Below are 56,441 nucleotides of genomic sequence, written 5' to 3'. Positions count from 1 at the left end.
GAGTCGGCCCGGGCGCACGGGGCCGGCGCCGTCGCCGCGGAGCTCGACCGGATGCCGCTCACCCGGCTCGCCTCCTACGTGCTGGGCCTGCCGCCCGCCGACCGGATCGCCCGCCGCGCGGAGCTGACCGAGGCCCTGCGCGGCTCGGCGCGCCGGGCCGCGCGGGCGGCCGGGGCCGCCGAGGGCGGCTGGGGCCGGGTCACCGCCGTGCTGGACGACAGCTGGTCGGCGTACGGCTCGGGCGTCAAGCGCCGCCGGCCGCTGGCCGCCGCGCTCGCCTGCCACTACCTGCTGGAGGCGCTGGCCGGCGAGTACACCGCGCTGTGGACCTCCGGGCGCACCGACGCGCTGCTCGCCCGCCCGTCCGGTCCGACCCCCCTCGGCCGCCGGATCCTGGACGCGCTCGACACCGCGCCGCAGCGGCTGCTGATCGTCTCCGACGGCTGGGACAACGCCCCGCCGGGCCTGGCCGCCGAGGTGCTGCGGATCTGGCGCACCCGGCTGGACCCGGAGCGCCGGACCAGCGTCGTGCACCTCAACCCGGTCTACGACGCGGAGGGCTTCGACGTCCGCAGGCTCGCCCCGACGGTGCCCACGGCCGGGCTGCGCGACGCCGAGGACCTGCCGGCACTGGTCGAGTTCGCCCGCTTCGCGGAGGGCCGCACCGACCTCGCCGAGCTGACCGCCCATCTGGCGGCCCGCACCGCCCGCTTCCTGTCCGCCGCTCCGGAGGTGACCGTCCGGTGAGCGCCGTCCTGCCCGGCTTCCGCCTCGACCTCACCGGTCTGGACACCCGGCCCGCCCAGGTGTGGGGCGGCGTGCGGCTGGTCCCGCTGGTCCGCCCGGAGCCGATCGCCGACCTGCGGCTGCACCAGGAGCTGTACGAGGAGGAGTACACCGGTGTCCCGGTGGGCCGCCGGGCCTCGTACCACTCCTACATCCCGCACGGCTTCGTCGCCGACTGGACCCGCGACGGCACCCCGGCGGCCGCGTACGGCACCCGGCTCGACGCACCCGCCGGGACCGCCTCCGGTGCCGGCGCGCCGCCCGAGCGCATCCGGGTCCGGACGCCGCGCCGGCTCGCCAAGCGCGAGAGCCGCACCCGGCTGCGCTTCCTGCCGCTGCACCTCTCGCTGGAGGGCTACCTCGCGCTGCACTTCGGCGGCCCGTCCGTCGCCTGGGAGCAGTGGTCCGAGCGGGCCCTGCGGCACGGGCTGTCCCCGCGCGCCGAGGAGGCCTACGCCGGCGACCGGGTGCGCGGCCTCGCCGACGCGCTGCGGGTGTTCGAGCTCCACCCCGGCCAGTGCGGCCTGGTGGTGTACGTCGCCGACGCTCCCGCCGGCGCCTTCGTGGTGCCGCACCCCGACGACTACCGCGCCCTGCACCGCACCCTGCTGCTGGACCTCTACGGCGAGCTGATCCACCACTACGCCCTGCTGTCCGCCCCCGTCCCGGACTTCCGCGCCGACCTGCGCGCGGCCGGACCGATCGGCTCGACCGCCGACCTGCGCGCCGCCGTCGAGGGGCAGGAGCGCGCCTGGGCCGCCTTCCACGACGGCACCATGGCGGGCGACCTGCTGGACGCCGCCTACCGCGCCCGGGCGGTCCACCGCCTCGGCCGCTTCACCCTCGCCCGCTTCCTCCCGGAGTTCAAGCCCCGCCGGGAGAACCACATCGGCGAGGCGATCATCGACGAGCACGGCCGGACCGCCTACCTCAAGACCTTCCGGCTCTCCGAGCCCCAGGTGCGCCGCGGCCATCTGCTGGACCGGCTCGCCGCGCACGACTGGCACCTGCCGTCGGCCGCCGCCGCCCTCGGGCTCACCGAGGCCCAGCTCGGCGTGCGGCTGGAGGGCGCCGGCTTCGGCGCGCTGCTGCGCCAGGACGTCCTCGACGGCCACCGCCGGGCGGCACGGGGGCAGCGCCCGGCGCGCCGGCCGGCAGCCGGTGCGGAGGGGCAGCACTGCTGACGAATTGTCAGCACGTGCCGCGCCATGCCTTGACGGTGCCCGGACACCGCTCTACAACGTAGTCAACTCCCGGTCGCCGGACGCCATCTCCTCCGCCCACCGGGACGTCCGCCCGCTCGCCACCCCCACCGAGAACGAGGCACCCCCATGCGTCTGCACCCCCGCCTTGCCCTGGCCGCGGCCGCCGCCACCCTCGCCGTCGGCGCCGTCCCGGCCGCCGCGGCGCCCTCCGCGGCCCCCTCCACCGCCCCCGCCGCCGGATCCGTGCTCACCGCCGGCGGGACGGCCGTCGCCGTGGGCGACGTCCTGCTCGCGCCGCTCGCCGCCGGGAGCCGGGCCGTCTTCTCCTCCGACACCACCGGCTCGACCGGCGTCTTCTGCGGCACCTCGCCGTTCACCGCGAAGGTGCTGGCCAACCCCGCCGCGCCGGGGACCGCCACCGCCTCCCTGACCGGCCTGACCTTCGGCTCCTGCACGGCCAACGTCACCGGCGTCACCTCGGTCCGGAGCCTCACCGTCGGCAACCTCGCCTACGACCTCGCGCTCGCCTCCGCCGCCGGCCACCCGGTCACCCTCACCCCCGGCCCGGCCGGCCCGATCCAGGCCTCGGCCGTGCTCAACAGCTGGTTCGGCACCCTCACCTGTACCTACCAGCTCAGCGGCGCCTTCACCGGGACCGCCGACAACACCGCCCACGCCCTGGTCTTCCGCAACGCCCACTTCACCAAGAGCGCCGGCTCCGCCCTCTGCCCCGCCGAGGGCTACTTCTCCGCCGCCTACGGCCCCCTCACCGACTCCACCCGGCCCGGCGCCCCCGCCGTCGACATCACCTGACCGCCCCGGCCCGGCCCACCGCACCGCCGGCCGGGCCCTCCGGCGGTGCGGCCCCGGGCCGGGTCAGGCGACCTTGGCGCACAGGGGTTCGGCGGAGCCGTGCCGGAGGGTCAGGGTGCGGTAGCCGGTGGCGCTGATGTCCACGGTGTAGTCGCCGTCGACGGTGTAGAGGTCGCGGGGCAGGGTGCCCGCGCCGGCGCCGAAGCCGAGCAGGACCGGGCCGTGGGCGCGCCAGGTCTGGGAGCCGTCGGGGCGGTAGTCGACGTGGGAGCGGCCCCCGGCGTCGGCGTCGTAGTGGGCGCCGGTGAGGGTGTTGGTGAGCCGCATGACCAGGGCGCCGCGGTAGGCGACGCGGCGGACGGTGCCGTCGGGGTCGGCGGCCAGGACGTGCCGCTCGACCTCGTCGACGACGGGTTCGAGGCGCACCGGGAAGTCGCAGCGGGAGCCGGCCGGCAGGTCGAAGGACGGCGAGGGCCACGGCTCCCAGCCGCCGCGGCCGGTGGCACCGGCCGCCGGGGCGGCGGCGAGGGTCGCGGCCAGGGCGGCGACGGCGGTGGCGGCGGTGGCCAGGCGGAGGGGGATGCGGTGCATGGTGTCTCCCGGTGGGACGTCGGACGGTTCGGCGGCCAGCCTGGCAGCGGCCGCTGACCGGATTCTCACCGTCCCCCGGCCGGGTCATCACGACCCGGCCGCAGCCCGCACGACGGCCTCTGCGCGATCGCCTCCCACCCCGCCGTCCCGGGGGCGAGGCACCGGGGCCCGGAGGAGAGCGGGGCCGGCCGCCCACCTGCCGCCGCCCCGGGAGCGGACGGCGTCGTAGGGTGGCCCGCCATGGAGTTCCGACTGCTCGGCCCGTTCGAGGCCGACCACCACGGCGAGCCCGTCCTGGCCGGCACCCGCCGCCAGGAGCGGTGCCTGCTCGCCCTCCTGCTGCTGGAGGACGGCCGGGTGGTCGCCACCGAACGGCTGATCGACCTGCTCTGGCACGGCAGCCCGCCCGCCTCGGCGCGCGGCACCGTGCACACCTACGTCGGACGGCTGCGCGCCCGGCTGCGCCCGCACGGGGTGGTGATCGCCACCCGGCACGACGGGTACGCCCTCGCGCCCGGCCACCACGGCCTCGACGCCCGGGAGTTCCTCGACCTCACGGCCCGCGCCTCGGCGAGCGGCGACCCGGCCGAGCGGCTGCGCTGCCTCGACCGGGCGCTCGCGCTCTGGCGCGGACCGCTGCTCGCGGACGTGGCCGACGAGGCGCTGCGCGGCCGGCTCGGCGGCCGGCTGCTCCAGCTGCGGCTGTCGGCCCTGGAACAGCGGGCGGAACTCCTGCTGGCGATGGGCCGGCACGACCGGCTGCTCGCCGACCTCCCGCTGCGCGAGGGGGAGTTGGACCTTCCGACGCCCCGGGAGCGGCTGGTGCGGGCCGTGATGACGGCGCTGTACCGGGCCGGCCGGCAGAGCGAGGCGCTCGACCTCTACCGGCACACCCGCCGCACGCTGGTGGAGACGCTGGGCGTGGAGCCGGGCGCCGAACTGACCGCGCTGCACGAGCGGATGCTGCGCGCCGACCCCCGCCTGGACCGGCCGCCGGCCCCGCTGTACGCGGTGCGGGTCGGCGAGGAGTGGCTGCCGTGGAGCGCGGGCGGGCACCCGGCGCTGGAGTTCTGCAACACCTTCGCCGGCTGGGGCGCCCCGGTCGCGCCGCCCGGCTCGGACTGGCTGCGCGGCTACTCGACGCTCGCCGTCTGGGCCGGCCACCAGGACCTCGCGGCGCCGCCGCTGGTCGAGGCGCTGCTGCGGGAGGCCGCCCGGCGCCCGGAGGAGGCGGCGGCCGTGCTCGCCGAGGCCCGGGCGTTCCGCTCGGCGCTGTACGCCTGCCTGACCGACCCGCAGGACGGCGCCGCCTTCGGCGAGGTGGCCGCCGTGGTCCAGCACGCCGGCCGGGCCGCGGTGTTCACCCGGGGCGAGGACGGCCTGGCGCAGTGGCGGCTGCCGCCGTCGGCCGGGCTGCGCCTGCCGCTGTACGCCGCCGCCCGGTCCGCCGCCGAACTCCTCGCCGAGCCGCGCCGGCTGACCGTCCAGTGCTGCCCGAGCGCGGACTGCGGCTGGCTGTTCCTGGACTCGGGCGGGCGACGGCGCTGGTGCAGCCTGGCGACCTGCGGGGCGGCGGCGGGCCGGGGCGCGACGGGGCACTGACCCGGCGCGCACCCGGGCGCCTGCGGTCGCCTTTTTCCCCAACTCCTTGACGTTGGCATGTCATTGACGGACCATCAAGCTCGCGGCGCCGCAGCCCTCCTCCACCGTTCCGTCCCTACGGACCCCCACAGGAGGACAGTCATGCGACTGCCCCGTCGAGGCAAGCCCGTCGCGGCCACCGCCGTGCTGCTGACCCTCGCCCTCGCCGTCCCGCTCTCCGCCCGGGCCACCGCACAGCCGGCCCCCGACTCCGCCGCCTCCCTCTCCGCCTCCGCCTCCGACGCCGACACCGCCCGGCAGTACTGTGTCGACGGCCCCCGGACCGTCGCCGAGCGCACCGCGATCGCCGCGACCGGCGCCTCCGTCGACGCCGTCCGGCCCGGCTCGCTGACGGTCACCGCCACCCCCGCCGAGGCCGCCCGGCTGCGCGCGCTCGGCTGGTCGCCCGTCCCGCTGCCCGGCCCCCCGTACGGCGCCGAGCCGGGCCAGGCGGGCGTCGGCGCGGCGCTCTACGACTTCCCGTCCGCCGACTCCGGCTACCACAACTACGCGGAGGCGGCGGCCGACATCGACGCCGTCGTCGCCGCACACCCCGACATCATGAGCAAGCGGGTGATCGGCACCTCCTACGAGGGCCGGCCGATCGTCGCCGTCAAGATCAGCGACAACGTCGGCACCGACGAGAACGAGCCCGAGGTGCTGTTCACCGCCCACCAGCACGCCCGCGAGCACCTCACCGTCGAGATGTCGCTCTACCTGCTGCACGAGTTCGGCGACAAGTACGCCACCGACAGCCGGATCGCCAACGCCGTCAACAGCCGGGAGATCTGGATCGTCCCGGACCTCAACCCGGACGGCGGCGAGTACGACATCGCCACCGGCCGCTACCGCAGCTGGCGCAAGGACCGCCAGCCGAACCCGGGCAGCAGCTACGTCGGCACCGACCTCAACCGCAACTGGGACTACAAGTTCGGCTGCTGCGGCGGCTCCTCCGGCTCGACCTCCAGCGAGACCTACCGGGGCAGCGCGCCGGAGTCCGCCAAGGAGACCAAGGTGGTCGCCGACTTCGTCCGCAGCCGGGTGGTCGGCGGCAAGCAGCAGATCACCGCGGCCATCGACTTCCACACCTACAGCGAGCTGGTGCTCTGGCCGTTCGGCTGGACCACCGCCGACACCACCACCGGCATGACCGCCGACGAGTACAACACCTTCGCCGCCCTCGGCCGGTCGATGGCCTCCACCAACAACTACACGCCCGAGCAGTCCAGCGACCTCTACATCACCGACGGATCGATCGACGACTGGCTGTGGGGTGCGCAGCGGGTCTTCGCGTACACCTTCGAGATGTACCCGGGGCCGAACGGCGCCAGCGGCTTCTACCCGCCCGACGAGGTGATCGGGCGGGAGACCAGCCGCAACCGGGAGGCCGTGCTGCGGCTGGTGGAGACGGCCGACTGCGTCTACCGCGCGATCGGCAAGCAGCAGCAGTACTGCGGCATCACCACCTGACGCCCCTCGACCGGGTGGAGCGGCCCCTCCGGGCGGGCCGCTCCACCCGTGCGGTGCGGGGCACATGACACATCGTTCAGGCCAACGGACGGGCGCCGTCCGGTCATTCCTCCCGGCGGACGGACCGCGGCGCCCGTCCCGGTGCCACCATCCCTCTAGAACGATGTGACATGTCACAGTGCGTCCGGCCTCCCGCCGGACGCACCGCCAACAGGGAGGGAACCCGCCCATGCACCGTCGTCGCACCGCCGCCGCCCTGGCCGGCGCCGCGGTCCTCGCCGCGCTGACCGCGACCGCCGCGCCGTCCGCCGTCGCCGCCACCACCGGCCCCGCCGGTCCGCCCGGAGCCTTCACCACCTGCGGCACCCCGGGCGCGCCGGGCCTGCTGCAGACCCGCGCCTGTATCGACGTGGACGGCCTCCAGGTCCGCCTCTACGGGCACGCCTACCCGACCAACCCGGCCTGGGTCCCGCAGACCGTCGGCTTCAAGATCTCCGGCTCCGCGCCCGGCCTGCCGCCGGGCCCGCCCCTCTACACCAGCGCCCTGGTGCCCTCCGGCGGCATCTACGTCGGCAGCATCACCACCACCGCGACCTGCGGCAGCACGGTGACCGCCAACTTCAGTGTCGACAACGGCGGTTGGCCGCCCTCCCCGGCGACGGTCTCGGTCGTCGTCCCCTGCTGATCCCGCCGACGGCCCCGTCTCCGCGGCCCGGCCCGTCCACCGGGCCGGGCCGCGCGCCCTAAGGTGTGCCGATGAGCCTTCATGTGATCGTCGGACACGGACCTGCCGGAGCGGCCACGGCCCGCCTGCTGGCCGACCAGGGCCACGAGGTACGGGTGGTCACCCGCTCGGGCCGCCCGGCCGAGCCCGGCATCGAGCACCTGGCCCTCGATGCCACCGACCGCGGACGGCTGGCCGAGGCCGCCCGGGGCGCCGCCGCCCTGTACAGCTGCGCCGCACCGCCGCTGCCCCGCTGGACCTCGGACTGGCCGCCGCTGCACGCCTCGCTCTGCGCGGCCGCCGAATCCACCGGCGCCGTGCTCGTCATGCTCGGCAACCTCTACGGCTACGGCCCGGTGGACGGCCCGCTCACCGAGGACCTGCCGCTCGCCGCGAGCGGCCCCAAGGGCCGGGTGCGCGCCGCGCTCTGGGAGCAGGCCCGGACCCTCCACGAGGCGGGCCGGATCCGCGCCGTCGAGGTCCGCGCCTCCGACTTCTTCGGCCCCGGCGTGACCGACGGCGGCCATCTGGCCGCCCGCGTCGTGCCCCGCCTGCTGGCGGGCAGGCCGGTCTCCGCCCTCGGCGATCCGGACGCCCCGCACAGCTGGACCTATCTGCCCGACGTGGCCCGCGCCCTGGCCGAGGCCGCCACCGACGAACGCGCCTGGGGCCGGGCCTGGCACGCCCCGACCCTCCCCGCCCTCCCGGTCCGCCGCATGACCGGCCTGCTCGCCGCCGAGGCCGGCGTCTCCCCCGTCCCCGTCCGCCGCCTCCACCCCGCCGCCCTCGCCCTGGCCGGCCTCTTCTCCCCCCTGCTGCGCGAACTGCGTGAGACCCGCTACCAGTTCGACCGCCCCTTCGTCCTCGACAGCACTGCCTGGAGCGCCGCCTTCACCACCCGCCCCACCCCGCTGGACGCCCAGCTCGCCGCCACCGCCGCCTGGTGGCGCGACCGCCCGGCCTCCGGCTGACCCGGCCTCAGATCCCCTCGATGCGCTCGACGACGAGTTCGCACAGCTCGTGGGTGCGCAGCGCGTCGTGCGCGTCGAGGGGGGTGGCGCTGCGCACGGCGGCGAGGAAGGCGTGGACGACCTGCTCGATGCCGCGCTGGCGGGCGACCGGGACCCAGTCGCCGCGGCGGCGGACGGTGGGCTGGCCGCGGTGGTCGACGACCTCGGCGAGGTTGTGGACCTCGCGCTTGGAGTCGGCGCCGGAGACCTCCAGGACCTCCTCCGTCGACCCGGAGCGGCGGTTCATGAGGCCGAGGGCCGTGAAGCCGTCCCCGGCGAGGGTGAGGACGACGTGCTCCACCAGGCCGTCGCGCACCCGGGCGCGGACGTCCACGTGGTCGAACTCGCCGGGGATCAGGAAGCGCAGGGTGTCGACGACGTGGATGAAGTCGTCGTAGACGAGGGTGCGCGCGGTCTCGGGCAGGCCCTCGCGGTACTTCCTGAGGACGATGAGGTCGCGCGGCCGTTCGAGGGCCTGGGCGTAGCCGGGGGCGTGGCGGCGGTTGAAGCCGACCGCCAGGGAGCGGCCGGTGCGGTCGGCGAGGGCGACCAGGTGGCGGGCGCCGTCGAGGGTCTGGTCGAGCGGCTTGTCGACGTAGACGTCGACGCCGGCGGTGAGCAGCTGCTCGACGATCGGGACGTGTTGGCCGGTCGCCGCGTGCACGAAGGCCGCCCGGATGCCGCTGTCGACCAGCCGGGCGAGGTCGGTGAAGCGGTGCCGCGGGGCGATGCGGTACGCCTCGCCGATCCGGTCCAGCTTGGCGCCGTCGCGGGTCATCAGCCGCAGGTCCAGGCCGGGCGTCGCGGCGAGGACCGGCAGGTACGCCTTCTGCGCGATGTCACCGAGCCCGATCACGCCGACCGGGAGCGGGGCGTCGGGAACAGCGGTCGGGCTCATCGGATCTCCAGGGTGCCTAGGGTGGGGCGCTGTCACCCCCACCCTATGCACCGGCCTTCCGGGGGGAGCCTACGGGCAGAGCTGGTGGGTGGTGGGGGTGCACTCGGGGTCGGGGTCGATCGGGCCGGTGCCGGGGCGGTAGTTGGACCACCACAGCGGGGTGCTGCCGTAGTAGACGACCAGGTTCCCGCCGTTCTGGATGGCGAGGTAGGCGCCGGGGTGGCGGCCGGTGCGGCTCTCCCAGAGCGGGCGCCAGGCGGCGTCGTAGGCGGTGAGGTTGCCGTCGTCCTGCACGTAGAAGTAGGTGCCGACCCCGTAGGTGCCCACGGCGGTCCAGATCGCGACGTTGTTCTTGTAGAGGACGACGTGGCCGTCGTACTGCTGGTACAGGACGGTGCTGCCGTCGGGCGAGGACCAGCTCTGGCCGCGGGTGAGGCCGGCGGTGGCCCGGATGACCGTCTGGTCGGCGTCGGAGGCGGGCGCCGCGACGGCCGCGACGGCGGCGGACGCGGCGGGGGTGGCGGGGGCGCCGTCGGCGGCCTGGGCGGGAGCGCCCAGCAGCCCGGTCGCCATCAGGACGGCGCCCAGCGCGACGCCGGCGCGGGGGACGAGGGAACGCGTGATGCTCATGACGGACACTCTCCTCAACTCAACTCTCCGAATGGCCTGGTGCCGAGGAGAGTCTCCTCGCGCACGCGGCGGCCGGGCCAGGCCCTTCGACCCGGCTCGAAAACGGGCACGCCGTCAGCCGGCCGTGCCCGGCGCGCGGCGCAGCAGGTAGAGGCCGGAGGCGGCGGCGAGCACGGCCATGCAGGCGGCGAAGACCAGGCCCGCCTCGGGGAGGCCGAGGGGCTGCGCCAGCAGGCCGATGCCGATGACCGGGACCGAGATGCCGAAGTAGGCGACCACGAACAGGGCGGAGAGCGCACCGCCGCGGTGTTCGGCGGGCGCGGCGGCGGCAATCTCGCCGACCGCGCCGCGCAGGCCCATGCCCTGGCCGGCCCCGCCCACCAGCGCGGCCAGCACCAGCGGCGGCAGGACGGTCCAGGCGAGCGAGGAGGCCAGCAGGGCGAGCCCCGCGATGAGCACCAGGCAGCCCAGCGGGACGGCCCGGGCGGTGCCCAGCCTGGGCACCAGGAGCTGGCCGAGGGTGGAGCCGAAGAAGGCCGTGAAGACGACGAGGCCGGTGACGGCGTGGTTGTGGACGTCGAGGTCCTCGGTGAGGAAGGCGGGGCTGACCGAGGTGAAGACGCCCAGCAGCGAGAAGCCCGCGAAGGCGGCGAGGCCCGCCGGGACGAACACGCCGCGGACCTGCGGCGGCAAGGACGGCCGGCGCGGGCGGGCGGTGCGCAGCGGGCGGGCGCCCTCGACGGTCTCCGGCAGGAACCAGGTGACGGCGAACGACGCGGCGAGCAGGACCAGGTGCACGGCGAACGGCAGGGTGAGGGGGTTCGGCGCGTACTCGGCGAGCACGCCCGACAGCAGCGGGCCGCAGCCCAGGCCGCCCATGTTGGCGGCGGTCGCGGCGAAGGCGGCCCGGCCCCGGTGGCCGGGCGGGGCGAGTTCCAGCACGTAGGCGGTGGCGGTGCCGGTGAACAGACCGGCCGACAGACCGGAGAACAGCCGGCCCAGGCAGAGCAGCGGCAGGCCGCCCTCGGCGAGGAAGGCGACGGCGCTGGCCGCCGCGAAGCCGAGTCCGCAGAGCAGGACGGGCCGGCGCCCGACCGCGTCGGAGACGTTGCCGACGAGCAGCAGGACGCCGATGACACCGAGGGCGTAGACGGCGAACACGATCGTGACCATCAGCTCGGAGAAGCCGATCTCCTCCTGGTAGAGGCCGTAGAGCGGGGTGGGCAGCGTGGTGCCCGCCATGCAGACGGCGAAGGCGGCGGCGGCCCCGAGGTAGCCCGGGCGGCGCGCGGCGGGCGGCCGCCCGGCAGGACGATCGGTCACCAGCCCACGGTAGGCGCCGGGAGCGGTCCGGGGCGGGTCGGCGGCGGGCGGGCTGCGCCGAACGGGCGCCCCGTACGGCGGGCCCGGGGCGCCCCCCGTACGGCCCGCGGGGCGGGGCACGCCGGGCCGAACAGACAGTGGCGGTGGTGGCTCGTACAGTGGGGTACCACGACGCGTTCGCCCTCCGCACCGCGTCCGAGCGGGCACGCGGGGTGAGCCCTTCGCCCAGGCGGCGGCAGACCGCCGACACGGAACGCGCAACCGGGCGCGGTCCGGGCAGGCGCCGCCCGAGAGGTGCATCATGCGCAGAAGAATCATCATCCTGGCAGGCGTTCCGGTGATGGCCGGGGCGCTGGCGCTGTCCCCGCTCGCCCACGCGGGCGCCGTCGCAGCGGACAAACCGACCTACACCATCGGCTTCCAGGGACCGCTGACCGGCCCCAACGCCCAGCTCGGCATCAACATCGACTGGGGCGTCAAGCTCGCCGTGCAGCAGGCGAACGCCAAGGGCGACCTGCCGTTCACGCTCAAGGTCAAGGAGGCCGACGACCAGGGCGATCCCGCCAAGGGACCGACCGCGGCCCAGCAGCTCATCGGCGACGACAGTGTCGTCGGCGTGGTCGGGCCCACCTTCTCCGGTGCCACCAAGGCCGCCCAGCCGCTGTTCACCCAGGCGAACCTCGCCTCGGTCAGCGCGTCGGCGACCGCCTCCTCGCTCACCGACCCGGCCAACGGCTTCAAGACCTTCTTCCGGATCGTCCCGCCGGACTCCGTGCAGGGCACCGCGGCCGCCGACTACCTCTCCAAGGTGGTCGGGGCGAAGACCGTCTACGTGCTCGACGACAAGTCCGACTACGGCGTGGGCCTCGCCGGGAACCTCAAGAGCCGGCTGACGGCCGACGGCACCCAGGTGGTCGGCGACAGCGTCGCCGCCGGGACCAACGACTACTCGGCGGTCGCCACCAAGATCGCCGAATCCGGTGCGCAGGCGCTCTACTACGCCGGCTACTACGCCGACGCGGCCCCGCTCGCGAAGGCCCTGAAGAACACCTCGTTCACCGGACAGGCGATGTCCGGCGACGGCACCAACGACCCCAAGTTCATCCAGCTCGGCGGACCGGCCAGCGAGGGCTGGCAGATGACCTGCCCGTGCCTGTCCGCGGCGGCCTCGGCCGACCCGGCGGCCAAGCGGTTCGTCGACGACTACACCGCGCTCGCCCACCAACCCCCCGGTACCTACTCGCCGGAGGGCTTCGACGTCACCAACACCTACATCCAGGTGCTGAAGTCGCTCGGCACCGACGTCACCCGGGCGAAGGTCGTCGACGGCCTGCGCACCGTGGACCACCAGGGCCTGACCAAGGAGATCAGGTTCCAGCCCGACGGCGAGGTCACCGAGAAGGCCATCTTCGTGTACGCGGTGAAGGACGGCCGGATCACCGAACTCGGCACCGTCGACAAGCTGATCGCCGGCTGACCCGCCCCCGCCCATGTGCCTCACCGACCACTTCTGGCAGTTCCTGGTCCCCGGGATCACCCTGGGCGCGCTGTACGCGCTGATCGCCATCGGCTACACGCTGGTGTACGGCGTGCTGCAGCTCATCAACTTCGCCCACAGCGAGGTGTTCATGACCGGCGGCTTCGCCGGCCTGTTCATCGCCCAGGCGCTCGCCACCCCGGGAACCACGCCGCACGGCGCGCAGTCCGTCCTGTTCACCCTGGCCGGGCTGTGCGGCGGCGCGGTGTTCGGAGCCGCCGTCGCCTTCCTGCTGGAGCGCGTCGCGTACCGCCCGTTGCGGCGGCGCGGCGCGCCCCGGCTGGTCTACCTGATCACCGCGATCGGAGCGTCGCTGTTCCTGTTCAACCTCGCCGGGAAGCTGTTCGGCCGTGACCGCACCGACGTCCCGGCGCTCTACACCGACCGGGTGGTGTTCACCCTGTTCGGCGCCCAGGTGCGGGTGCAGCAGCTGGTGATCGTCGGCACCGCCGTCGTCATGATGGTGCTGCTCGACCGGGTGGTGAACCGGACCAGGCTCGGCTCGGGCATCCGCGCCGTCGCCCAGGACGCCCGGACCGCCAGTCTGATGGGCGTCGACATCGACCGGGTCGTCTCGCAGACCTTCGTGATCGGCGGTCTGCTCGGCGGCGCCGCCGGATTCCTCTTCGGCACCTACCTCAACGTGCACTACCAGATGGGCTTCCTGCCCGGCATCAAGGCCTTCGCGGCGGCGGTGCTCGGCGGCATCGGCAACATCCGGGGCGCCATGGCCGGCGGGCTGCTGCTCGGGATCGTGGAGAGCCTCAGCCAGTCCTGCATGTCCAGCCAGTGGATCGACGTGGTCGCCTTCGTGGTGCTGATCCTGGTGCTGATGTTCCGGCCGACCGGCATCCTCGGCAAGGGCCTGGGGCGGGCCGCATGAGCACCGGCGGGACCGTCCGCGCCGTGCGGCACCGGCGCCGCCTCCCCGCACCGCTGGTCCGGCTGGCGGGCTGGCTGGCGGCCGGGGCGCTGCTGACCGTGCTCACCTCGACCGCCGAGGGCACGCCCACCGACCACCTGCTGGTGCTGCGCGAGTCGCTCGGCTCCCCCGCCCTGATCGGGTGGCTGGCCGGCGCCGCCGCCGTGTGGGCGGTGCTGGAGGTCTGGCGCGCCCGCGACCCCGGACCGGCGCTCGCCCGGCGCACCGCGGGCCTGCGGGGCGGCTGGCACCGGATCGCCGGACGGCGGCTCAGCCGGCGGCTGTTCCTGCTCGCCGCGGCCGTCGCGGCGCTGGTGCTGCCCCGGTTCGCCGGGGAGTTCTACCAGCGCGTGCTGGTCGACCAGGTCGCGGTGTTCGTGCTGCTCGCCGTCGGCCTGAACGTCGTGGTCGGCTGGGCCGGGCTGCTCGACCTCGGCTACGTCGCCTTCTTCGCGATCGGCGCCTACACCTGCGCCTTCTTCACCCGGGCGCTGCCGGTGAAGCCGCCGTTCGCCCTCGACCCCTTCGTCATCCTGCCGGTCGCCGTCGTCGTCTGCCTGGTCGCCGGGCTGCTGCTCGGCGCGCCGACGCTGCGGCTGCGCGGCGACTACCTGGCCATCGTCACCCTCGGCTTCCACGAGATCGTCCAGCTGTTCCTGGTCAACAAGGACGCCTGGACCGGCGGCAACCAGGGCGCCGGCGGCATCCCGCACTTCTCGGTCGACATCCTCGGCCTGCACTACCAATGGGGCCTGGAATCGCTGCCCTACTGGTACCTGTTCGTCGCCATGCTGGCCGTGGTGCTGCTGCTGTTCAGCCGGCTGGAGCGCTCCAAGGTCGGACGCGCCTGGACCGCCGTGCGCGAGGACGAGGTCGCCGCGGCCGCCACCGGCGTGCCCACCGTGCGGTACAAGCTGATGGCCTTCGCGATCGGCGCCTCCGTCTCCGGCCTGTCCGGCGTCCTCTACGCCTCGCGGATCGGCTACATCAACCCGGCCAGCTTCCCGGTGGTGCTGTCGATCAGCGTGCTCTCGTACGTGATCTTCGGCGGGATGGGCTCGCTGATCGGGGTGGTGGTCGGCGCGGCACTGCTGACCTTCCTGCCCGCCGTCTTCCAGGAACAGGAGCTCGTCCGCCAGGAGGACATCCCGATCTGGATCGGCGGGATCCTCGTGGTGATGATGATCTTCCGCTCGCAGGGCCTGATCCCCTCCCGTCGCCGCCGGCGCGAGCTCGGTCTGGCCGCCCAGGGCATCGCCGACGCCGACGCGATGTCCGAGGCCCCGGAGGGGAGGTCGCCATGACGGGCGGACCGCTCGGCGAGGGCCCGCCCGACGGCCCGCTGCTGTCCGTGCGCGGCGTCACCCTGCGGTTCGGCGGCCTCACCAGCCTCAACCGGGTCGACCTCACCGCCCACCGGGGCGAGATCCTCGCCGTCATCGGCCCCAACGGCGCCGGGAAGACCTCGCTGTTCAACTGCCTGACCGGCGTCTACACCCCCCAGGAAGGCACCATCGCCTTCGCCCCGCCCGCCGCCGGGCACCCCCTCCAGCTGATCGGCGGCCCCGCCCGCCGCCGGCGCGGGCGCAAGCCGCACGTGGTGAACCGGGCCGGCATCGCCCGCACCTTCCAGAACATCCGGCTGTTCGCCGCCCTGTCCGCTTTCGAGAACGTCAAGGTCGCCGCCGAGACCGGACAGCGCACCGGCCCCGTCGCCGCCATGCTGCGCCTGCCGCGCGCCCGGGCGAACGAGCGGTCCAGCGACGCCGCCACCACGGCCCTGCTGGAGTTCACCGGACTGCTCGCGGTCGCCGACGAGACGGCCTCCGCGCTGCCCTACGGCGTCCAGCGGCGGCTGGAGATCGCCCGTGCGCTCGCCACCGAACCGGCGCTGCTCCTGCTGGACGAACCCGCGGCGGGCACCAATCCGACGGAGAAGCGCGAGCTGGAGCAGCTGATCCGGCGGATCAACGGCGACCTCGGGGTGACGGTGCTGCTGATCGAGCACGACATGCGGCTGGTGATGTCGGTCGCGGACCGGGTGACGGTCCTCAACTTCGGCCGGGTGATCGCCGAGGGCCGACCGGCCGAGGTGCAGCGCGACCCGGCGGTCATCGAGGCGTACCTGGGCGCGCCCGGGCCGCAGGAGGGACCGTGACCGCCGGGGACGCGGAGCCGGTCCCGGTGCTGGAGCTGCGCGGGCTGCACGTCTCCTACGGCGCGATCGAGGCGCTGAAGGGCATCGACCTGGTGGTCCGGGAGGGCGAGGTGGTCGCCCTGCTGGGCGCCAACGGCGCCGGGAAGACCACCACCCTGGCGGCGGTCTCGGGCCTGCTGCGGCCCCGGGAGGGCGAGATCCGCTTCCGCGGCGCACGGGTGGACGGCCTCCCGCCGCACGAGGTGGTGGGTCTGGGGATCGGGCACGCGCCCGAGGGGCGGCGGGTGTTCCCGGCGATGACCGTGCGGGAGAACCTCGACATGGGCGCCTACCGCTTGCGCCGCACCCCCCAGGAGGACCTCGACCGGGTGTTCGACCTGTTCCCGGTGCTGGCCGAACGGCGCGGCCAGGAGGCCGGCACGCTGTCCGGCGGCGAGCAGCAGATGCTCGCCATCGGACGCGCGCTGATGGGGCGGCCCGGACTGCTGCTGCTGGACGAGCCGTCGATGGGGCTGGCCCCGCTGATCGTCACCCAGATCTTCGGCATCGTCCGGGAGATCAACGCCCAGGGGACGACTGTCCTGCTGGTCGAGCAGAACGCCGCCCAGGCGCTGCGGCTCGCCGACCGCGGCTACGTCCTGGAGACCGGATCGATCGTGATGAGCGCCCCGGCGGCCGAGCTGCTGGACGATCCCCGGGTCCGCGCCGCCTACCTCGGCGAGACGGCGGACCGCCCGGACCGGGGTGACGGGCCCGGGCGGGCGCCCGGTCCGGGCGGGTGAGCGGATCAGCCGGCTGACGCGCGCGGGCGGCGGGCCCGGGTGACCGGCTGGGGGGCCGGTCCCGGTCCGGGCAGCGGTCCCGGGTGCGGGCGCGGCTCCGGGCGGGGCGCGGGCGGGGGCGGCGGATCGGGCAGCAGCGGCGGCGGTCCGGGCGGCACCGGATCCGGGCCGCCGGGACCGGGCACCGGCCCGGGCAGCGGACCCGGTCCCGGCCCGGGCCCCGGCCCGGGGGCCGGGGTGGGGCTGGGCGGCACGGGGTCGTTCGGCGGGGTTCCCACGGCGATTCGCTCCTCTCGCATTCCGTCGCGGACGCGACTACCCCGTGCGCCGCCGCCGACACCGCCCGGCGGCGACTACGTCGCGTGGTCGCGAAGCTCCCGGACGGCCCGGTGGTGGAGCTCGGCGAGCATCGCGGCGACGGCGGCCGTGACCGGGGTGCCGCGGGCGCGGCGCTCCGCCCAGCGCCAGTCGCCGTCCGGATTGACCTCCAGGAAGACCGGGGTGCCGGCGCTCAGCAGGAAGTCGAACGCCCCGTAGCGCAGGTCCAGCGCGGCGGCCAGGGTGCGGGTCGCGGCGGCGACCCGGGGCGGGGGCGAGGGCAGCGCGCGCACGTCCAGCCGTTCGGGGGCGGTCCAGGGGTCGGCGGGGTCCGACTTGCCGACCTCGAAGGCGTGCAGCCGCCCGGCGACGAAGTACACCCGCAGCTCGGCCTCGTGCTCCACGTACTCCTGGACGAGCACCGGCGGGCCCGGCCGCGGGCCCCCGCCCAGGGCGGCGCGGTCCAGGACCATCGGGAAGATCCCGTGCAGCCGGCCCGGCTCGGGTTCGACGAAGTGGTGGTGCACCGCCTTGAGCACCACCCGCGGCGCGTCGAAGGCCTCGCCGACCAGGTGCGGGTCCGTGGTCAGCAGGGTGTGCGGGGCGGCGACGCCGTGCCGCCGGGCCAGCCGCAGCTGGGCGAGCACACCGGGGCGGTCGGGGCGGATCGCGGTGCCGGAGAGCTCCGCCAGCTGCCCGGCCGCCGCCTGCCAGGAGTCCCGCAGGAAGGCGGTGCGGGCGGTGTCCCGGCGGGCGGCGCCCTCCGGGGAGGCGGCGAGGACGGCGGTGGGCGCGAAGTGGCGGATCCAGGTGACGGTGGGTGACAGCGGGCGCCCGTTCAGGGCGACGGAGCGGCCGTCGGCGGCGACGGTGAGCGAGGTGGCGGCGAGCTCCTCGGCGTTCAGCCGGGCCGTGCGGACGCCCGCCCCGGCGAGCAGGCGCACCACCGGGTCGAGCTCGGTGTCGCAGGCCCGGCTGAGCAGCAGCACGCACGGCTCGGGGCCCGGCCGCGCGGCGTCGAACACCCGTTCCGGATCGTCGAGTTGGCGGAGGAAGGGCGAGGCCTCAGGCATCGGTGGCGGCGGTGGCGAGCAGGTCGTCGGCCATCGCCAGCAGCTTGGTGACGGTGGCCGCCACCTGCTCGGGGGCGCCCGGCAGCCGGTCGGCGACGCGCTGCAGCACCGCCAGGTCGAAGGCAGCCGGCCGGGCGGGGACCGCCGGCTGCACGGGGGCCTCCGGCGGCGCGGCCGAGCGGAGCACCAGCAGCAGTTCCAGCACGGTCGCCATCTCCGTGGCCAGCAGCCCGAGCGAGGCCAGGTCGCCGAGGTCGCAGCGCGGCCGGCTGTCGCGGTCCAGCACCGACAGCACGCCGATGCACTCGCCGTCGCAGATCAGCGGCGCGGCCATGATGCCGCGCGGCACGTAGCCGGTGGACTCGGCGGCCGAGCGGGCGAACTGCGGGCTCTGCGCGACGTCGTCCACCACCACCGGCTGGCCCGTCATCAGCGCCCAGCCGGCGATGCCGGTGCCGGCCGGGAAGCGCGTGCCCAGCAGATGGTGCTCGCCCTCCCCCGCGACGGCCTCGAAGACGAGGGCGCCGTCGGCCTCGTCCACCAGCAGCACGGAGGCCGCGGCGGCGCCGAACACGCTGCGCGCCACCTCCACGATCGACTGGAGCAGTCTGCGCCGGCGGATCTCGGCACTCTCCAGCGGGTCAGTCGACACGCGCACCTCCATCGGGTACGGCTACGTTCTCGGCGGCCAGGTAGAGGACGGACTTGAGCTGGAAGGGGGTGAGCGAGCGGTGCTTGCTGAGGATGAGCGCGCAGATGCCCGCGATGTGCGGGGTCGCGAAGCTGTTGCCCGTGCTGAGCAGTTGCCGCCCGCCCGGACCGGCCACCGGGACCCGCACGCCGCGGGCGTAGAACTCGACCGGCGGGGACGGGTTGTAGTAGTACGTCATCGGGTCGGGGCGGTCGTGGCTGGCCACCGAGATGACCGAGGCGAACGGCCACGGGTAGCTGCGCACCGGCATGTTGTGCGCGGAGGCGACGATGACGCAGCGGCGGAAGTAGGCGGAGTCGGCGAGGTCGCGCAGGGCGTCGCAGAACTCGGTCTTGGTGGTCGACAGGCTGAGGTTGATGACGTCGTAGCCCTCCTCGATCGCCCAGGTGAGCCCGGCGAGCAGGGCGGCGCCGCTGCCGTGCCGGCCGCCGGACAGCACCCGGACCGAGGTGAGCGCGGCGCCGGGGGCGAGGGAGCGGATGACGCTCGCACAGGCGGTGCCGTGGCCCGCGGCGTCGGCGGGTTCGGTGGGGACGACGGCGAGGGAGCCGTCCTCGGAACGCACCACGTCCATCGCCCGGTCGAGGCCGCCGACCAGCGGGTGGTCCGCGTCGATGCCGCTGTCGAGGACGCAGACCCGCACGCCGGAGCCGTCCGCGCCGCCCCAGGCCCACTCCCGGGTGAGGTGGCCGCCGAGCGGGCTGACGTCGAAGGGCTCCTGCGGCACCGTCGAGACGGGCAGGCTCCAGGCGGGCACGCCCGGGAAGTGGTCGCGCGCGGGGCGGCGCCAGGGCGGAAGGTGGACGCCGGTCACCGGCCGTCACCCCCCTCGGGCGTTCCGGCCGGCGGGGCGGCGAGCCAGGCGCGGACCCTTCCGGCGGGCAGGACGGCGCCCTTGGCCTCGAACATCCGCAACGCCTCGGCCCCTTCCGCCCTCGCCCGTTCCGCCCGGCCGGCCGCCCGGAGCACGATCGCCCGGTCGAGGAGCGTCTCCCCGGCCAGGCAGGGGTCGTCGGAGCCGGCGCTCAGCCGGCGCGCCGCCCCGGCCGCCGCCAGCGCCTCGCCGTGGCGGCCCCGGGCGGAGGCGATCCGGCCGCGCAGGGCGGCCGCGCCCAGCCGGGCGCGCGGGTTGCCGCCGTCCGCCCCGCCACCGTCCGCGTCCAGCAGGTCCAGGGCCGCCGCGGCGGCCTCGGTACGGCCCTGGGCAAACAGCTCGCGGGCGATCGCGACCTCGGTCGTCCGGGTGTCCGGGGCGTGCTCGGCGGCGCGCAGCACGGCGAGGCTCTGCCGGTAGCGGGCCTCGGCGGCCTCGTGGGCGCCGGCCAGCGACTCGACGAAGCCCGCCGCGTCCAGCACCACCGCGTCCGCGAGGTCGGCGTGCACGTCGTGCGAGCGGGTGAGCGCCTCGGCGAGGGTCTGCCGGGCACCGGCCACGTCGCCGCCCAGCGCCTCCAGGTGGGCGCGGGCCACCAGCACGGGGATCAGCAGCGAGCGGTTGGCGGCGAAGCGCCGGCCGAGCAGCGCGCACAGCTCCAGCGAGGCGGCCACCGGGGTCGGCGTCCACTGCGTCAACTCGCAAACGGCGCAGAGCAGCCGGTCCTCCTCGTAGCGGTCGCCGAGGGCCCGGGCGCGGGACAGCGCGAGGCGGAAGGAGCGCTCGGCGGAGGCGGTGCGTTCGGCGGCGAGTTCGAGGTGGGCGCGCAGCTGGTGCAACCGGCACCAGCTGAGGTCGTCGCCCTGGTCCCGCTCCAGCCGCTCGGTCAGGCGCCGTGCATCGGCGGCGACCTCGGCGGGCGCGGCGAGGCCCAGCCGCAGCGCGACGATGCCGTGCTGGACCGCGCGGGTGGCGGCGGCGCGGGGGTCGTCGGGCAGCGCCGCCTCGGCGGCGGCCAGCGCGGCCCGGCAGCGGGCCTCGTCCTGCAGCCAGATCCCGGCGTCGCAGACGTGCAGCGCGAGCGCGGTGTGCGCCGGATCGCCGGCGGGCAGCAACGCCCGCCCGCGTTCCAGCAGCTGGACGGCGGCCGGGAGGTCCTTGCGGGCCAGCGCCCGCATCCCCTCGGCGATCAGGGTCGCGGCGGCCGGCCCGGCCAGGGCGGGCAACCGCCGGTCGCCGGGCCGCAGTTGGCGGCCGAGCAGAGCGGTGGCCTCGACGTGGTAGGCGACGGCCATCCGGTCCGGCGGCCGCTCGCGGGAGAGCTGCTCGGCGAGGAAGCCGTGCCAGCGCTCGCGGCGGGTCTTCGGGGTGAACTCGTAGGCGGTGTCGCGCAGCAGGGCCTGGGCGAAGCGGTAGGTGCCGGCCGGGCCGGGTTCGAGGACCCTGCGGCGGGCGAGCCGGGCGGCCGCCTCGTCGGCGGCGGGCGGGGCGGTGCCGTCGGCCTCGGCCATCGCGCGCAGCTGGGCGCGGGTGACCTCGCGTCCGACGACGGCCGCGAGTTCCAGCAGGCCGCGCTCGGTTCCCGGCAGCCGGTCGAGACGGGCGCCGAGCAGGGCCTGCACGGTGGGCGGCACCTGGGGGCCGGGGGCGGTCTCGGCGAAGACGTCCGTCAGTTGCTCGGCGAAGAGCGGGTTGCCGTCGCACAGGGCGATGACCCGGCCGGTCAGCTCCCGGTGGTCGTGGGCGCGGTCCTCCTGCGGGTGGACGTCGCCCTGCAGGACCAGGCCGCCGACCAGCGCGGCGGTCTCCTCCCCGGTCATCGGGCCGAGGTCGACGGTGACGGCGTCCGGCGTGCCGGCGGCCCAGCCCGGGCGCAGCTCGAACAGCTCGGGCCGGGCGACGGCCAGCAGCAGGACGGGGACGTCGCGCAGCCAGGCGGCGATCTCCTCGACGAGGTCGAGCAGGGTCGCCTCGGCCCAGTGGAGGTCCTCCCAGACCAGGACCACCGGGCGGGAGCGGCCGAGCACCGCCAGGAGGTGGCGCACGGCCCAGGCGATGTCCGCGACGCCGACCGGTTCCGGGGCGGCGACCGCCGCCGGAGCGCCCGGGGCGGGGGCGGACTCGGTGACGGCGGCCAGGGTGCGGGCGACCAGGCGCCGGGTGCGGGCGGCCTCGGCGTCGTCCCCGGTGCCGGCGGCGCTCGCGGTGCCGTCCGGGGTGAGCAGCCGGTCGAGGGCGGGCCGGCCGCCCGGCAGCGAGTCGAGCATCCCGGCGAGCGGCCGGTAGGTGATGCCCCGCCCGTAGGCGGAGCAGCGGCCGGACAGCACCACGGCCTCGCCCCGGGGCAGTCCGGCGAGGAACTCGCACACCAACCGCGACTTGCCGATGCCGGGCGCGCCGACGACGGTGACCAGGCGGACCTCCCGCCGTTCGCGGGCCTGCCGGTAGCCGCGCGCCAGCTCCGCCAGTTCGTCGCGGCGGCCGACGAAGGGCGTGAGCGGGCCGGGCCGGTCGGCCGCCGCCTCGGGGGCGGTGATCCGCCAGGCGGGCACCGGACGGGACTTGCCCTTGAGCTCCAGCGGTTCGACGGCTTCGATGCCGACCCGGGAGCGCACCATGGCGGCGGTGTCGGCGCAGACCAGCACCTCCCCCGGCCGGGCGGCCGTCTGGAGCCGGGCGGCGGTGTTGACGGAGTCGCCGACGACCCGGAAGTCGTCGCCGGGCCGGGTGATCACCACGACGTTGCCGGTGCAGATGCCGGCCCGGGCCTCCAGCCGCACCTGGTACTCGGCGGCGAGTTCGGCGGTGAGGCCGGCCAGGGCGGCGAGCGCGCCGGTGGCGGCGCGCACGGCGCGCAGCGCGTCGTCCTCGTGCGCGACGGTGGCGCCGAACGCGGCGAGGATCGCGTCCCCGATGAACTTCTCGACCGCGCCGCCGTGTTCGGCGATGGCCGCGCCGCAGCTCGCGAAGTAGCGGTCCATGACGCGGCGCAGCGGCTCGGGGTCGAGGCGTTCGGCGAGGGTGGTCGAGCCGACCACGTCGAGGAAGAGCATGGAGACCTTGCGGCGCGACTCCTGCGGCTCGCGCGGCGCGGCGGCGCCCGCCAGCGGCGCGCCGCAGCCGGCGCAGAACCGGTCCGCCTCGGCGGTGCGGTGTCCGCACGCGGCGCAGCTCACGGCCTTCCCTCCAGCGTCGGTTCGGCCGGTCCGGCCGCACCCTCGGGCGGCTCGGCCGCGGACGCGGGCGGCTCGGCGGCGGCGGGCGGTGCGGCCGCGCCGGCGGGCCGCGCGGCCGGTTCCGCCGGGGCGGTGGCCGGGGCGGGCAGCGCCAGCCGGGCGTAGACCCCGGCGAGCACGACCAGCAGGCCGGACACCGCGAGGACGGTGTCGATCGGCCCGAGCCGCACCCCGGCGACCGAGCCCGAGAAGTCCCGCAGCCCGCTGCCCGCGAGCCAGCCGGACAGCACCGCGGTGAGCATCGCCGCCAGCCGGGTGACCGGGTAGAACACCGCGACCACCCGTCCCCGGAACTCCTGCGGGGTGGCGGCCAGCAGCAGCGGCGCCATGGCGGTGTTCAGCATGGTGATCGGCACGATGAACACGAACAGCAGGGTCACCGCGGCCGGGAAACCGGTCTGCCGCGAGTAGAGCACCAGCAGGGCGCCGCTCACCATCAGCCCGGTCCAGGTGGTCCGCCGGGCGCCGATCCACTGCACCACGCGGCCGGCGGCGAGCGCGCCGGCGATCCCGCCGATGCCCATCGCCATGCCCAGGTAGCCGTACAGCTCGGCGGACGCGTGCAGGTTCCGGGTCGCGAAGAAGACGTTGAGGGTGCTGAGCGCGCCCGTGCCGAGCTGGCCGATGACGGTGAGCAGCAGCAGGGCGACCAGGAAGCGGTTGCGGGCGAAGAACCGCAGTCCGGCGGTGAAGTCCTGGAACAGGCCCGGCCGTTCGGCGGCCCTGCCGTCGCGCGGCTTCGGGGCGGCGGGTGCGGCCGGCGTCAGGTCCGCCCCCCGGATGGCGAGGTAGGAGACCAGGTAGGACAGCGCGTTGAACAGCAGCGCCCACGGCAGGCCCACCGTGAACAGCAGCGGTGCGGCGAGCGGGGGGCCGATGATCCAGGCGGTCTGCCCGGTCGCCTGGGCGAGGCCGGCCGCCCGGGCGCGGTCCGCCTCGTCGGTGACCAGCTCCGCGATGACCGCGAACCGGGCAGGGGTGAAGAACTGGCTCGCCGCGTTGAGCACCAGCACCGTGACGTAGATGAGGCCGAGCCAGACGCCCGCCGGGAGGTCCTCGGCCGGCACGAGGGAGACGGCGGTCAGCGCCGCCACCAGGACGCCGCGCAGCACTTCGGTGCCGAGCATGGTGGCGCGCTTGTCCCAGCGGTCGACGAAGACGCCCGCGAGCGGGCCGACGGCCATCACGGCGGCGCTGGTCGCGAGGACGACGCCGCTGACGGCCTGCGGCCCCCAGGACTTCCCCTCGGCCAGCACCGTCGCCACCCACAGCACGAGCGTGGTGCTGAACACCGCGTCGCCGACGGAGGAGACGGCCTGGCCGAACCAGAGCCGGGTGTAGGTGGGGCCGAGGAGGGTCGGCCGGAGCCTGGTGAGGGCGCTCATGCGGCGTCCGCCCGTCCGAGCAGCAGCGTCATCAGGGCCGTCACCAGGGTGGTGTGGTAGGCGGTGGCGAAGTAGGCGGCCGGGGGGTCGGCGGCGCCCGCGCGGGTGGCGGCGGAGCGGCCGGGGACGGAGCCGTCGGGGCGCTGGGCGCGGGCCAGGCGGTCGACGGCGGCGGCGCCCTCGGGGGTGGCCAGGGCGTCCACGCCGAGGCAGACCTGGGTCATGACGAGTTCGGCGGCGAGGTCCCACCAGTCGTGCCGCACGCAGTGGCCGAGCAGCCGGGCGACCAGGGCCGCCGCGTCGGCCACGGCCGGGCCGGGCAGGCCGGGGCCGGTGCGGGCGAAGTCGCTGAGGTAGAAGCTGGAGTGGGTGAGGGCGTACGCCTCGGGGACGGTGACGGGCGGTTCCTCGGGGCGGGCGGACGCGCCCGCCCGGTCGGGGTGGCGGCCCTGGCGCTCGCGGCGGTCACGCCGGTCCCGGCGCGCGGCGCGGGCGAGGGCGGTGGCGGGGAGTTCGACGAGGACGTTGTGCTCGGCGAGCTCCGGGTAGGGCTCGACGGTGTGCGCCACGCCCGCCTTGTCGGCGTAGTAGCGCAGTTCCAGCCGCTGGTAGGGCGAGCGCCCGGCCGGGGAGAGGTCGGCCGGGGTGAGCCGGGCGAGGTCGGCCCGGAAGGGCGCGTCCTCCGTCCCGGCGGGGGCCAGCGCGGCGCAGGCCAGCCGGTACTGGGCGGCGGCGCGCGGCGCGGCGGCGAGCAGGGCCGGGAGGCCGGGGTGGCACCAGATCGCGCGGACCCGGGCGGTCGCCTCGGTGCGGCGCGGGTCGGCGTCCGCGTCGAGCCGGGCCCAGCAGTGGGTGAGCAGGGCGAGTTCCAGCGCGGCCTTGGCCGGGCGGTGGGCGCCGTCGGGCCCGCGGGCCGCCCGGCCCGGCGCCGGGCCCCGGTCCGCGAACGGGTCGAAGTCGTCGAGGTGGCGCACGAGCCAGCCGAGGGTGCCGTCGGAGAGCCGGCGCAGGCCGGGGGCGCGGTGGAGACCGGATGCCGTGGTCACAGGCGCCCCGTCTCGTCGAGGTAGTCGAGCAGCGCGGCGTCCACCGTGTCGTGGAAGGCGGCGAGGGTGCGGCGGTCGTCCTCGCGCCGGTAGAGGTCCTCGCAGCCGACCCAGCGCTCCCGGGTGAGGGCGGCGGGCAGGTAGCCGGTGGTGACGGTGCCGACCTCCCAGTCCGGCCGGCCCGCCGTCTCCCAGCAGCTGGCGAGCGTGCCGTCGGCGCTCACCACCGCGCCGTAGCGGCCGTCGCCGTGACCGCAGGTGGCGCAGGGGCGGTGGGCCTGCGGGCGGACGACGGTGAAGCCGAGGTCGAGCGCCCGGCGCTGCCAGCGGGTGAAGCGGTCGGACAGCTCCCGGGTGTGCCGCAGGTCGTTGCCGTAGCCGACGCCGACGTCGCCGACCTGGGCGAAGTAGAGGGTGCAGCGGGCCGGGTCGAGGGACCCGGCGAGCCGGCCGATCAGCGCGTCCACGCCCTCGTGGGTCTCCTGGGAGACGTTCACCCGCAGCTGCCAGCGCAGCGGGGAGGCCCCGGAGGCGCGGGCGAGGTTGCCGACGATGGTGTCGAAGGTCCCGCCGCCCTCGGTGCGCCGGATCCGGATCCGGTCGTGGTCGGGGCGGTCGCCGTCGAAGGTCACCTGGACGGAGCGCAGTCCGCGCTCGGCGAGCCGTTCGGCCAGCGCGGGGGTGAGCAGGGTGGCGTTGGAGATCATCCAGGCGGAGGCGAGGCCGTGGCCGGCGGCCCGTTCGAGGAGTTCCAGGCAGCCGCGCGGGTTGAGCAGCGGCTCGCCGCCGAACAGCAGGATGCGCAGCTTCTCCAGGCCTGCCTCGGCCATCCGCCGCTCGGTGAAGTCGAGGATGTCGGTGATGGTGCGCGAGGTCAGCCGCTTGCGGGCGATCCGGGGCGGGCGGCTGCCGCCCTCCTCGTCCTGGGCGGTGTTCTGGAAGCAGTAGCCGCAGCCGAGGTTGCAGTGGGTGCTGGTGAGGACGGTCAGCGCGTAGCTGCGCGGGGCCGGGGCGGTCAGCAGGCCGCGTGCGCGCAGCCCGCGTTCGGTGCCGGGGCGCAGGGTGCCGTCGGCCGTCAGCTGGCCGGGGCGCAGCCGGGCGAGGCCGCCGCCGGGGCCGAGGAACCACCAGTTCCGCTCGCCGCGGAGCAGCCGGGCGCCGCCCTCGGCGGTGGCCGGCGCGGGGCTCACCGGGCACCCGCCGACGCCGGGACCGTCTGCCCGCGGTGCAGCAGGACCACCGTCGCCAGGGCCACGACGAGGGTGGACTGGTAGGACGCGCGGAAGAACGTGACGGGGTCCGCGCCCGCGTCCGCCCGGTCGGCGGCGGAGCGGCCGGGGACGGCGCCGTCGGGCCGCTGGACCTCGGCGAGCATCCGCAGGCCGGCCACCCCGGACGGGGTGCTCAGCGGGTCGAGGCCCAGGCAGTGCTGGGCGAGCAGGAGCTTGCCGGTGAGGTCCCACTCCTCGCGCCGGACGCACTGTTCGGTGAGCCGGCGCACCCGGTCGCGGGCGTGCGCGAGGTCGGCGGCGTCCAGCCCGGGGTCGCGGAAGCCGAAGTCGGCGAGGTGGAAGACGGTGTGGGTCACGTTGCACACGTCCAGCTCGGCGAGCGGCCGGTCGTCGCCGTGACCGGCGAGCCGGCTGATCCGGTAGAGCTCCGGGTAGTCGGCCAGGCGGTGCGGCACACCGGCGAGTTCGGCGTAGTAGCGGGTCTCCAGGTGCAGGTAGGGCGACTTGCGGCGCGGGGTCAGGAAGTCGCCCGCGACCGCCTCGGCGAGGACCGTGCGGCGCGGGCCGTCGGCGGCCGGGCCGGGCGGGGCGAGCGCGCCGTACATCAGCTGGAACTGCCGGGCCCAGCGCGGTTCGGCGGCGAGCAGGCGCGGGTGGTCGGGGCTGCGCCAGACCCGGTCGACGGTGGCCGCGACTCCGGCGAGGTCCGGGTCCGCCGGGTCGGCCTTCGCCCAGGCGCGGCGCAGCAGGGCAAGTTGCAGCAGCGCCTTGACCCTGGGGGTCACGGGCAGGTCGGCGCGGCCCGCCGGTTCGTCAAGGAAGCCGCAGTGCAGGCCGGTCCACCGCCGTGCTCCCGCCGAGAGGCGCGTGACGGCCGCGAGGTCCGGGTCGGCTGGTCGCGTACCCATGGTTCTCCCTTGAGGTTGCGGGCTGCTGGGCGGTCTGCTCGACGAGGTCGGCGGCGCGCCGGGCGCTGCCGGCCTGGGCCTCGGCGAGGCGGCGGCCGAGGCGGCGGGCGTGCTCGCGCAGCCGCTCGTCGTGCCAGGCGGCGTGGAGCAGCCCGGCCTGGTCCGGCCGCGGCGGGCGCGGGAGGTGGACGGCGGCGCCCTCGCGCAGCAGCGCGCCGGAGAGCACCGGTTGCTCGGAGCCGTTGGGCGTGACGCCGAGCGGGCGGCCGCGCAGCAGGGCGCCGAGGACGGGCGCCGAGGTGCCGGCGGTCAGCACCAGGCCGGCGCGGTCGACGAGCGGCCCCAGCCAGGGTTTGCGGACGAGCAGGATGTCGGCGTCCGGGGCGGGCCGTGCGTCCCCGGTGCGGCCCTGTTCCACCACGGCCTGGTAGCGGCCCGCGGTGAAGGTCGCGTTGAGGCGGGGCCACGGGGTGCCGCCGCCGAAGAAGCGGCCGAGGTGGACGTAGACGACGGGTTTGCCGGAGCGGGCCAACGCGGCGTCGACGGCGGCGAGTTCGGCCGGGTCGGCGGCGGGCTCCCAGGCGAGCGGGCCGACGTGGTGGACCCGGGGCGGCAGCTCGGCGCCCGGGTGTTCGAAGGCGGGGACGCCGCGGAGCAGCAGCGCGTCGCCGAGGAGCACGTCCCCGAGGAGGGGGGAGTCGGCGGGCGGCGTCGGGCGGGATGCGAGACCGGCCTGCTCGCGGGTGGCGGCGTAGAGCGCCAGGGTCTCGTGGGTCCGGTTCTCCCGGGTGCGGCCGTACTGCGGTTCGCCGGCGCCGCCGGAGCGGTAGGTCCACAGGTGGACGGAGAGTCCGATCACCACCACCGGCACGTCCAGCACCTCGGCGGCGAGCAGCGCGCCGGTGCACAGCACCGACGTGACCAGCAGGTCGGCCCGGGCCTGCCGGGCGGCGCGCAGCACGGCCCGGTACTGCGCGAGTCCGGTGACGCCCCAGCGGGCCGCGTCGAAGGCCCGCTCGCCGCCGTACTCCTCCGCCGCCGCGAACGGCAGGCCGGCCTCGGCCGCGAACGGTGCGGCGGTGGCGCGGCCGAGCACCGCGACCCGGTGGCCGCGGCGCCGCAGCTCGCGTCCGGCGGCGAGCGCCGGGTAGAGGTAGCCGCCGTCACTGAGCGGGCAGAGCAGGATGTTCACGGAGCCTCCGGGCCGGGGCGGGGGTCGTGGCGGCGGGCGTCGTGGCGGGCGACGAGCGGACCACCCGGCCGCCGGCGGCTCGGGCCGGGGCCGGGTGGCCCGCTCAGGCGTCAGGACGCCACGTCCCTACGGACCGCGTCAGAGCGCCGCGCTGTTGTTGATGATGCAGATGTCCTCGACGAGGCCGTCCTCCTCCTCGATGCCGTGCGCGACGACGTCGACCTCCTCGTCCTCGGCCTCGGTCGGCTCCGGGTTGATGGACTCGGGCATGGTGTCTCCCTCTGCAGTGCGGCGTCCGCTACGCCGGCCCGGGGCCACCGTAGGGAGGCCCGGTATGGCGGCGCTTGGCCGGCGGTTCGATTTCGGTATGACGGTCGGTCAGCCGCCGTTCGGCCGTGGTGCACGCGCTGGTCGACGGCGGCCCGCGGCGCCGCCCGGCGGCGGCGCGCCGGGGTCGTGTCAGGAGTGGCGCGCCGGGGCCGCTTCAGCGGTGGCGCGCCGGCACCCGCTCGGCGGCCCGGGCGGCCCGCTCCCGGGCGTAGGCGTAGAGCAGCGCCGGCATGGCGTAGCGCACCGCGCCCGCCGGGCCGGGTGCGCCGGCCAAGGTCAGGACGCTCGCCTCCAGGAGGTCCTCCAGGGTGCGGGCCGCCGTCCCCGGGTCGCAGTCCAGCACCGCCGCGGCCTGGTCGAGCGTGAACACCGGCCGGGCGAGCAGCCCGAGCCGCAGCACCGCCCGGTGCCCGGCCTCCGGAAGCTCCCCCACCGCCCCGGCCAGCCGCACCCGCACCAGCGGGTCGCCGCCGCACAGCTCGTCCAGCAGGGCGCGCCCGCCGGTCAGCCGGGCGCCGTACTCGCCCAGCGGCACGTGCCGCAGGAAGGCCAGGCGGTCGGCGACCAGCCGCACCCCGAGCGGCAGCAGCCCGGCGGCGCACACGATCCGGGCGGCGGCCTCGCGGTCGGCCTCGACGCGCTCGGCGCCGATCGTCCGCCCGAGGAACTCCACCGCCTCGTCCACGCCGAGGGGCGGCAGCCAGAACCGGTGGGCGCCCTCCAGGCCGATCAGCCCGGGCCGGGCGGTGACCACCACCGCGCTCTCCCCGGCCTCCGGCAGCAGCGGCCGGACCTCCGACTCGCGGCGGGCGTCGTCGACGACCACCAGGGCACGGCGGCCGGTCAGCCACAACTGCCAGGCCCAGCGCGGGTCGGAGCGGCCCGGCGGGCGGGGCGGGCCGCCGCCGTGCCCGGCGGGGGCGGTGGCGGCGAGCAGCTGGCGCAGCACGTCCTCCGGCGGGCGCAGCCGGCCGTCGTCGCCGCGCAGCCGCACGAACAGCCGGCCGTCCGGGAACCGTTCGCCGAGCCGGTGCGCGGTGTGCACGGCGAGCGCGGTCTTCCCGGCGCCGAGCGGTCCGCTCAGCACCGCGAGCCGGCCGGCGCCGCCGGTGAGCACCTCGGTCAGACGGTGCCGGACGGCGGCGCGGCCGGTGAAGGCGGGCGGGTCGGTGGGCAGCAGGTGGGGCGGTGCCGGGCTCCCGGCGGGCGCGGGCCCGGGCGGTGCGGCGGGCCCGTACGGGGCGGCCGGAGGGGACGGGGCGGCCGGGCCGGAGGGGGCGGCGGTGCGCGGCAGGACCGGGCCCGCCTCGCAGAGCAGCGCCCGGTAGAAGCGGGCCAGCGCCGGGCTGGGCGGCAGGCCGAGTTCGTGGGCGAGCAGCTGGCGCAGCTCGTCGTAGACGGCGAGGGCCTCGAAGCGGCGCCCGGCCTGGCAGAGCGCGGCCATCTGCAACATCCGCAGCCGCTCGCGCAGCGGGTGGCGCTGGGCGGTCTCGGCGACCCGCTCGATCGCCTCCGCCCCGCGGCCGGCGGCGAGTTCGGCGTCCAGCCAGTCCTCGAACACCCCCAGGAAGCGGCGGTCCAGGCGCTGCGCGGCGGCGTCGATCAGCGGTACGTCCCGGAAGCCGTCCAGCGCCGGTCCGCGCCAGAGCCCCAGCGCCTGCGCGAACGCCCCGGCCCGGGCCCGCTGTTCGAAGCGGAGCGCGTCGAGGCCGTCCTCGCCGGCGTGCAGGACGTAGCCGCCGGCCTGGTGGCTGATCCGCACGGCCGGGACGGTCCGTTCCGCGGCGCTCCCGGGCTCGGCCCCGAGCAGCCGGCGCAGCCCCGAGACGTACACCTGGAGGTTCTTGCGGGCGGTGCGCGGCGGCGCGTCGTCCCACAGCGCCTCGACGAGCGTCTCGGCCGACAGCCGGGTGTTCGCGTGGGACAGCAGTGCCGCCAGGAGGATCTGTTGTTTCCGTGATCCCGCATCGAGCTCCCGGCCGTTCTCCAGCACGCGGAGCGGGCCGAGAATCCCGAATCCAACCGCCATCTCACGCCAACTTGATGACGAAGGAATGCCCTTCCACCTCGGCGTCCGAAACGGCGTCCAGCCGCTGTTTCACGGAATTGAGGACGGCGACCTCGTCCTCGGTGAGCCGGGACAGCACGTCCTGCTGCTCCAGGGTCAGCAGGTCGACCGGGTTGCCCGCCTGCCGGAGGGCGGTGAGGGCGTCGAAGGTCATGGTCCCCTCCTTCTCGGATGCCAGATCATCATCACCGCCGCCCGGGGGCCCGTCCATGAGACCTTTGGGCCAGGAATCACCGCCGGTCGCCGGTGCGGGGGCGGACTCCGCGAGAATCAGCGCGAGCAGTCCGGCCTGCAGTCTTGACCGGAGTCCCAGTTTCGCCAGAATGGCGGTGACGAACCGTTTGACGGTGCGTTCGCTGATATGGAGTTCGTAGGCTATCGACCGGTTGTCGTATCCGAGGCCCAGCAGGTGCAGCACGGCGCGCTCACGCGGGGTCAGCGCCCCGGCGAGCGACAGGGCGGCCGCCGTCGGCCGCGGCGCGCTCCCGGGCGCCCGGGGGCTCCCGCACGCCGGACAGACCGGATCTCCACCACCCATCGACAGGATCCCCCCTCCGGCGGCACAGCACAGCGGTGCCCTCATGCTGACGCCCGCACCGGGCACCGGCAAGAGGGCGGGCGCGTCAGGAGCATGCCGTCCGGGCTCCCGGCCCCGCCGAACGCCGCGGACCGCTGCTCGCCGCCCTGGCCCGGGCCGGGCTGCCCGCCCTGCGGCCGGACCCGGCCACCGTGCTGCCGCGGTGCCGGTGCCGCTCGCCGCGGTGCGGGCCCGGCAGCACCGGTCGCCGCCGTCTCCGGCCACCCCCGGGCCGCCCGCTTCCGCGCCCGCGCCGACCACGTCGAGGCGGTTCCCCGCGCTCGCGTCCGGCGCGGCATCGGAGGGGTTCGCCGGGGGCGGGGCCGGGTTGCGCGCGGCGGGGCCGGCGGAGCCGCCGCGGCTGCCGCCGGTCGTACCCGGGCGGCAGGACCGTCCGGCTAGCTCCGCGGCGGAGAGCACCTGGAGGACGTGCCCGGACGGGCGCGCTGTTGCACCCTGGAGGGCCCGCGCCGCGAGCCGTACTTCACCGGCTCCACCGGCCGAGGGCCGCGGCCGTCGCTCCCGTCAGCGCTGCCCGGGGGCGGGGACGGTGTCGGGAGCGCCGTCGGGGGCCGCCTCGGCGAGGGCGTCCAGCACCGGGCGGATGAGCGGATGGCCGTCGGCCCCGGCCCGGACGGCGGCGAACACCCGCCGGGTGGCGAGCGCGCTGTCGACGGGGCGGACGGCGACCCGGGCCAGGTCGACGCCGAGCAGCGCCGAGCGCGGCACCAGCGCCACGCCCGCGCCCGCGGAGGCGAGGGCGACGACGGCCCGGAAGTCGTCGGAGGAGTGCACCAGGCGCGGCTGGAACCCGGCGTGCTCGCAGGCCAGCAGCACCACGTCGTGGCAGGGGTTGCCCGGGTAGGGGCCGATCCACGGCTCACCGGCGAGGTCGGCCACCGCGATCGGGCCCTCGCCGGCGGCCAGCGGGTGGGCGAGCGGCAGCACCGCCTCGAACGGTTCCGCGTACAGGGGCACCCGGGTGAGGCGGGCGTCGTCGGCGCGCGGGGCGCCCCGGTACTCGACCGCCACCGCGAGGTCGGCGCGGCCGTCGAGCACCATCGGCAGGCTGGCGTCGCCCTCGGCGTCGAGCACCTTCAGCCGGACGCCGGGGGCGCGGACGGCCAGGGTGCCGATCGCGGGCGCGAGGACGAGCGAGATCCCGGTGGCGAAGGACGCGACGGTCACCTCGCCGGAGACGCCCGCGCTGTAGGCGGCGAGGTCGGCCTCGGCCCGTTCGAGCTGGGCGAGCACGGCGTCCGCGTGCCCGAGCAGGATCTCCCCGGCGGCCGTGAGCCGCACCCCGCGCCCCTCCCGGGCCAGCAGGTGGTGCCCGGTCTCCTGCTCCAGCGCGGCGAGCTGCTGTGACACGGCGGAGGGCGTGAGGTAGAGCGCGGCCGCCGCGGCGGTCACCGTCCGGTGGTCCGCCACCGCTCGCAGGGTCCGCAGCCGTCTCGCGTCGATCACAGCCCAATTCTGCCAGCGCCCCCGCGCCTGCCGGGGCGGGGGTGAAGGGCCGGTGGAGGAGCGGGCCCGGGGAGCGGGACGCCGGACCGGCCGGCCTCCCGCTCCCCGGGCCCGTCACGGGCGCTCCACGGGCACGTCACCGGCCTCCTCCGGGGGACCGCGGCGCACGGCCGGGGCGCCGGGGCGGGCCGCCCGCTCCGGGGCGGGCGGTCCCGGCGGGGCGGGGTCGCGGTCGGTGGGCAGCCGGCCGGTGAGCAGGAACGCCACCAGGCACCCGGCGGCCAGCACCGCCGCGCCGCCGACCGCGTCCAGCACCCAGTGGTTGGCGGTGGCGACCACCACCAGGAAGGTGGTCACCGGGTAGAGCACCGCCACCCCCCTGAGCCACGGCGTGCGGACGGTGCTGACCACCACCAGCGCGCACCAGCCCGCCCAGCCGATGTGCAGCGAGGGCATCGCCGCGTACTGGTTGGTCAGCGCCGTCAGGGCCCCGAGCGGGGACTCGCCGGGGACGCCGTCCGGCTCCTCGTGCAGTCCGGTTCCGGGCACCAGCCGGGGCGGGGCGAGCGGGTAGCCCCAGAAGCCGAGCAGCGCGAGGCCGGTGGCCGCGAAGAGCACGGTGCGGGCGGTGCGGTAGCGGGCCGGACGGCGGACGTAGAGCCAGGCGAGCACGGCCAGCGGGACGGTCACGTGCAGCACCCGGTAGTACTCCTGGGCGAGGTCGCGCACCCAGTCGCCGGCCCGCAGCGCCCAGCCGTTGAGGGCCGGTTCGACGTCCAGGTGGAGGGCCTGCTCCAGCCCGTAGAGGCGCCGGGCGTGGTCGGTGGCGGCGGCGACCCGGTCGGGAGCGGCGTTGCGGATCCAGGTGTAGACGCCGTAGTCGACCTGGATGAGCAGGAGCTCCAGGACGGGGTTGGGCCGGGAGAGCGGACGCAGCCGGGCCGGCAGCAACGGCAGGCGCGGGGGGCCCAGGCGCCGGAGCGGGCCGGTGCGCCGGGGCGGGGGCGGTCCGGGGGTGCGGGGCAGCCGCCAGCGCGGGTCGGTGCGGCGGCGGAACGGCAGGGCGGTGGCGGCGGCGAGGGCGAGCAGGACGGGGGTCTCGCGCAGCAGCCGGCTGCTGACCGGCTCGATGCCGGGGTCGAACAGGGTCGCGGGCAGCAGGGCGGCGGTGACGGCGACCACCGGCCACAGGGCGCGGTCCTCGGGGCGGCGGCCGAGGCGTCCGGTGGCGGCGAGCAGCAGCCAGCCGAGATCGGCGGGGCCGGCGACGGGGGCGGCGGCCACGGTGGCGCAGCCGACGACGCCGGCCGCGAGCAGCGGCTGACCGTCGGCGGCGAGGGCGCGGGCGCGGCGCAGCGCGAGCACCGCGACGGCGGCGGCCACCACGAGCCGCAGCGCGAGCAGCGGAGCGGACGGTCCGTAGGGGCCGAGCGGGCCGGGGCCGGTGAGCCCGTACCGGAGGCGGAGCAGGAGGTGCAGGGCCGCGGCGAGGGCGGCGGCGGTCAGCGCGGCCCGGGCCCGCAGCAGCGGTGCGAAGAGCAGCGCGACGGGGTGCAGTGCGGCGGCCGCGCCGAGCGCGAGACCGCCCGCACGCCGGGGCAGGACCTCCAGCAGCACCAGCGCGATGACCGAGACCCCGAGGACGGCGTCCTCGATGCTCCCCCGCAGTGCGGCGCCGACCAGCAGCGCCGCCGCCCCGGCCGGCCCGACGGCCGCCGGTGCCGGCACCCCCGGCGGCGGCCACCGGGCGAGCAGTGCACCGGCCAGTGCGACGGCCCCCAGGGCGGCCACCACCAGCACCGGCCGCCGCCCGGCGGTCCACGTCACCGCCGCGCAGGCCGTCAGTGCCGCGACCCAGCAGACCGCCGTGACCACGGCCCCCGGTCTGCCTCCCGCCATCCCGCTCCTCTCCCGCCGCCCGCCGCTCCCCTTCCCGCCGACTCTCTGCGCCCGCCCGCCGGCCCGCACCCCGGGCGCCCCCGCCCGGGTGGCGCGGCGGGGGGGTGTTCGCACGGTGCAGCGGAAACCGCGAACGGGAGTGGGAAGTCGGGCGGGCCGACTTCCCACTCCCGTGGCGGGAGGGTGGGACAGAGGGTTCGGGGGCCGGGGAGGCGGTTGGCGAGCCCGTGGCGCGTCCGGTTCCGAGCGGACGCGCCACGGGCGATCAGGGGGCGGGCGGTTACTCGCCCAGGGCGGCGCGCGCGTCGATGAACGCGGCGACGGCGCGCTCGACGTCCGCGGTGCTGTGCGCGGCGGAGAGCTGCACGCGGATCCGGGCCTGGCCGTGCGGCACGACCGGGTAGGAGAAGCCGATCACGTAGACGCCGCGCTCCAGCAGCAGTTCGGCGAGGCGGCCGGCCTTCGCGGCGTCGCCGATCATCACCGGGGCGATCGGGTGGTCGCCGGGCAGGATCTCGAAGCCCGCCTCGGTCATCTTCGCGCGGAACAGCGCCGTGTTGGCCGCCAGCCGCTCGCGCAGCTCGTTCGACTGCTCGACGAGGTCCAGCACCTTCAGCGAGGCCGCCGCGATCACCGGCGCGAGCGAGTTCGAGAACAGGTACGGGCGCGACCGCTGGCGCAGCAGGGCGACGATCTCGCGCCGCGCGGCGACGTAGCCGCCGGAGGCGCCGCCGAGCGCCTTGCCCAGCGTGCCGGTGATGATGTCGACCCGGTCCATGACGCCGTGCAGCTCGGGCGTGCCGCGCCCGTGCGCGCCGACGAAGCCGACGGCGTGCGAGTCGTCGACCATGACCATGGCGTTGTAGCGGTCGGCGAGGTCGCAGATCTCGCGCAGCGGGGCGACGTAGCCGTCCATGGAGAAGACGCCGTCGGTGACGATCAGGCGCCGGCGGGCGTCCTGGCTCTCCTTGAGCTGCTGCTCCAGGTCGGCGAGGTCGCGGTTGGCGTAGCGGTGGCGGCGGGCCTTGCAGAGGCGGATGCCGTCGATGATGCTCGCGTGGTTGAGGGCGTCGGAGATGACGGCGTCGCGCTCGTCCAGCAGAGTCTCGAAGACGCCGCCGTTGGCGTCGAAGCAGGAGGAGTAGAGGATGGTGTCCTCCTGGCCGAGGAACGCGGAGAGGCGGTCCTCCAGCTCCTTGTGCACGTCCTGGGTGCCGCAGATGAAGCGGACGGACGCCATGCCGTAGCCCCAGCGGTCGAGGGCGTCCTTGGCGGCGGCGAGCACCTCGGGGTGGTCGGCGAGGCCGAGGTAGTTGTTGGCGCAGAAGTTGAGGACCTCGCCGGGGGTGCCGCCGCCGGTGACGGTGACGGCGGCGCTCTGCGGGGTGCCGATCACCCGTTCCGGCTTGAAGAGCCCGGCCTCGCGGATCTCGTCGAGGGTGGCGGCGAGGTCGTCGCGCACGGTGTCGAACACAGCTGCTCCTAAGCGGGGTGGCAACGGGGGTGGCGAGGGTGGCGGTGCGGGGGGATCAGGCGGTCCAGTCGAGGATGACCTTGCCGCAGCGGCCGCTCGCCGCCTCGTCGAAGGCGGCCTCGAAGTCGGCGGCGGGGTAGCGGCCGGTGATCACGGGGCTGAGGTCGAGGCCGCCCTCCAGCAGGACGGACATCGCGTACCAGGTCTCGAACATCTCGCGGCCGTAGATGCCCTTGATGGTGAGCATGGAGGTGACGACGGAGGCCCAGTCGATCGGGAAGTCCTCGGCGGGCAGGCCGAGCATGGCGATCTTGCCGCCGTGGGTCATGTTGGCGATCATCGACTGGAGCGCCTCGGGGCGGCCGGACATCTCCAGGCCGACGTCGAAGCCCTCGCGCAGGCCGAGCTTCTGCTGGCCCTCCTCGATGGTGTGCTCCGAGACGTCGAGCGCCAGCGAGACGCCGACCTTGCGGGCGAGGTCGAGGCGGTAGGGCGAGACGTCGGTGATCATCACGTGGCGGGCGCCGGCGTGCTTGGCGACGGCGGCGGCCATGATGCCGATCGGCCCGGCACCGGTGACCAGCACGTCCTCGCCGACCAGCGGGAAGGACAGCGCGGTGTGCACGGCGTTGCCGAAGGGGTCGAAGATCGCGGCGACGTCGAGGTCGACGGGGACGCGGTGGACCCAGACGTTGGAGGCGGGCAGGGCGACGTACTCGGCGAAGGCGCCGTCGCGGTTGACGCCGAGGCCGACGGTGTTGCGGCAGAGGTGGCGGCGGCCGGCCAGGCAGTTGCGGCACTTGCCGCAGACCAGGTGGCCCTCGCCGCTGACCAGGTCGCCGACGGCGATGTCGGCGACGCCGGCGCCGGTCTCGGCGACCTCGCCGACGAACTCGTGGCCGAGGACGAGCGGGGTCCGGATGGTCTGCTGCGCCCAGCCGTCCCACGTGCGGATGTGCAGGTCGGTGCCGCAGATGCCGGTGCGCAGCACCTTGATGAGGACCTCGCCGGGGCCGATCACCGGAGTGGGGACGTCCATCATCCAGAGTCCGGGCTCGGCGTTCTGCTTGACGAGTGCCTTCACGGCGGTGACTCCTGACGCACGGTGGGGCGGCCTGGTGTGGGCAGGCCGGCGGGGCCCGGTCGGGGGGCGGCCTGCGGGGCCGGTGGTGTCCGCATTCCGGGCAGGCAGAAATCTGCCTGGTGGGAGGGGGTGCGGTCCATCGAGGAATTCTTAAGGGCCGCGACAGTTCGGCTAAACGATCGTGCCCGAGCAGGAGCCGGGGGCCCTCGCGGCGTGCCGGTCGGCACTCCGACGGCGGAGCGCGTGGGGCGCGTTCGGGGCGCGCGGGCGCCGCTCCGGTGGGCGCACGCCCCCCCCCCGGGGGCGCGGGCGGTCGGACGTGGTCCCGGGTCGGACACGGTCCCGGGTCGGTCGCGGACCCTCGTCAGTCCCGGCGGGCGGTGACGGCGTGGACGAGGGCGGCCGCGGCGGCGAGCAGGGCGACGGCGAGCGCGAGCAGCAGGGCGGTGGAGGCGAGCAGGTCCGCCGAGCGGTGGTGGGCGGAGAGCCGGGTGAGCAGCAGGTTGACCGGGGGCAGGCCCTTGCCGACGGTGAGGACGAGGAGCAGCGCGAGGGCGAGCAGCAGGCCGTGGCCCGGCCTGCGGACCACCGGCCGGGAGGCCAGCAGGCCGACGGCGGTGCCGGTGCAGGCGCAGGTGAGCTGGGCCTCGGTGCCGAGCAGCAGGTCGGCGGCGGTGGGGGTGTGGGTGCCGACGAGCAGCGGCAGGACCAGGCCGAGGGCGGTGAGCGGCAGGCAGCCGAGGAGGACGGTGAGGACGGTGCCGGTGAGCAGGCGCAGCCGGCCGCCGGTGGCGGCGGTGAGCAGCGCGCGGTGGGGCCGGTCCTCCAGGCCGGTGAGCGCCATGGTGAGCCAGGTGGCGGCGAGCAGCATCGCGGCGGCGGCGGCGCCGTGGGCGGCGGTGAGCGGGCCGGTGTCGTTGCTGGTGAGGACGGCGACGAGGGCGGTGAACAGGAGCAGCGGGGCGAGGTGGCGCTGGGAGAGCAGGAGGGTGGTGAGCTGGTAGCGGACGAGGGCGGTCATCGGGTGGCGGTCCTCGGGGCGGGTGCGGGGGGCGAGGGGGCGGCGGCGGGGCGGGTGACGGCCCGGACGGAGCACCCGTGGCGCAGGGCGGCGAGCAGGACGGCGTCGGTGTGCGCCTGCGCGACGCGCAGGTGGAGGTCGGGGCCGCGGCGGGTGGCGGCGAGGACGCCGGGCAGGGCCCGCCAGTCGGGGGCGTCCGGGCCGGGGCCGGGGCCGGTGAGGACGATCTCGGCGGGCGGTACACCCGGCACGGACGGGCCGGCGGCGGGCTCCCGCCGGGTCAGCCGGCCCTCGGCGAGGGTGCGGGTGGCGGTGGCGTGCGCCTCGGCGACCGCTTCGCGGTGGTCGGTGAAGACCACGGCCCCGCCGCCGGCGGCGGTCTCGGCGATGAGTTCGGCGAGGACGGTGTGCGCGGAGGCGTCGAGCCCGGACCAGGGTTCGTCGAGCACCAGCAGGTCCGGCGGGAGCAGCAGGGCCTGGGCGAGCGCGACCTTCTGGGCGTTGCCCTTGGAGAGGGTGCGCAGGGCCGCGTCGGGGCCGCCGGCCAGGGCGAGCCGGTCGAGGAGTTCCCCGGCGCGCCGGCGGGCGGTCGCGGTGGTCAGGCCGCGGATGCGGCCGAGGTGGGTGAGGTAGCCGGCGGCGGTGAGGCGTTCGTGGGCGGTGAACCGGTCGGGGACGTAGCCCACGGCGGCCGGGCGGGCGGCGCGGCGGCCGGTGGCGGCGCGGGTGAGGCGGCCGGTGGTGGGGCGGGTGAGTCCGGCGAGGATGCGCAGCAGGGTGGACTTGCCGGAGCCGTTGGCGCCGAGGACGGCAAGCACGTCGCCGGGACCGAGGCGCAGGTCGACCTCGCGCAGGATCCAGGGCCCGCGTCCGTAGCGTTTGCCGACGGCCACGGCTTCGGCGACCGCCACGGCGCCGGCTTCGCTGTGCAGCACCTCGGTTCTCCCCTCCCGTCGGGTCCGGCGGTGCGCACCCTACTCGGGCGCGGGTAGGGGGCGGGTAATGGCGGTGGGGGCGTGCGGCGTGGGCGCGCGAGCGGGGTTGGGGCGGGTGGCTGACGCGTGGGTCCGTTCGGTCCAGCGGGCGGCCGGTGGGCGCGCGGGGCACTGCCGGGGCGCATACGTTGGCGATCGCTCCCCCTTGCGGGCCCGTGGAGCGCTGCTCCGGGTCCGTCCGGCCCAGAGAGGCGTCCCGAAGATGACGAACCGTGTGACGGCCCGAGCCATGACGTCCCGGCGGCGGTGGCCCGCCGCCCCGCCGGCGCTGCTGCTGGCGCTGGCGGGCCTGCTGGCCGCCGCCGGCTGTGCGGGCGGCTCGCCGTCCGATCCGCCGCCCGCCGGGGCGGTGACGGCCGCACCGGCGGCGCTCAGCCCCTCCCCCGCCGCCTCCCCGACGGCGACCGCCACCCTGTTGAGCCCCTCGCCCACGACGCCCGCCCCGACGACGGCCACCGCGCCGACGACCACCCCGGCGACCACCCCGGCGACCACTCCCCCGGCGGCCACCGCGAGCGGGACGACGGTGCCGTTGACGCCCGAGGTGACGGCGAAACTGGACGCGGCCGTGCAACGGGTGCTGACGCAGGCCTCGGTGCCGGGCGTGATCGTCAACGTGTCGACGCCGCAGGGCGAGTACCTGAAGGCCTTCGGGGTCTCCGAGCGGGTGCCGGGCACGGCCATGGTGACCGGGCTCAACATGCGGGTCGGCAGCCTGACCAAGACGTTCACCGTCACCGCCCTGCTCCGACTGGTGGACCAGGGCAAGCTGGGGCTCGACGACCCGGTCGGCCAGTACGTCACGGGTGTGCCGAACGGCGAGAAGATCACCCTGCGCGAGCTGTCGAACATGCGCAGCGGCCTGTTCTCGTACACCCGGGACGAGGACTTCGTGCGCACCCTCCAGGCGGACCCGCAGCGCGCGTTCACCCCCGACCAGCTGCTCGCGTACGCGTTCCGCCACCCGGTGGACTTCGCGCCGGGCACCCAGTTCGAGTACTCCAACACCAACACGGTGCTGCTGGGCAAGGTGATCGAGAAGGTCGGCGGGCGCCCGCTCGGGGAGTTCCTGAAGAAGGAGGTGTTCGAGCCCGCCCACCTGGACCGCACGGTGTTCCCGACCGACAACGCGTTCCCGCAGCCGCACGCGCGCGGCTACACCGACCAGACGGCGGACGGTGCGATCGCGGACGCCACCGACTGGAACCCGTCCTGGGGCTGGGCGGCGGGGGCGGCCATCTCGGACCAGGGCGACATGAAGAAGTGGGCGAAGGCGCTGGCCACCGGCTCGTTGCTGAAGCCGCAGACCCAGGCGCAGCGCCTGGAGCCGCAGCCGTCGACGGTCCCGGACAGCTGGTACGGGCTGGGGGTGTTCGACAACCACGGGTGGATCGGGCACAACGGTTCGCTGCCGGGCTACCAGTCGGTGGTGGTGTACCTGCCGTCGGCGCAGGCGTCGCTGGTGGTGCTGCTGAACACGGACGTCGAGTACCGGGGTTCGGCGCCGTCGACGCTGTTCGCGAAGGCGGTCACGGAGGTCGTCTCGCCGGGCAACGTCTACGATCTGCCGGCCGCTCCGGCGGACGCTGACGAGCCGTCGGCGTCGCCGTCGGTGACGGTGTCCTCCTCGGTGAAGCCGCCGGAGGAGTCGGCCTGACGTGCGGCGCCCCGGCCCGGGTGCGCTCAGCCGCCGAGCACCCGGGCCAGGTCGTAGGAGACCGGCTCCTCCAGCTGCTCGTAGGTGCAGCCGGAGGGCGTGCGGTCGGGGCGCCAGCGGCGGAACTGGGCGGTGTGGCGGAAGCGGGTGCCCTCCATGTGGTCGTAGGCGACCTCGACGACGCGTTCGGGGCGCAGCGGGATCCAGGAGAGGTCCTTGCCGCCGGTCCAGCGGCTGGTGGCGCCGGGCAGCCGGGCGTCGGCGTGGGCGGCTTCGTCGGCCCAGGCGCCCCAGGGGTGGGCGGCGAGGTCGGTGGTGCGCAGCGGGGCGAGCTCCTCGGCGAGTTCGCGGCGGCGGGCCATCGGGAAGGCGGCGCAGACGCCGACGTGCTGGAGGCGGCCGTCGGCGTCGTTCAGGCCGAGGAGCAGGGAGCCGACGACGGGGCCGCTCTTGTGTTCGCGGTAGCCGGCGACGACGCAGTCGGCGGTGCGTTCGTGCTTGATCTTGTACATGGCGCGTTCGCCGGGCCGGTAGGGCTGGTCGAGGGGTTTGGCGACGATGCCGTCGAGTCCGGCGCCCTCGTACTGGGCGAACCAGGTCGTGGCGAGGTCGCGGTCGGTGGTGGTGGGGGCGGTGAAGACGGGGTCGGCGGCGTCGGCGAGGGCGGCTTCGAGGGCGTGGCGGCGGGCGTCGAGGGGCCGGTCGAGGAGGGCGTCGTCGCCGAGGGCGAGCAGGTCGAAGGCGACGTAGGAGGCGGGGGTGCGTTCGGCGAGGAGCGTGACGCGGCTGGCGGCGGGGTGGATGCGTTCGAGGAGTTCCTCGAAGCGCAGCCGGCCGTCGCGGGCGATGACGATCTCGCCGTCGAGGACGCAGCGGCGGGGCGTCTCGCGGCGCAGGGCCCCGACGAGTTCGGGGAAGTAGCGGGTGAGGGGTTTGCCGGTGCGGCTGCCGAGTTCGACCTCGTCGCCGTCGCGGAAGACGATGGTGCGGAAGCCGTCCCACTTGGCCTCGTACTGCATGCCGGGCGGGATCTTCGCGACGGACTTGGCGAGCATCGGGGCGAGGGGCGGCATGACGGGCAGGTCCATGGTCCCGATCCTCGCGCCGAACGTTCCGGGGCGCGCGGCGGGCGGGGCGCGCTTAGCGTGAGAGGCATGGGCTCTGCCGTGGAACTGGATGTCGCCGGGCGCACCGTCCGGCTGTCGAACCCGGACAAGGTGTACTACCCGGAGCGCGGGTTCACCAAGCTGGACGTCGCGGAGTACTACCTGGCGGTGGCGCCGGGGGTGCTGCGCGGGCTGCGGGACCGGCCGACGACGCTGCAGCGGTTCCCGGACGGGGTGGAGGGCGAGTTCTTCTACCAGAAGCGGGCGCCCAAGGGCCTGCCGGAGTGGCTGCCGACGGCGCGGATCGCCTTCCCGAGCGGGCGGTCGGCGGACGAGATCTGTCCGACGGAGCCGGCGGCGGTGCTGTGGGCGGCGAACCTGGGGTGTCTGACCTTCCACCCGTGGCCGGTGCGCCGCTCGGACACCGAGCACGTCGACGAGTTGCGGATCGACCTCGATCCGCAGCCGGGCACGGATTTCAAGGACGCGGTGCGGGCGGCGCACGAGTTGCGGGCGGTGCTGGAGGAGCAGGGGCTGCGGGGGTGGCCGAAGACCTCGGGCGGGCGGGGGCTGCACGTGTACGTGCCGCTGGTGGCGCAGTGGTCGTTCACGGACGGGCGGCATGCGGTGATCGCGCTGGGCCGGGAGCTGGAGCGGCGGCTGCCGGGCCGGGTGACGACGGCGTGGTGGAAGGAGGAGCGCGGGGAGCGGATCTTCGTCGACTACAACCAGATGGCGCGGGACCGCACGATCGCCTCGGCGTACTCGCTGCGGGCGCGGCCGCGGGCGACGGCGTCGGCGCCGTTGCGCTGGGAGGAGCTGGACGACGTGCTGCCGGAGGACTTCGACCTGCGGACGCTGCCGGCCCGGTTCGCCGAGCTGGGGGACGTGCACGCGGGGATGGAGGACGAGCCGTTCCGGCTGGAGGGGCTGCTGGAGCTGTACGAGCGGCAGGTCGCGGAGGGGGCGCACGGTGAGCTGCCGTATCCGCCGGACCATCCGAAGGCGGCGGGCGAGCCGACCCGGGTGCAGCCGAGCCGGGCGCGGAAGAAGGTGTGAGCGCGACCTCTAGGCTGGGGGCCCGCACGGATCACGGAGGGGCGGTCGTACGGTGGGTGCACGGGGGTTGCGGGAGGTCCTGGCGGACGCGGCGGACGGGGTGTTCCCGCCGCCGGACGGGTCGGTGACGGTGGTGGCGCAGCCGTCGCCGCGCGAGGCGGGGGTGCTGGCGTTCTCCGCGCACACGGTGGTGTTCACGGACGAGGATCCGGCGTGGGTGCGGTCCGCGCTGGCGGCGGTCCCGGGCGAACCGCTGGCGGCGCCGCTGTGTCCGCCGTTCCTGAGCGCGTTCGCGCGGCGGACGGGGCGGCTGAACGGCACCATCGACCTGCTGACGGTGGCGGACCGGCTGCCGGGCGCGCCGCCGCTGGCGGTGGCGGAGGTGGCGGACCGGGAGCATCCGCGGGTGGTGCGGGCGCTGTGCCACCGCGACGACGTCCGGGTGTTCGAGGCGGACGGCGGGCGCGGGGTCCTGGTGCTGGGGCGCGGGGTGGCGGGGCGCTGGGAGTGCGCGATCGAGGTGGACGGGGCGGCGCGCGGGCGCGGTCTGGGGCGGGCGCTGGCTCTGGCCGCGCGGCACCTGGTGCCGGAGGGCGGCCGGGTGTGGTCGCAGCAGGCGCCGGGGAACGCGAGCAGTGTGCGGGCCTTCCAGGCGGCCGGTTACCGGCCGGTGGGGGCGGAGACGCTGCTGGTGGCGCGGTGAGCGCGCTCGTGGCCGTGCCCGAGGAGGTGCGGGCGCGGCTGGAGGTGCGTTTCGGGCCGCGGGCCCGGGAGTGGTGCGCCGAGCTGCCGGGCCTGGTGGACGCGCTGGCCGCGCGCTGGGGCCTGGCCGTGCGGGCGGCCGGCGGGGGCGGCACGGCGCGGGTGTTCCGCTGCGAGCGGCTCGCCGACGGCGTGCCGGTGTGGCTGAAGCTGACGCCGGACCCGGTGGTGGCCGCGCAGGAGGCGGCGGCGCTGGGCGCGTGGCGCGGGGTGCCGTCGGTGGTGCGGCTGCTGGGGTACGACCCGGGGTCGGGGGCGCTGCTGCTCGCGGACGTCCGGCCGGGGACGTCGCTGCGCGAGCACGGCTGGCGGCCGGCGCAGGTGGCGCCGCTGCTGGGCGCGCTGCGCTCGGTGCCGGTGGACGGGGTGGACCTGCCGCCGCTGGCCGGGCGGCTGGACTTCCTGTTCGAGCTGACCGGGCGGCGGGCGCCCGGCGTGCCGACGGCCGGGGCGCGGGCGCTGGCCCGGGAGCTGACCGCTCCCGGCGGCCCGGTGGCGCTGGTGCACGGCGATCTGCACCCGGCGAACGTGCTGCTCGGCCCGGACGGCCCGGTGGCGATCGACCCGCGCGCGTGCCTGGGCGATCCGGACTTCGACCTGGTCGACTGGGCGCTGGACGGTGTCGGCGACCCGGCGGCGCTGGCGGCGCGGATCGGCGAGCTGACCGCTCTCGTCCCGGGGGCCGACCCCGGCCGGGTCCTCGCCTGGTGCCGGGCGACGGCCGTGGTGGTCGCCGCCCCGCGCCTGGCCGCGGGCCACCGGGACGCGCGGACGGTGTTCCTGGGGGACCTGGCGGGCCTGTAGCGCTCAGCGCGCGGCCAGGGCGCCCACGAAGGTGGCGAGCGCCCCGGCCAGCAGGACGGCCGTGGCCACCCCGAGCACCACCCGCTTGCGCTGGGAGCGGTCCCGGTGGCGCAGCAGTCCCTGGACGGCGGCGAAGCCGGCGACCGGGAAGGCGGCGAGCGCGAGCAGCAGCAGGCTCAGCCAGGACAGGACCCCTCCGGTCCCGGCCAGGCGGCACTCGCCGTCGTCGGCGCAGGAGACGGGGACGCGCTCATGGGTGCCGATCCGCCAGTCCGTGCGGGCGTGCTCGTTCGCCGGCCCGCCGTCGTCGGGGAAGAAGGTGCCGCGGCAGTCGCCGACCGGGCCGAGCGAGGGCCTGTCGGCGCTGATGCGCAGGCACTCGTCGGCGACCAGCACGCCCCTGGTCCCGGTGAGGCCGGTGGCGTAGGCGAACCCCTGGCCGGCGTGGGCCGTGCCGCGGCCGCCGACGGCCAGCAGCGCGAGCACCGCCACCGGCGTCACCACCACCGGGACCGCCGCCCGGAGCCGCCTCATGCCGGGGCCGTCGCGACGATGATCCGCACCGCGGCGGCGATCTGGTCGTCCGTCAGGTCGCCCCGGGCGGTCAGGCGCAGCCGGGAGACGCCGTCGGGGACGGACGGGGGGCGGAAGCAGCCGACGGCGAGACCGGCGCGGCGGCAGTCGGCGGCCCAGGCGACGGCGGCCCCGGGGCCGGGGGCGCGCACCGAGACGACGGCGGCGTCGGGGGCCGAGGCGTGCAGACCGGCGGCGGTGAGGCGGGCGGCGAGGGTGCGGGCGACCTCGCGGGCGCGTCCGGCGCGCTGGGGTTCGGCGCGCAGCAGCCGCAGGGCGCCGAGGGCCGCGCCGGCGGCGGCGGGGGCGAGGCCGGTGTCGAAGATGAAGGTGCGGGCGGTCTCGGTGAGGTGGCGGATGACGCGCCGGGGGCCGAGCACGGCGCCGCCCTGGGAGCCGAGGGACTTGGAGAGGGTGACGGTGGTGACCACGTCGGGGGCGCCGGCCAGCCCGGCCGCGGCGGTGGCGCCGGCGCCGCCGGGGCCGAGCACGCCGAGGCCGTGGGCGTCGTCGACGAGCAGCGCCGCACCGAAGCGCCGGGCGGCGGCCGCGAGTCCGGCCAGCGGGGCGGCGTTGCCGTCCACCGAGAACACCGAGTCGCTGACCACCAGCGCCCGGCGGTGGGCGCGCGCGGCGAGCACGTCGGCGACGGCGTCCGGGTCGCTGTGCGGCGCGCGGTGCACAGCGGCGCGGGCGAGCCGGCAGCCGTCGATCAGCGAGGCGTGGTTGTGGGCGTCGGAGACGATCAGGGTGTCGGGGTCGGTGAGCGCGGTGAGCGCGGCGAGGTTGGCCGTGTACCCGGAGGAGAACACCAGCGCCGCCTCGGCCCCGCAGAAGGCGGCGAGCTCCTCCTCCAGCTCGGTGTGCAGGGCGGTGGTCCCGGTGACCAGCCGCGAACCGGTGGCCCCGGCGCCCCAGCGCAGCGCGGCATCGGCGGCGGCCCGGGTGACGGCGGGGTGCCGGGTGAGGCCGAGGTAGTCGTTCCCCGCCAGGTCGAGCACCGCGTCGTCGGCGGCCCGGCTGCGCAGCGTCCGGGTCAGCCCGGCCCCGGCGCGCTGCCGGGCGCTCTCGTCGAGCCAGTCGAAGACGGCGCCGGGACCGGCGACGGCGGAGCCGTCGGCCTCGCCGGACGCCTCGAACACGCTGCGGTTGACCATGCCCGGCACTCTGGCACGCCCCACCGGGACCGGGCAATGTGCGCCGGGGCACACCCCGGGGCGGTGGAACGGGGGAACCCGGGAGCGCGATCCGCCCGGTCGTCCGGGGGGAGGGCCGCCCCGGCCGGCGGACCGGCGGGCGGGCGCCCGCGGCGGCGGGCCGGTGGCCGCGGCCTTTGCCGGGGGTGGCGGCGAGCAGGCAAGATAGCCGGGTGACCCTCCTTGATCTGATGCCGAAGCCCGCCACGCCCGACGCGCTGTACGAGACGTTCGCCGCCTGGACGGAGGAGCGCGGGATCTCGCTGTACCCGGCGCAGGAGGAGGCGCTGATCGAGCTGGTGTCGGGCAACAACGTCATCCTGGCGACGCCGACCGGCTCCGGCAAGAGCCTGGTGGCGGCGGGTGCGCACTTCGCGGCGCTCGCGGAGGGGCAGCGCACCTTCTACACCGCGCCGATCAAGGCGCTGGTGTCGGAGAAGTTCTTCGACCTGGTGAAGATCTTCGGGACCGAGCAGGTCGGCATGATGACCGGTGACGCGTCGGTGAACCCGACGGCGCCGATCATCTGCTGCACGGCGGAGGTGCTGGCGCAGATCGCGCTGCGCGACGGCACCCGGGCGGACATCGGCCAGGTGGTCATGGACGAGTTCCACTTCTACGCGGAGCCGGACCGCGGCTGGGCGTGGCAGATCCCGCTGCTGGAGCTGCCGCAGGCGCAGTTCCTGCTGATGTCGGCGACGCTGGGCGACGTGCGGCGCTTCGAGGAGGACCTCACCCGGCGCACCGGGCGGCCGACCACCGTGGTGCGCAACGCGACGCGCCCGGTGCCGCTGTTCTACGAGTACCGGCGCACCACGATGCACGACACGCTGGAGGAGCTGCTGCAGACCGGCCAGGCGCCGGTGTACGTCGTGCACTTCACGCAGAAGGAGGCGGTGGAGCGGGCGCAGTCGCTGATGAGCATCAACATGAGCTCGAAGGCGGAGAAGGACGCCATCGCCGAGCTGATCGGCAACTTCCGCTTCACCACCAAGTTCGGCCGCAACCTGTCGCGTTACGTCCGCCACGGGATCGGCGTGCACCACGCGGGCATGCTGCCGAAGTACCGGCGGCTGGTCGAACGCCTCGCCCAGGCCGGCCTGTTGAAGGTGATCTGCGGGACGGACACGCTGGGCGTGGGCGTCAACGTGCCGATCCGCACGGTGCTGTTCACCGCGCTGTCGAAGTACGACGGGCAGCGGGTGCGGATCCTGCGCGCCCGGGAGTTCCACCAGATCGCCGGGCGCGCCGGGCGGGCCGGGTTCGACACCGTCGGCCAGGTGGTGGCGCAGGCGCCCGAGCACGTCATCGAGAACGACAAGGCCGTCGCCAAGGCGGGCGACGACCCGAAGAAGAAGCGCAAGATCGTCCGCAAGAAGGCGCCGGAGGGCTTCGTCGGCTGGTCCGAGGAGACCTTCGAGAAGCTGATCGCCGCCGACCCGGAGCCGCTGGTCTCCCGCTTCAAGGTGAGCCACGCGATGCTGCTGTCGGTGATCGGCCGGCCCGGCAACGCCTTCGAGGCGATGCGCAAGCTGCTCACCGACAACCACGAGGACCGCGCCGCGCAGCGCCGGCACATCCGCACCGCGATCGCCATCTACCGCTCGCTGCTGGAGGGCGGCGTGGTGGAGCGGCTGCCGGAGCCGGACGCCGAGGGCCGGATCGTGCGCCTGACCCTCGACCTCCAGGAGAACTTCGCGCTCAACCAGCCGCTGTCCACCTTCGCGCTGGCCGCCTTCGAGCTGCTGGACCCGGCCTCGCCGTCCTACGCGATGGACGTGGTGTCGGTGGTCGAGGCGACCCTGGACGACCCGCGCCAGATCCTCGCCTCGCAGCAGAACAAGGCGCGCGGCGAGGCCGTCGGCGAGATGAAGCGCGACGGCATCGAGTACGAGGAGCGCATGGAGCGGCTCCAGGACATCACCTACCCGAAGCCGCTGGAGGAACTGCTCACCCACGCCTACGAGGTGTACCGCCGGGCCCACCCGTGGATCGGCGACCACCAGCTGCAGCCGAAGTCGGTGGTGCGCGACCTGTACGAGCGGGCGATGACCTTCTCGGACTACGTCGGCCACTACGAGCTGGCCCGCACCGAGGGCATCGTGCTGCGCTACCTGGCGGGCGCGTACAAGGCGCTGGAGCAGACCGTCCCCGAGGACGTCAAGACCGACGACCTGAAGGACGTCATCGCCTGGCTCGGCGAGCTGGTCCGCCAGGTCGACTCCAGCCTGCTCGACGAGTGGGAGCAGCTGGCCAACCCGACCGAGCCGCAGGCCGCCGAGGTGACGCTGGACGAGAAGCCGGCACCGGTCACCGCGAACGCGCGGGCCTTCCGGGTGCTGGTGCGCAACGAGCTGTTCCGCCGGGTGGAGCTGTGCGCGCTGGAGCACTACGAGGAGCTGGGCGCGCTCGACGGCGAGTACGGCTGGGACGCGGACCGCTGGGCGGACGCCATGGACGGGTACTGGGAGGAGTACGACGACCTCGGCACCGGTCCGAACGCGCGCGGCCCGAAGATGCTGATCATCGAGGAGGAGGACTCCGCCTGGCGGGTCCGGCAGATCTTCGACGACCCGCAGGGCGACCACGACTGGGGCATCAGCGCCGAGGTCGACCTCTACGGCTCGGACGAGGAGGGCCGCGCGGTGCTGCGGGTCACGGCCGTGGACCGGCTGGGCGGCTGACGCCCCGCCGGCCGGGCGCCGGTGCGCGCGGTGGAGCCGTCCCCGCGGGGCGGGCTCCACCGCGGACCGGCCGGTCCGCTACATCCAGACGAACGGCGCGCCGGCGGTGAAGGAGATGGCCCGGGTCGCCTCGTCGAGCAGCTGGTCGAGGTTGACGGCGCTCGCCGAGGGCACCGGCAGCGGGCTCACCGGGGCGCCGGACGGGCTCGGCGACCCCGTGCCGGTGGCGACGACCGCCCCGGGGTGCGCGTCGGCGGGCCGCGAGCTGGTCACCGTCACGTAGTGGCCGACGAGTTCGACCCGCGGCTCGGTCGCGGGCCGGGCCAGGGCGGTGGGCAGCGCGGGGGCGGCGGAGGCGTCCGGGAGGATGAAGGCCACCGAGCCCGGCTTGGCCCGCAGCGACTCGGCGGCCTTGGCGGCCGTCGGGGCGTCGGCGAAGCGCAGCAGGGTGATGCTGCTGAGCACCGGCTTCTCCTGCGCGGTGAAGCTGACGGCCAGGTAGCCCTTGCAGCCGGCCTCGCGCAGCAGCTCCAGGGTGCGGTCCTGGAGCACCTCGGTGCAGTTCTCGCCGCGCCGCACCCCGGAGCGCTTGCCCTTGTAGCTGCCCGACTCGACGATCCGCTGCGCGGGGAAGTACACGTCGACGTCGAGGGCCTCGGGGTCGGCGACGGTGCGCGCCGGCGGGTCGCCGACGATCGGCGGGGTCTTGGACGCCTCCTTGCTGGAGGGGCCGAGCCCCGGTATGTAGTCACCGGGCGTCGGGCGGGTGACGATCCAGCCGCCGGCCGCCACCACGCCGGCGACGGTGACCCAGCCGACGACCCGTCGGGCGGTCACGCGTCTGGCCCGGTACGGCCCGGGTTGCCGCTGGGACGTGTGCTCTGCCGGTGGCCCGTCCGGTCGTTCTGCCGATGACGGGGCGCGCTCCCCCTGCGTGGTCATGCGGCAGATTGTATGCAGGTCACGGGTGGTGAAGATCACGGGGGCGGGGGCCCGCGCGGGCCGCGGGGAGCACCCGGAACCCGACGTGACCTGCGCCACTACCGTGAGCTGCGACACTGTGACAACTCGCACAGCTTCCCGGGGATCTTCTGGTGGGTTTCCTCTGGCGTCCGTCGCGGGGCAGCAGGCAGGATCAGCCCCATGGATCTGCTCGATACCCTCACCGCCAAGGGCCTGCGTGGGGAGACCCCCACCCGTGAGGAGGCCCTCGCCGTCCTCGCCACCACCGACGACGAGCTGCTCGACGTCGTCGCGGCCGCCGGTCGGGTGCGCCGGCGGTGGTTCGGCCGCCGGGTGAAGCTCAACTACCTGGTGAACCTGAAGAGCGGGCTGTGCCCGGAGGACTGCTCGTACTGTTCGCAGCGCCTGGGCTCCAAGGCCGAGATCCTGAAGTACACCTGGCTGAAGCCCGGCCAGGCCGCCGAGGCGGCGAAGGCGGGCGTGTCGGGCGGCGCCAAGCGGGTCTGCCTGGTGGCGAGCGGCCGCGGCCCGACGGACCGTGACATCGACCGGGTGACCGACACGGTGGCCGCGATCAAGGAGGCCGACCCGGCGGTGGAGGTCTGCGCCTGCCTGGGCCTGCTCTCCGACAACCAGGCCGAGCGGCTGAAGGCGGCCGGCGTCGACGCCTACAACCACAACCTGAACACCTCCGAGGGCACCTACGGCGACATCGCCACCACCCACACCTACGCGGACCGGGTGGACACCGTGCAGAAGGCGCACGGCGCGGGCCTGTCGGCCTGCTCGGGCCTGATCGCGGGCATGGGCGAGAGCGACGACGACCTGGTGGACGTGGTGTTCGCGCTGCGCGAGCTGGGCTCGGACTCGGTGCCGGTGAACTTCCTCATCCCGTTCGAGGGCACCCCGCTGGCCAAGGAGTGGAACCTCACCCCGCAGCGCTGCCTGCGGATCCTGGCGATGGTGCGGTTCGTCAACCCGGACACCGAGGTGCGGATCGCCGGCGGGCGCGAGGTGCACCTGCGCAGCCTGCAGCCGCTGGGCCTGCACATCGCCAACTCCATCTTCCTGGGCGACTACCTGACCAGCGAGGGCCAGGCCGGGCAGGCCGACCTCGACATGATCCGGGACGCGGGCTTCGAGGTGGAGGGCATGGGCGAGAACACCCTGCCCCGGCACCGGGCGGACGTCGCGGCGCAGGCGTCCGGCGGCTGCGGGACGGCGGCCCCGGCGGCGGGCGGCTGCGGCAGCGGCGGCGGCTGCGGCCCGTGCGGCGGGCACGCCCACGGCGACGCGGCCGCCGGCACGGAGGCCGGCACGGAGCCGGCCGGGGCGGGCGACGAGGCGCGCACCGACCTGGTGCGGGTGCGCCGCCGCGGCGCCGGCACCGAGCTGGCGCCCAACGCCTGAGCCCCGCCGCCGCAGCCCCCGAACACCCCGGAAAGCCCCCTCCCCATGACCCAGCTGTCCACGGACACCCTGCTCGCACTCGACCGGGCGCACGTCTGGCACCCGTACGGGCCCATGCCCGGCACCTCCACCCCGTACGTGGTGGAGTCCGCCTCCGGCGTGCGGCTGAAGCTGGCCGCGCCCGCCCCGGGCGGGCACCGCGAACTCGTGGACGGCATGTCGTCCTGGTGGGCGGCGATCCACGGCTACGGGCACCCGGTGCTCGACGAGGCGGTACGCGGACAGCTGGGCCGGATGAGCCATGTGATGTTCGGCGGGCTCACCCACGAGCCCGCCGTGCGGCTCGCCGCCACCCTGGTGGAGATCACCCCGGAGCCGCTGCGGCACGTCTTCCTCGCCGACTCGGGCTCGGTGTCCGTCGAGGTCGCGCTGAAGATGTGCCTGCAGTACTGGCAGTCGGTGGGCCGGCCGCGCAAGCGGCGGGTGCTGACCTGGCGCGGCGGCTACCACGGGGACACCTTCCACCCGATGTCGGTGTGTGACCCGCAGGGCGGCATGCACCACCTGTGGGGCGGGGTGCTGCCCGAGCAGCTGTTCGCGCCCGAGCCGCCGGCCGGCTTCGACGCCCCGCTCGACCCGCAGTACGCGGACGCCTTCGGGGACGTGATGGAGCGTCACGCCGACGAGCTGGCGGCCGTGATCGTCGAGCCGGTGGTGCAGGGCGCCGGCGGGATGCGCTTCCACTCCCCCGCCCACCTGCGGATGCTGCGCGAGCTGTGCGACCGGCACGGGGTCCTGCTGGTCTTCGACGAGATCGCCACCGGATTCGGCCGCAGCGGCGCCCTGTTCGCCGCCGACCACGCGGGCGTCGCACCGGACGTGATGTGCCTGGGCAAGGCGCTGACCGGCGGCTACCTCACCCTGGCGGCCACGCTCTGCACGGCGGAGGTCGCCGACGGCATCAGCCGCGGTGAGATGCCCGTACTCGCCCACGGGCCCACGTTCATGGGCAACCCGCTGGCCGCGGCGGTCGCCAATGCCTCGATCGGCCTGCTGCTCGGCCAGGACTGGCACACCGAGGTCAAGCGGATCGAGGGCGGACTGCGCGCGGGCCTGGCGGACGCGGCCGCGCTGCCCGGCGTCAAGGACGTCCGGGTGCTCGGCGCGATCGGCGTCGTCCAGCTGGACCACCCGGTGGACATGGCGGCGGCGACCGCGGCCGCCGCGCGGGAGGGCGTCTGGCTGCGCCCCTTCCGGGACCTCGTCTACACGATGCCGCCGTACGTGACCGGCGACGAGGACGTGGCGCGGATCGCCGCGGCCGTGACGGCGGCGGCGGTGGCCGGATGAGCGGGACGGCAGGGAGCCCGCCCGGGGAAGGGACGGCGGACGTGCGGGACGGGGAGCGGGCGAGCGGGCGGGTCGTCTTCGTGACGGGCACGGGCACCGAGGTCGGCAAGACCGTCACCACGGCGGCCGTCGCCGCGAGCGCGCTGCGCACCGGGCTGCGGGTCGCGGTGGTCAAGCCCGGGCAGACCGGCGTCGCGCCGGACGAGCCGGGGGACGTCGAGGAGGTCGGCCGGCTGGCCGGGCCCGCCGCCCCGGCCCCGGATCGGCTGACGCTGCGTGAACTCGCCCGCTACCCCGAACCGTTGGCGCCGGACACGGCCGCCCGCCGCTCCGGGCTGCCGTGCCTGGCGGCGGAGGACGTGGCCAAGGAGGTGGCCGGCCTCGCCGAACGGCACGACCTGGTGCTGGTCGAGGGCGCGGGCGGGCTGCTGGTCCGCTACGACGAACAGGGCCGCACGCTCGCCGACCAGGCCGGCGCCGTGCGTGACCTCGGGCTGCCCGCCGAGGTGCTGCTGGTCGCCTCGGCCGGGCTCGGCACGCTCAACACCACGGCGCTGACGGCGCAGGCGCTGGCCGCGCGCCGGCTGCCGCTGCTCGGTGTGGTGGTCGGCTCCTGGCCGGACTCCCCCGCTCTCGCGGACCGCTGCAACCTGGCCGACCTGCCCCGGGTCGCGGGCGCCCCGCTGCTCGGCGCGCTGCCGCAGCACGCGGGCCGGGCCGGGGACTTCCCCGCGCTCGCCGCCGGGGCGCTCGCGCCCGCCCTGCACGGCCACTGGGACGCCGCCGCGTTCACCGCCGCGCACGGCGCCGGCTGAGCCGCCCGACCGGGGCCGGGGCCCGCCGCGTCCACCGGCCGCCGCCACCCGTCCGCGCGACGGAATGCCGTGATTGTCGCTCGAACGGGTGAGATCCCGGCCCGAGGCGGCCCGGCGCGCGGCGGCGCTCAATACCGTTCTCCGCATGACGGATGGCGATGGCCTGATGGTGGACGAGGCCCTGCGGGCCCTGGCGGCGCTCGAAGCGGCCTGGAAGGACGACGACGAGGCCCTGACCGCGCTGGCCGCGCGGGGCCCGGCCGAACGGCCGCTCGCCGCCCTGGTCGCGCTGTACGGCGAACACGCGGTCGACACGCTGATGGCGCTGGCCTTCGGGCTGCGCTCCAGCATGACCGACGAGGAGCTGGCCGAACTCACCGACGCGGTGAGCTCCAACATCGGTGCCCGGATGAGCGCCCTGCTCACCCGCACGCTCTGCGCCTGGGGCGAGACGGCCGGGGACGACCTCGCCGTGGTGAAGGTGATCGCCCACGCGGTGATCGACGCCATGCGGGCCGTCACCGAGGAGCCGAGCAAGACCGACGTGCTGCCGCTGCTGGCCACCTTCCGCACCTATGCGCTGAGCAACAGCGGCTGAGGGACGGCCCGCCGCCGGCCGTCTGCCCGTCAGCGATGTCCGGTCCCCCCCCCCGGCGTTCCGGACTCTTTCCGGATTCCAGAGCGGAATTCGCCACCGGACCGGACGGCGGAATCCCGGCGTTCCGGACGGCTGCTAGGCTCCGCCGCATGGATCCCGATTCCGATTCCCCGCGCTTTCGGTCTTCGGGCGGCTCACGGCTGTCGGCGGGCCTCGTCGGGCTGTGGGCGGTGTTCCTGCTGCTGGACTTCCTGGCGAACGGCCGGTGGTGGTTCTGGCTGATACCCGCGCTGGCGCCGCCGCTGCTGTTCCTCGCCGTCCCGGTGGCACTGCTCGCCCTGGTGCGGACGCTCCCGGCCCGGGCGGCGCGGCGGTGGCTGGTGCCGGCGGCGGTCGCGCTGCTGGTCGCCGGGCTGCCCCGGGCGGGCCTCAACTGGTCGGCCCTGGTGCCCGGTTCGCCGGCGGCCGCGGCCGGGCCGGAACTGTCGGTGTTCTCCTGGAACACCGAGTACTGGGACACCACCGACGACCCGGACGCCTTCTACCGCTTCCTGCGCGCCCGCGACGCCGACGTCTACCTGCTCCAGGAATACCTGGAACGGTCGCACGGCTCCCACCACGAGGTCGACGAACTCGACCGCATCCACCGGGAGTTCCCCGGCTACCAGGTGGTGGCCACCGGCGAGCTGATCACCCTCTCCCGCTTCCCCGTGCTCGCCACACCGCCGGTCGGCCCGGCGCTCGCCCCGGACGCGCCCTGGGCGGAGCAGTTCGACCGCCGCAAGGTGCTGCGCACCGACGTCGAGGTGGACGGGCGCACGGTGTCCTTCTACAACGTGCACATCCCGGTGCAGGTGGAACCCCGGGAGTCGGTGTTCGACGGCGCGTTCTACCGGGTGGTCCGGGAGGCCGACACCGCCCGCCGCGACCAGTTCACGGCCCTGGAGCGCGACGCCGCCGCCAACCCGAACCCCCTGCTGATCGCCGGCGACTTCAACACCAGCCCCGCCATGGCCGACCTCGATCCGCTGCGCGCCCGTTTCGAGGACGCCCGCTCGGCGAGCGGCGAGCTCTACCCCGGCAGCTGGGGCGGCGTCCTCGGCACCGACTGGTGGCGCCTGGACTGGGCGTTCACCAACCGGGGCCTCGCCGTGCGGCGCTACGTCTTCGTCGACGACCGGGGCCTGTCCGACCACCGGGCCCAGGACCTGCGGATCTCCCTGTCCGGCCGTCCGACGGCCTGAGGGGCCGGTCCCGGCGCTCCGGGTCCGGCCCCCAGGGGCCTGCGGGGGCCGGCCTACAGGGCGGCCCCGTCCAGCCGCGCGCGCTGCTGCGCCGTCAGCGTCACGTCGAGCGCCCCGAGCGCCTCGTCGAGCTGGGCGACCTTGCTGACGCCGACCAGCGGCAGGATCCGCGCCTCGTGGTCGAGCAGCCAGCTGAGTGCCACCTGGTTGACGGTGGCACCGGTCTCCTCGGCCACGGCGCGCAGGGCGGCGAGGCGCTTCGGCGTGCCCGGGTGGTCGTAGGCGGCGCCGATCCCGACGTCGTCGCGGGTGAGACCGCCGGAGAGGATCGGGCTGTAGGCCCAGAGCCGCAGATCGCCCTCGGAGCGCACGTAGTCCAGGAGTTCGGACGTCACGTGGACATGGGCCGAGGAGGGCAGCGGCACGTCGAAGCGCGGCTGGAGGTAGGAGTACCGGTACTGCAGGTGCGCGTAGCGCGGGCCGTCACCGGCGAGCGCCCGGGCCCGCTCGACCCGCCACACGGCGTGGTTGCTGGCGCCGACCGCGCCCGCCCTGCCCGAGGTCACCAGGCCGGCCAGGGTCTGCACGGTCTCGGCGAGCGGCACCGAGCGGTCCTCGATGTGCGTCCAGTACACGTCGACGTGGTCCGTGCCGAGGCGCCGCAGGCTGCCCTCGATGCCGGCCAGCACCGCCTTCGCGGACAGCCCCTCCGCCGCTTCCAGCCCGGCCCCCGGGACCGTGGGCCGGGCGCCCACCTTGGTGCTGATGACGACCCGGTCGCGCGCCCCGCGGCTGGCCAGCCAGCGGCCGATGACGGCTTCGCTCTCGTCCCCGGTGGC

The 56,441-nt window shown here is 76.0% G+C and carries 49 protein-coding genes (2 of these 49 cut by a window edge); 22 read left to right on the top strand and 27 right to left on the bottom strand.

Annotated features, from left to right (window positions below):
- The 3 genes from ACF1AK_RS19220 to ACF1AK_RS19210 form a co-directional block, all read left to right on the top strand.
- A protein-coding gene (locus ACF1AK_RS19220; RefSeq protein ID WP_391499971.1) for a hypothetical protein crosses the window boundary here: on the top strand, positions 1–747 show its 3' portion. Its footprint begins 702 nt before the window's first position; 747 of the gene's 1,449 nt are visible here — the last part of the coding sequence; its start codon lies off the left edge, out of view; the stop codon is at positions 745–747.
- On the top strand, positions 744–1,970 hold the full coding sequence (locus ACF1AK_RS19215) for a hypothetical protein (protein WP_391499970.1): 1,227 nt from the start codon (positions 744–746) through the stop codon (positions 1,968–1,970). Before ACF1AK_RS19220 ends, ACF1AK_RS19215 begins: the two co-directional genes overlap by 4 nt.
- A gap of 147 nt (positions 1,971–2,117) precedes the next feature.
- A complete protein-coding gene (locus ACF1AK_RS19210) occupies positions 2,118–2,804 on the top strand; it encodes a Tat pathway signal sequence domain protein (protein ID WP_391499969.1) in 687 nt (228 codons plus the stop codon).
- 63 nt (positions 2,805–2,867) lie between these two features.
- Here ACF1AK_RS19210 and ACF1AK_RS19205 read toward each other — a convergent pair whose 3' ends face one another.
- The gene (locus ACF1AK_RS19205) at positions 2,868–3,395 is read right to left on the bottom strand and encodes a hypothetical protein (RefSeq protein WP_391499968.1); all 528 of its coding nucleotides are present in this window, start codon (positions 3,393–3,395) and stop codon (positions 2,868–2,870) included.
- Between the two features lie 240 nt (positions 3,396–3,635).
- Here ACF1AK_RS19205 and ACF1AK_RS19200 point away from each other — a divergent pair, with 240 nt between their 5' ends.
- The 4 genes from ACF1AK_RS19200 to ACF1AK_RS19185 all read left to right on the top strand — a co-directional run bounded on the left by ACF1AK_RS19200 (position 3,636) and on the right by ACF1AK_RS19185 (position 8,201).
- Positions 3,636–4,997, top strand: a complete 1,362-nt coding sequence (locus tag ACF1AK_RS19200) for a BTAD domain-containing putative transcriptional regulator (RefSeq protein ID WP_391499967.1) — start codon at positions 3,636–3,638, stop codon at positions 4,995–4,997.
- Positions 4,998–5,138: 141 nt separating this feature from the next.
- Positions 5,139–6,506, top strand: a complete 1,368-nt coding sequence (locus tag ACF1AK_RS19195; RefSeq protein ID WP_391499966.1) for a M14 family metallopeptidase — start codon at positions 5,139–5,141, stop codon at positions 6,504–6,506.
- A 229-nt stretch (positions 6,507–6,735) separates the two neighbouring features.
- The gene (locus ACF1AK_RS19190) at positions 6,736–7,191 is read left to right on the top strand and encodes a hypothetical protein (protein WP_391499965.1); all 456 of its coding nucleotides are present in this window, start codon (positions 6,736–6,738) and stop codon (positions 7,189–7,191) included.
- A gap of 71 nt (positions 7,192–7,262) precedes the next feature.
- A complete protein-coding gene (locus ACF1AK_RS19185) occupies positions 7,263–8,201 on the top strand; it encodes an NAD-dependent epimerase/dehydratase family protein (RefSeq protein WP_391499964.1) in 939 nt (312 codons plus the stop codon).
- A gap of 7 nt (positions 8,202–8,208) precedes the next feature.
- Here ACF1AK_RS19185 and ACF1AK_RS19180 read toward each other — a convergent pair whose 3' ends face one another.
- From ACF1AK_RS19180 to ACF1AK_RS19170, 3 genes are all read right to left on the bottom strand, one after another.
- Positions 8,209–9,138 (bottom strand): Gfo/Idh/MocA family protein, encoded by a 930-nt coding sequence (locus tag ACF1AK_RS19180; protein ID WP_391499963.1) that lies wholly within the window; start codon positions 9,136–9,138, stop codon positions 8,209–8,211.
- Between the two features lie 69 nt (positions 9,139–9,207).
- Positions 9,208–9,768 (bottom strand): hypothetical protein, encoded by a 561-nt coding sequence (locus ACF1AK_RS19175; RefSeq protein WP_391499962.1) that lies wholly within the window; start codon positions 9,766–9,768, stop codon positions 9,208–9,210.
- Positions 9,769–9,882: 114 nt separating this feature from the next.
- Complete coding sequence (locus ACF1AK_RS19170; RefSeq protein ID WP_391500109.1) at positions 9,883–11,094, bottom strand: MFS transporter; 1,212 nt, start codon at positions 11,092–11,094, stop codon at positions 9,883–9,885.
- A gap of 298 nt (positions 11,095–11,392) precedes the next feature.
- Here ACF1AK_RS19170 and ACF1AK_RS19165 point away from each other — a divergent pair, with 298 nt between their 5' ends.
- Genes ACF1AK_RS19165 through ACF1AK_RS19145 form a run of 5 tightly spaced genes read left to right on the top strand, consistent with a single transcriptional unit; the run spans position 11,393 to position 16,490 of the window.
- Positions 11,393–12,568, top strand: coding sequence for a branched-chain amino acid ABC transporter substrate-binding protein (locus ACF1AK_RS19165; RefSeq protein ID WP_391499961.1), 1,176 nt, complete (start codon positions 11,393–11,395; stop codon positions 12,566–12,568).
- 13 nt (positions 12,569–12,581) lie between these two features.
- Positions 12,582–13,511 carry a branched-chain amino acid ABC transporter permease gene (locus ACF1AK_RS19160; protein ID WP_391499960.1) on the top strand — a complete coding sequence of 310 codons (930 nt, stop codon included), beginning with the start codon at positions 12,582–12,584 and terminating at the stop codon, positions 13,509–13,511.
- Positions 13,508–14,854 carry a branched-chain amino acid ABC transporter permease gene (locus ACF1AK_RS19155; protein ID WP_391499959.1) on the top strand — a complete coding sequence of 449 codons (1,347 nt, stop codon included), beginning with the start codon at positions 13,508–13,510 and terminating at the stop codon, positions 14,852–14,854. The genes ACF1AK_RS19160 and ACF1AK_RS19155 overlap by 4 nt, the downstream gene beginning before the upstream one ends.
- Positions 14,851–15,708 carry an ABC transporter ATP-binding protein gene (locus ACF1AK_RS19150; protein WP_391499958.1) on the top strand — a complete coding sequence of 286 codons (858 nt, stop codon included), beginning with the start codon at positions 14,851–14,853 and terminating at the stop codon, positions 15,706–15,708. Before ACF1AK_RS19155 ends, ACF1AK_RS19150 begins: the two co-directional genes overlap by 4 nt.
- The gene (locus ACF1AK_RS19145; protein WP_391499957.1) at positions 15,705–16,490 is read left to right on the top strand and encodes an ABC transporter ATP-binding protein; all 786 of its coding nucleotides are present in this window, start codon (positions 15,705–15,707) and stop codon (positions 16,488–16,490) included. Before ACF1AK_RS19150 ends, ACF1AK_RS19145 begins: the two co-directional genes overlap by 4 nt.
- Before the next feature lie 353 nt (positions 16,491–16,843).
- On the opposite strand, the gene ACF1AK_RS19140 is transcribed toward ACF1AK_RS19145, so the two are convergent.
- From ACF1AK_RS19140 to ACF1AK_RS19055, 18 genes are all read right to left on the bottom strand, one after another.
- Entirely contained in the window at positions 16,844–17,881 is a 1,038-nt protein-coding gene (locus ACF1AK_RS19140) for a RimK family alpha-L-glutamate ligase (protein ID WP_391499956.1), read from the bottom strand.
- A complete protein-coding gene (locus ACF1AK_RS19135; protein WP_391499955.1) occupies positions 17,874–18,533 on the bottom strand; it encodes a GAF domain-containing protein in 660 nt (219 codons plus the stop codon). The genes ACF1AK_RS19140 and ACF1AK_RS19135 overlap by 8 nt, the downstream gene beginning before the upstream one ends.
- Positions 18,523–19,407, bottom strand: coding sequence for a S8 family serine peptidase (locus ACF1AK_RS19130; protein WP_391499954.1), 885 nt, complete (start codon positions 19,405–19,407; stop codon positions 18,523–18,525). The genes ACF1AK_RS19135 and ACF1AK_RS19130 overlap by 11 nt, the downstream gene beginning before the upstream one ends.
- A complete protein-coding gene (locus ACF1AK_RS19125; protein ID WP_391499953.1) occupies positions 19,404–22,643 on the bottom strand; it encodes an AAA family ATPase in 3,240 nt (1,079 codons plus the stop codon). The genes ACF1AK_RS19130 and ACF1AK_RS19125 overlap by 4 nt, the downstream gene beginning before the upstream one ends.
- Positions 22,640–24,088, bottom strand: coding sequence for an MFS transporter (locus ACF1AK_RS19120; protein ID WP_391499952.1), 1,449 nt, complete (start codon positions 24,086–24,088; stop codon positions 22,640–22,642). The genes ACF1AK_RS19125 and ACF1AK_RS19120 overlap by 4 nt, the downstream gene beginning before the upstream one ends.
- The gene (locus ACF1AK_RS19115) at positions 24,085–25,134 is read right to left on the bottom strand and encodes a DUF6895 family protein (protein WP_391499951.1); all 1,050 of its coding nucleotides are present in this window, start codon (positions 25,132–25,134) and stop codon (positions 24,085–24,087) included. The genes ACF1AK_RS19120 and ACF1AK_RS19115 overlap by 4 nt, the downstream gene beginning before the upstream one ends.
- On the bottom strand, positions 25,131–26,324 hold the full coding sequence (locus tag ACF1AK_RS19110; RefSeq protein WP_391499950.1) for a radical SAM protein: 1,194 nt from the start codon (positions 26,322–26,324) through the stop codon (positions 25,131–25,133). Before ACF1AK_RS19110 ends, ACF1AK_RS19115 begins: the two co-directional genes overlap by 4 nt.
- Complete coding sequence (locus ACF1AK_RS19105; RefSeq protein WP_391499949.1) at positions 26,321–27,274, bottom strand: DUF6895 family protein; 954 nt, start codon at positions 27,272–27,274, stop codon at positions 26,321–26,323. The genes ACF1AK_RS19110 and ACF1AK_RS19105 overlap by 4 nt, the downstream gene beginning before the upstream one ends.
- Positions 27,180–28,466 carry a glycosyltransferase gene (locus ACF1AK_RS19100; RefSeq protein WP_391499948.1) on the bottom strand — a complete coding sequence of 429 codons (1,287 nt, stop codon included), beginning with the start codon at positions 28,464–28,466 and terminating at the stop codon, positions 27,180–27,182. Before ACF1AK_RS19100 ends, ACF1AK_RS19105 begins: the two co-directional genes overlap by 95 nt.
- A 138-nt stretch (positions 28,467–28,604) precedes the next feature.
- Positions 28,605–28,736, bottom strand: a complete 132-nt coding sequence (locus tag ACF1AK_RS19095) for a hypothetical protein (protein ID WP_380288835.1) — start codon at positions 28,734–28,736, stop codon at positions 28,605–28,607.
- Positions 28,737–28,950: 214 nt separating this feature from the next.
- Positions 28,951–30,825: a BTAD domain-containing putative transcriptional regulator gene (locus ACF1AK_RS19090; protein WP_391499947.1), complete on the bottom strand. Its 1,875-nt coding sequence runs from the start codon at positions 30,823–30,825 to the stop codon at positions 28,951–28,953.
- A 1-nt stretch (position 30,826) separates the two neighbouring features.
- On the bottom strand, positions 30,827–31,402 hold the full coding sequence (locus ACF1AK_RS19085; RefSeq protein WP_391499946.1) for a helix-turn-helix transcriptional regulator: 576 nt from the start codon (positions 31,400–31,402) through the stop codon (positions 30,827–30,829).
- Between the two features lie 564 nt (positions 31,403–31,966).
- Positions 31,967–32,908 (bottom strand): LysR family transcriptional regulator, encoded by a 942-nt coding sequence (locus ACF1AK_RS19080; protein ID WP_391499945.1) that lies wholly within the window; start codon positions 32,906–32,908, stop codon positions 31,967–31,969.
- A gap of 114 nt (positions 32,909–33,022) precedes the next feature.
- Positions 33,023–34,807 carry a phosphatase PAP2 family protein gene (locus tag ACF1AK_RS19075; protein WP_391499944.1) on the bottom strand — a complete coding sequence of 595 codons (1,785 nt, stop codon included), beginning with the start codon at positions 34,805–34,807 and terminating at the stop codon, positions 33,023–33,025.
- Positions 34,808–35,087: 280 nt separating this feature from the next.
- Positions 35,088–36,281, bottom strand: a complete 1,194-nt coding sequence (locus ACF1AK_RS19070; protein WP_391499943.1) for a glycine C-acetyltransferase — start codon at positions 36,279–36,281, stop codon at positions 35,088–35,090.
- Between the two features lie 55 nt (positions 36,282–36,336).
- Positions 36,337–37,365: an L-threonine 3-dehydrogenase gene (tdh, locus tag ACF1AK_RS19065; protein WP_391499942.1), complete on the bottom strand. Its 1,029-nt coding sequence runs from the start codon at positions 37,363–37,365 to the stop codon at positions 36,337–36,339.
- Between the two features lie 364 nt (positions 37,366–37,729).
- Positions 37,730–38,386: a hypothetical protein gene (locus tag ACF1AK_RS19060; protein WP_391499941.1), complete on the bottom strand. Its 657-nt coding sequence runs from the start codon at positions 38,384–38,386 to the stop codon at positions 37,730–37,732.
- Positions 38,383–39,321, bottom strand: coding sequence for an ATP-binding cassette domain-containing protein (locus ACF1AK_RS19055; RefSeq protein ID WP_391499940.1), 939 nt, complete (start codon positions 39,319–39,321; stop codon positions 38,383–38,385). Before ACF1AK_RS19055 ends, ACF1AK_RS19060 begins: the two co-directional genes overlap by 4 nt.
- A gap of 262 nt (positions 39,322–39,583) precedes the next feature.
- On the opposite strand from ACF1AK_RS19055, the gene ACF1AK_RS19050 reads away from it, so the two are divergent.
- Positions 39,584–41,038: a serine hydrolase domain-containing protein gene (locus ACF1AK_RS19050; protein ID WP_391499939.1), complete on the top strand. Its 1,455-nt coding sequence runs from the start codon at positions 39,584–39,586 to the stop codon at positions 41,036–41,038.
- Between the two features lie 26 nt (positions 41,039–41,064).
- Here the strand turns inward: ACF1AK_RS19050 and ACF1AK_RS19045 are convergent, their stop codons facing one another.
- Entirely contained in the window at positions 41,065–42,126 is a 1,062-nt protein-coding gene (locus ACF1AK_RS19045; protein WP_391499938.1) for an ATP-dependent DNA ligase, read from the bottom strand.
- A gap of 66 nt (positions 42,127–42,192) precedes the next feature.
- On the opposite strand from ACF1AK_RS19045, the gene ligD reads away from it, so the two are divergent.
- The 3 genes from ligD to ACF1AK_RS19030 all read left to right on the top strand — a co-directional run bounded on the left by ligD (position 42,193) and on the right by ACF1AK_RS19030 (position 44,769).
- A complete protein-coding gene (gene ligD / locus ACF1AK_RS19040; protein WP_391499937.1) occupies positions 42,193–43,203 on the top strand; it encodes a non-homologous end-joining DNA ligase in 1,011 nt (336 codons plus the stop codon).
- Positions 43,204–43,270: 67 nt separating this feature from the next.
- The gene (locus ACF1AK_RS19035) at positions 43,271–43,906 is read left to right on the top strand and encodes a GNAT family N-acetyltransferase (protein ID WP_391499936.1); all 636 of its coding nucleotides are present in this window, start codon (positions 43,271–43,273) and stop codon (positions 43,904–43,906) included.
- A complete protein-coding gene (locus ACF1AK_RS19030) occupies positions 43,903–44,769 on the top strand; it encodes an aminoglycoside phosphotransferase family protein (protein ID WP_391499935.1) in 867 nt (288 codons plus the stop codon). Before ACF1AK_RS19035 ends, ACF1AK_RS19030 begins: the two co-directional genes overlap by 4 nt.
- 3 nt (positions 44,770–44,772) lie before the next feature.
- Here ACF1AK_RS19030 and ACF1AK_RS19025 read toward each other — a convergent pair whose 3' ends face one another.
- The gene (locus tag ACF1AK_RS19025) at positions 44,773–45,303 is read right to left on the bottom strand and encodes a hypothetical protein (RefSeq protein WP_391499934.1); all 531 of its coding nucleotides are present in this window, start codon (positions 45,301–45,303) and stop codon (positions 44,773–44,775) included.
- Complete coding sequence (locus tag ACF1AK_RS19020) at positions 45,300–46,499, bottom strand: 8-amino-7-oxononanoate synthase (protein WP_391499933.1); 1,200 nt, start codon at positions 46,497–46,499, stop codon at positions 45,300–45,302. Before ACF1AK_RS19020 ends, ACF1AK_RS19025 begins: the two co-directional genes overlap by 4 nt.
- Before the next feature lie 230 nt (positions 46,500–46,729).
- On the opposite strand from ACF1AK_RS19020, the gene ACF1AK_RS19015 reads away from it, so the two are divergent.
- Positions 46,730–49,222: a DEAD/DEAH box helicase gene (locus tag ACF1AK_RS19015; protein ID WP_391500108.1), complete on the top strand. Its 2,493-nt coding sequence runs from the start codon at positions 46,730–46,732 to the stop codon at positions 49,220–49,222.
- A 78-nt stretch (positions 49,223–49,300) separates the two neighbouring features.
- On the opposite strand, the gene ACF1AK_RS19010 is transcribed toward ACF1AK_RS19015, so the two are convergent.
- Positions 49,301–50,059: a hypothetical protein gene (locus tag ACF1AK_RS19010; protein ID WP_391499932.1), complete on the bottom strand. Its 759-nt coding sequence runs from the start codon at positions 50,057–50,059 to the stop codon at positions 49,301–49,303.
- Positions 50,060–50,365: 306 nt separating this feature from the next.
- Here ACF1AK_RS19010 and bioB point away from each other — a divergent pair, with 306 nt between their 5' ends.
- The 5 genes from bioB (at position 50,366) to ACF1AK_RS18985 (ending at position 55,602) form a co-directional block, all read left to right on the top strand.
- Positions 50,366–51,595, top strand: a complete 1,230-nt coding sequence (gene bioB / locus ACF1AK_RS19005; protein WP_391499931.1) for a biotin synthase BioB — start codon at positions 50,366–50,368, stop codon at positions 51,593–51,595.
- Positions 51,596–51,640: 45 nt separating this feature from the next.
- On the top strand, positions 51,641–52,945 hold the full coding sequence (locus tag ACF1AK_RS19000) for an adenosylmethionine--8-amino-7-oxononanoate transaminase (protein WP_391499930.1): 1,305 nt from the start codon (positions 51,641–51,643) through the stop codon (positions 52,943–52,945).
- Positions 52,942–53,760: a dethiobiotin synthase gene (gene bioD, locus ACF1AK_RS18995; RefSeq protein WP_391499929.1), complete on the top strand. Its 819-nt coding sequence runs from the start codon at positions 52,942–52,944 to the stop codon at positions 53,758–53,760. The genes ACF1AK_RS19000 and bioD overlap by 4 nt, the downstream gene beginning before the upstream one ends.
- Before the next feature lie 145 nt (positions 53,761–53,905).
- Positions 53,906–54,358, top strand: coding sequence for a hypothetical protein (locus tag ACF1AK_RS18990; protein WP_380288882.1), 453 nt, complete (start codon positions 53,906–53,908; stop codon positions 54,356–54,358).
- A 149-nt stretch (positions 54,359–54,507) separates the two neighbouring features.
- Entirely contained in the window at positions 54,508–55,602 is a 1,095-nt protein-coding gene (locus ACF1AK_RS18985; RefSeq protein ID WP_391499928.1) for an endonuclease/exonuclease/phosphatase family protein, read from the top strand.
- A gap of 53 nt (positions 55,603–55,655) precedes the next feature.
- Here the strand turns inward: ACF1AK_RS18985 and ACF1AK_RS18980 are convergent, their stop codons facing one another.
- On the bottom strand, positions 55,656–56,441 hold the 3' portion of the coding sequence (locus tag ACF1AK_RS18980; RefSeq protein ID WP_391499927.1) for an aldo/keto reductase. It continues 153 nt past the right edge of the window; 786 of the gene's 939 nt are visible here — the last part of the coding sequence; the start codon falls outside the window, past its right edge; its stop codon occupies positions 55,656–55,658.

Source organism: Kitasatospora sp. NPDC015120 (assembly GCF_043080305.1).
Lineage (GTDB): Bacteria > Actinomycetota > Actinomycetes > Streptomycetales > Streptomycetaceae > Kitasatospora.
Note: the sequence above shows the minus strand (reverse complement) of the source record. Positions and strands in the feature narration are given on the sequence as shown.

Excerpts from the sequence above, each read along its gene's own strand:
- ACF1AK_RS19210 (WP_391499969.1), top strand. The coding sequence starts at position 2,118 with ATGCGTCTGCACCCCCGCCTTGCCCTGGCCGCGGCCGCCGCCACCCTC.
- ACF1AK_RS19205 (WP_391499968.1), bottom strand. The coding sequence starts at position 3,395 with ATGCACCGCATCCCCCTCCGCCTGGCCACCGCCGCCACCGCCGTCGCC.
- ACF1AK_RS19200 (WP_391499967.1), top strand. The coding sequence starts at position 3,636 with ATGGAGTTCCGACTGCTCGGCCCGTTCGAGGCCGACCACCACGGCGAG.
- ACF1AK_RS19195 (WP_391499966.1), top strand. The coding sequence starts at position 5,139 with ATGCGACTGCCCCGTCGAGGCAAGCCCGTCGCGGCCACCGCCGTGCTG.
- ACF1AK_RS19190 (WP_391499965.1), top strand. The coding sequence starts at position 6,736 with ATGCACCGTCGTCGCACCGCCGCCGCCCTGGCCGGCGCCGCGGTCCTC.
- ACF1AK_RS19185 (WP_391499964.1), top strand. The coding sequence starts at position 7,263 with ATGAGCCTTCATGTGATCGTCGGACACGGACCTGCCGGAGCGGCCACG.
- ACF1AK_RS19180 (WP_391499963.1), bottom strand. The coding sequence starts at position 9,138 with ATGAGCCCGACCGCTGTTCCCGACGCCCCGCTCCCGGTCGGCGTGATC.
- ACF1AK_RS19175 (WP_391499962.1), bottom strand. The coding sequence starts at position 9,768 with ATGAGCATCACGCGTTCCCTCGTCCCCCGCGCCGGCGTCGCGCTGGGC.
- ACF1AK_RS19165 (WP_391499961.1), top strand. The coding sequence starts at position 11,393 with ATGCGCAGAAGAATCATCATCCTGGCAGGCGTTCCGGTGATGGCCGGG.
- ACF1AK_RS19160 (WP_391499960.1), top strand. The coding sequence starts at position 12,582 with ATGTGCCTCACCGACCACTTCTGGCAGTTCCTGGTCCCCGGGATCACC.
- ACF1AK_RS19155 (WP_391499959.1), top strand. The coding sequence starts at position 13,508 with ATGAGCACCGGCGGGACCGTCCGCGCCGTGCGGCACCGGCGCCGCCTC.
- ACF1AK_RS19150 (WP_391499958.1), top strand. The coding sequence starts at position 14,851 with ATGACGGGCGGACCGCTCGGCGAGGGCCCGCCCGACGGCCCGCTGCTG.
- ACF1AK_RS19140 (WP_391499956.1), bottom strand. The coding sequence starts at position 17,881 with ATGCCTGAGGCCTCGCCCTTCCTCCGCCAACTCGACGATCCGGAACGG.
- ACF1AK_RS19120 (WP_391499952.1), bottom strand. The coding sequence starts at position 24,088 with ATGAGCGCCCTCACCAGGCTCCGGCCGACCCTCCTCGGCCCCACCTAC.
- ACF1AK_RS19105 (WP_391499949.1), bottom strand. The coding sequence starts at position 27,274 with ATGGGTACGCGACCAGCCGACCCGGACCTCGCGGCCGTCACGCGCCTC.
- ACF1AK_RS19095 (WP_380288835.1), bottom strand. The coding sequence starts at position 28,736 with ATGCCCGAGTCCATCAACCCGGAGCCGACCGAGGCCGAGGACGAGGAG.
- ACF1AK_RS19090 (WP_391499947.1), bottom strand. The coding sequence starts at position 30,825 with ATGGCGGTTGGATTCGGGATTCTCGGCCCGCTCCGCGTGCTGGAGAAC.
- ACF1AK_RS19085 (WP_391499946.1), bottom strand. The coding sequence starts at position 31,402 with ATGGGTGGTGGAGATCCGGTCTGTCCGGCGTGCGGGAGCCCCCGGGCG.
- ACF1AK_RS19075 (WP_391499944.1), bottom strand. The coding sequence starts at position 34,807 with ATGGCGGGAGGCAGACCGGGGGCCGTGGTCACGGCGGTCTGCTGGGTC.
- ACF1AK_RS19060 (WP_391499941.1), bottom strand. The coding sequence starts at position 38,386 with ATGACCGCCCTCGTCCGCTACCAGCTCACCACCCTCCTGCTCTCCCAG.
- ACF1AK_RS19050 (WP_391499939.1), top strand. The coding sequence starts at position 39,584 with ATGACGAACCGTGTGACGGCCCGAGCCATGACGTCCCGGCGGCGGTGG.
- ACF1AK_RS19045 (WP_391499938.1), bottom strand. The coding sequence starts at position 42,126 with ATGGACCTGCCCGTCATGCCGCCCCTCGCCCCGATGCTCGCCAAGTCC.
- ligD (WP_391499937.1), top strand. The coding sequence starts at position 42,193 with ATGGGCTCTGCCGTGGAACTGGATGTCGCCGGGCGCACCGTCCGGCTG.
- ACF1AK_RS19025 (WP_391499934.1), bottom strand. The coding sequence starts at position 45,303 with ATGAGGCGGCTCCGGGCGGCGGTCCCGGTGGTGGTGACGCCGGTGGCG.
- ACF1AK_RS19020 (WP_391499933.1), bottom strand. The coding sequence starts at position 46,499 with ATGGTCAACCGCAGCGTGTTCGAGGCGTCCGGCGAGGCCGACGGCTCC.
- ACF1AK_RS19015 (WP_391500108.1), top strand. The coding sequence starts at position 46,730 with ATGCCGAAGCCCGCCACGCCCGACGCGCTGTACGAGACGTTCGCCGCC.
- bioB (WP_391499931.1), top strand. The coding sequence starts at position 50,366 with ATGGATCTGCTCGATACCCTCACCGCCAAGGGCCTGCGTGGGGAGACC.
- ACF1AK_RS19000 (WP_391499930.1), top strand. The coding sequence starts at position 51,641 with ATGACCCAGCTGTCCACGGACACCCTGCTCGCACTCGACCGGGCGCAC.
- bioD (WP_391499929.1), top strand. The coding sequence starts at position 52,942 with ATGAGCGGGACGGCAGGGAGCCCGCCCGGGGAAGGGACGGCGGACGTG.
- ACF1AK_RS18990 (WP_380288882.1), top strand. The coding sequence starts at position 53,906 with ATGACGGATGGCGATGGCCTGATGGTGGACGAGGCCCTGCGGGCCCTG.
- ACF1AK_RS18985 (WP_391499928.1), top strand. The coding sequence starts at position 54,508 with ATGGATCCCGATTCCGATTCCCCGCGCTTTCGGTCTTCGGGCGGCTCA.